The organism is Pseudomonas sp. B3(2017) (assembly GCF_002113595.1).
In the GTDB taxonomy this organism is placed as follows: Bacteria; Pseudomonadota; Gammaproteobacteria; order Pseudomonadales; family Pseudomonadaceae; genus Aquipseudomonas; species Aquipseudomonas ekonensis.
Genome location: NZ_NEIU01000026.1, coordinates 1 through 57,671, shown reverse-complemented (window position 1 = coordinate 57,671; position 57,671 = coordinate 1). Strand labels below are relative to the sequence as shown.

Sequence of the window (57,671 nt, the reverse complement as noted above, 5' to 3'; positions counted from 1 at the left end):
TGCGATAACTATGTACCGCACCTGCGCCGCCCGGACGGGTCATGCTCCCTGCCCGTATCTCAAGGAGTGAGAGAGCATGATCCCAGACAACCACCGCCCGCTTCCCAACGCCGCCGACAAGGCCGCGCTCAAGGCCATCGCCCGCCGCGTCATCGGCGACTGCCCCAGCCTTCAGGACACCGCCCGCGAGGTGGCCGGCGACCTGCTGAAAAAGCACGGCGTCACCGGCCTCGATCCCGACCGGGTGTACTTCCACCGCTTCGATGCGGCCCAGAGCAACGGCCGCACCTTCACCGGCTGGGAACACGTCAACGCCAAACCGACCTCGACGCTGACCCTCACCCAACTGGTGATCCAGCGCTTCCGCGTCGCCGACCAGGACAACGCCGACCTGCTCGACGTGTACGCGGGCTTCTACAGCGCAGGCCCCACCGCCGGCACGTTCAACGAAACCAACGAAGTCCGCCTCCACGGCAACGAAGTATTGAAGGACTTCTGGAGCATCGATTTCAGCACTCGGTACAAGGATCGGCTGAGCACTTTCTGGCACCGCTCGGGCAGCGATTACCGCACCCTGGCCAAGTGCAACTTCCTGCTCAAGGCCGTGCAGGCCCGGGACAAGCGTCTGTTGAGCGACGAAGACTTCCGCTTCGTCACCCAGGCCGCGCTCGGCCCGATCAGTTGGCCGGTCACGCTGCAGTGGCTGCAATCGACGCACCCCACAACGGGTACGGTCCGGACGCTGGACGTCGCCGGCTTCACCGCCACCGACATCCTGCGTTTCGTCGCGCCCAAGGGTCGCCAGATCGTTTATGTGCCCGGCGAAGCCAGCGCCTTCACCGTGCTGGAAACCGCCACCGACATGCATTTCTGGATGCTGCTGCGGATGAACCAGCCGCAGGACCGCCAGATCTTCATGACGCATTTTCCCTTGGCCGACCGACAGGAGATCGCTGACCACATCAGTGACCTGATGAACCGCCTGGTCAGCACTTGGAGCCGGTACGACCACCACCTGATCAACCAGAACGACAAAGCCATCGAAGGCGACACCTTCACCTGGCTGCAGACATCGACCCGCGACGCCTTGTTCATCGAAGCCGAACTCACGCTGACCGCCAACGCCGACCTGCGCAAGAAACTCTGGATCGGTTACCTCAGCGCCGGCCTGAGGGTCTTCGCCCCCATGGCCATCGTCGGCTGGCCGGTCGCATTGCCGTTGATCGGGGCGAGCATCGCCGACATGGGGCTGAACATCGATCAGGCGGTCAACGGCAAAACGTCCGAGGAGCGCAAGGCCGGCATCCTGGGGGCCGTGCTCGGCGGCATCGACCTGCTGCTGAACCTGGCCGCCCTCGCCGGCCCTGGCTCACTGGAAGAAGTCGGCCCCGACATCGAAGCGGCCGAGGCCAGGGAAATGGCAGAACTGCAGGAAGCGACGCAGCCGGCACGCACACCCAAGCCACCGCCCCCTCCGGCGGATGCTCAAGCCGTCGAGCCCCCGCGGCCTGTGTCTGGCATCCCGGCATCCTACCGAATCGGCCTTACCCTCGACGACACGACGCTGAGCCGCGAACCGGGCAAGTACCAGGGCATCCACAGCCTGCCGTCCGACCCGTCACGGGCCATCCGCCTCGGCGACGGCAACTACTACGTGCGCTACGAAACCTCGGCGAGCGGCACCGGCCACTGGGCCATCATCGACCCCGCCCGGCCGAATGCCTTCGTCCGTTCGATTCCCGTACGCTTGAACGCCGCCGGCCAATGGGAAACCCTTCCGCAGCTCGGGCTCAAGGGCGGCATGGATCTGCCGCACGCCAGCACCTCCGCCGCGCAGCAATGGGCACAACTGCCCGGCACCCTGGTCACCGAAATCGACGCCCCGGACATGCGCGCCTGGGCCCTGGGCGGCGCGGACGATGTCAGGCCGGTCACCGATGCCTTCGGCCGGACGCGCACCTTGAGCCGCTTCGAACTGAGCCAGGAAACCGCACGCGACAACCTGATCAGCGACGCCCGCACCTGGTATGCGGCCAATCCTGTCACGCCGCGCCTGCCCGTCGCCACGGCGGCGGCCTTCGACTCACCCGGCGACCTGCTCGACGCTGCCTTCGCCCGGAAGCCGGGGTTGGTCATCGGCGAAACGCAAGGCGGCATCGGCAGCAAGCAGTTCCTGATCGAGAACATGCCGGCCCTCGCCCGGCGCGGCGTGAAGACGCTTTACACCCAGCAACTGCTGGCCAACGTCAACCAGACGGCGCTGGATACATTCGCCCGCACCGGCCAGATGCCTGCCGAACTGGAAGAATACCTGCGCAAGCTCGACTTCATGGCCGGCAACGACCCCGATGGCCGCTTCACGCTGACAGAGGTGGTGAAGGCCGCCAATGCCGCAAAGATCCGGGTGCAGGCGCTCGACCTGTCCACCACCTACCACATCAACCGCTCCGCGTTCGGCTCGGAACCGGGTCTGCCGATGGCCAGGAGCTTCTTCGCCGGCCAGGTCATCCGCTTCAACGAAGCCGTCAAAGGCCCGGCCAGGTGGGTGGCGTTGGTGGATCGGGAACACATGACCACCTTCAGGGGCCACCAGGGCATCAGCGAACAGGCAGACGCCCTGAGCCTGCGTTTCGACGACGTGCCGCCAGGCCTTGAGGCGCCCATCGGCACCGACCCCGGGGTGGTCGTCGAGTACGCCGACTACCCCGGCTCACCCGTCGAGGAACCGCTGGACGGAGGCGACATGGATGCCGTGCAGGCCCAGATCCAGGGCACCTGGCGCGTGCAGATGCCGACCCCGTGGGCCTACCGCACACCGCAGAATCTGCGCGCCCTGTTGCCCGAGCCCGGCATGTTCACCTTCCAGCGCTACCGCAACAGCATTCTGGTGGTCTACCGCAACGAAGCGGGCCACATGGCGGACAGCGTCGTGCGTACGACACCCGGCGGCAGGATCAGTCTGCAGGTGCCGATGCGGCCCGAGTACGACTTCATCACGGCCGACCATTGCGATGAGCTCAAGCAGGCCCTGATGGAGCGAGGCCTTCGGCCCATGGGGTGGCCGTTGCCGGCCGAACCCGCTGCGCTGCCGGTCGAGCCCGGCCTGGCCCAGATCCAGGACAAACTCGCACGCTGGCAAGCCAATGATCTGCTTGAAGCTCGAAGGCCTGACACCGGGCCCGGCAAGTTCCAGGGCATCTATCGGCTCGACGGCGACCCTGCGACGGCCATCAGCCTCGACGGCACCGCCTACTACGTGCGCTTCGAACCCGACGTCAACGGCCCCGGCACCTGGGCCATCATCAACCCTGAACGCCCGAACGCGTTTTCCGGCACCCTGCCGGTGCGCCTGAACGCCCAAGGCGAATGGGAACTGGCTCCAACGGGTGGCCTGAAGGGCGGTGGCAACAACCTCAAGGGCATGTCTCGGATCAGGACTGAGGCCGCGCCTGCGCCTGCGCCTGCACCTGCACCTGCACCTGCACCTGCACCTGCACCTGCGCCTGCACCGTTGCGCGCTCCTGCCACCGGCTACGAATCGCCCATCCGTTACGGCCTCAGGAATGTGGCGCTGGGCAAGCCGGAGACGCACATCAAAGTCAGCAGGTTGCCCGATGGCAGCATTAAAGGAATCACCTCCTATGACGAATACGTCACGGACCTGCGGCGCAAGCTGGCACGGGATACCGATCAATTCTTTGGACGCCGAGACCTTTACCGTGAGTTGCCCGCCCGTCCCGCAGTCGACGCAATCCCCACGACTTCGGCCTCAAGCCTGATCGAACACGTATTCGACGCAGTGCCCGGCCTGGTCATCGGCGAAGGTCAGGACCGGATCGCCAGCCTGCGTTTTCTCATCGAAAACATGCCGACCCTGTCGCGCAAGGGGGTCAGGACCCTGTACTTCCACCGCCTGCTCAACGACTTCAGCCAAGGCGACCTGAATGCGTTTTTCCGCACAGGCGAGATGTCCCCGGATCTCGAAACCGTTCTGCGGCAGCTGCAAAATGATCCATCGGGCGTGCATACGCCGTTGGAAACGGTCAAGGTCGCGCGCCTCAACGGCATCCGGGTTCAGGCGACGGACTGCCTGGCCAGCTACCGCTTTCCCGAGGCACCGTTTACGCAGCTGCAGGAACAAGGCATCAAGAACTACCTTACGCATACCGTCATGCAGGCCGACCAAAAGCTCAACGAAGCGGGCAAGTGGGTTGTCCTCACCGGCCAGGAAAACACCAACACCTTCCGTGGCGTGGTCGGCATCAGCGAACTGCAGGGCGGCATCGGCTTGCGCATCGAAGAAGTGCCGCTCGATGCGCCGGCAACGATCGAGATCGACCGCGGCATCCGCATCGGCAGAGGCTATGTGCATCAAGACAGGCCACAACAGGGGGCATTCGACACGCTCTATGCCGATCTGAGTTTGAAGTCGCCGCAGCCTTCCGTCGAAAGAACGCCGGCGGACATCGAACGGATGCTGATGCGGCGCGGCCAGTACACCTTCCAGAAAACCGAAGACGGCGTGACATTGATCCACCGCAACCGGGAAGGAAAGATCGTTCACACGCCGGTCGAACGTCTCGCTGACGGCACCTTGCGGATCCATCGCCCGGTGTGGGTGGGCATCGATCAGGTAGCGTTCGCCAGCCTCGAAGAATTGTCCTGGAGCCTCAGCGAGATGGGCATGCTCCTTGAGGGCCGCTTGCCGCACTGAACCTTCCCGCCAGCCGAAAAAAAGCCCCCGGTCTTGCGACCGGGGGCTTTCGGATGTCACAGCAACGGGCCTGGGTTGACGGGCCCGTTCGTGATCATTCCCACTCGATGGTGGCTGGCGGCTTGCTCGACACGTCGTAGGTGACGCGGGAGATGCCTTCGATCTCGTTGATGATGCGGCCGGAAACGGTTTCCAGCAGCTCGTACGGCAGGTGCGCCCAACGGGCGGTCATGAAGTCGATGGTCTCGACGGCACGCAGGGCCACGACCCACGCGTAACGGCGGCCGTCGCCGACCACGCCCACCGATTTCACCGGCTGGAACACCACGAACGCCTGGCTGACCTTGTGATACCAGTCGGCCTTGCGCAGTTCCTCGATGAAGATGTGGTCGGCGCGGCGCAGCAGGTCCGCGTATTCCTTCTTCACTTCGCCGAGGATGCGCACGCCCAGGCCCGGGCCCGGGAACGGGTGACGGTAGACCATGTCGTACGGCAGGCCCAGCTCCAGGCCCAGACGGCGGACTTCGTCCTTGAACAGTTCGCGCAGCGGCTCGACCAGCTTCAGGTTCATCTCTTCCGGCAGGCCGCCCACGTTGTGGTGCGACTTGATCACGTGGGCCTTGCCGCTCTTGGCGCCGGCCGACTCGATCACGTCCGGGTAGATGGTGCCCTGGGCGAGGTACTTGATGTTGTTCAGCTTGCAGGACTCGGCATCGAACACGTCGATGAAGGTGCGGCCGATGATCTTGCGCTTCTTCTCAGGGTCGGCTTCGCCGGCCAGGTTGTTCAGGAACTGGTCTTCGGCGTTGGCGCGGATCACCTTGACGCCCATGTTCTCGGCGAACATGGCCATCACCTGGTCGCCTTCGTGCAGGCGCAGCAGGCCGTTGTCGACGAACACGCAGGTCAGCTGGTCGCCGATGGCCTTGTGCAGCAGCGCGGCGACTACCGAGGAATCGACGCCGCCGGACAGGCCCAGCAGCACGTTGTCGGTGCCGACCTGGGCACGGATGTTGGCGATGGCGTCTTCGGCGATCTTCGACGGCGTCCACAGGGCTTCGCAACCGCAGATGTCGAGGACGAAGCGCGACAGGATGCGGCCGCCCTGCTTGGTGTGGGTCACTTCCGGGTGGAACTGCACGCCGTAGTAGGCGCGCTCGTCGTTGAACATGCCGGCGATCGGGCAGCTCGGGGTGCTGGCCAGGATGTGGAAGTCTTCCGGCATCTTGGTGACCTTGTCGCCGTGGCTCATCCACACGTCGAGGCCGAACAGGCCGTCGGCGTCAATGTGGTCTTCGATGCCGTCGAGCAGGCGGCTCTTGCCGACCACGTCGACACGGGCGTAGCCGAACTCACGCAGTTCGGAGCCTTCGACCTTGCCGCCCAGTTGCTCGGCCATGGTCTGCATGCCGTAGCAGATGCCGAAGACCGGCACGCCCAGGTCGAAGACGGCCTGCGGGCAGCGTGGGCTGTCGGCGACGTGCACGGACTCGGGGCCGCCGGCGAGGATGACACCCTTCGGGGCGAATTCGCGGATCGCATCTTCGTCCATGTCGAACGGGTGCAGTTCGCAGTACACGCCGATCTCGCGCACGCGGCGGGCGATCAGTTGGGTGTACTGGGAACCGAAGTCGAGGATCAGGATGCGGTGAGCGTGAATATCGAGGGCCATGATTCAGTCTCGTCTTAAGTCAATCAGTAACAGTCGTGATTCAGAAACAACTCGGGGCTGAATGAACAGCCCCGGTTGCTTAGCGATTTTGAAGGCTCAACCTACGCGGTAGTTTGGCGCTTCCTTGGTGATCTGCACGTCGTGGACATGGGATTCGGCCATGCCGGCGCCGGTGATCCGCACGAACTCAGGCTTGGTGCGCATCTCTTCGATGTTGGCGCTGCCGGTGTAGCCCATCGAGGAGCGCAGGCCGCCCATCAACTGGTGGATGATCGCGGTCAGGGTGCCCTTGTACGGCACGCGGCCTTCGATGCCTTCCGGAACCAGTTTCTCGGCGCCGGCAGAGGAGTCCTGGAAGTAGCGGTCGGAGGAACCCTGGGCCTGGGCCATCGCGCCCAGCGAACCCATGCCGCGGTAAGCCTTGTAGGAACGGCCCTGGAACAGTTCGATCTCGCCCGGCGCCTCTTCGGTGCCGGCGAACATCGAGCCCATCATCACGCAGGACGCGCCGGCCACGATGGCCTTGGACAGGTCGCCGGAGAAACGGATGCCGCCGTCGGCGATCAACGGAACGCCGGTGCCTTCAAGGGCGGCGGCCACGTTGGCGATGGCGCTGATCTGCGGAACGCCGACACCGGCGACGATGCGGGTGGTGCAGATCGAGCCAGGGCCGATGCCGACCTTGACCGCGTCGGCGCCGGCTTCGGCCAGGGCCTTGGCGGCGGCGCCGGTGGCGATGTTGCCGCCGATCACCTGCACTTCAGGGAAGTTTTCCTTGACCCAGCGAACGCGGTCGATCACGCCTTTGGAATGACCGTGGGCGGTGTCGACCACCACCACGTCAACGCCGGCGTTGACCAGGGCGGCGACACGCTCGCCGGTGTCCTTGCCGGTGCCGACCGCCGCGCCGACGCGCAGGCGACCCTGGTCGTCCTTGCTGGCCAGCGGGTAGGCCTTGGCCTTCTCGATGTCCTTGACGGTCATCATGCCCTTGAGGGCGAACTTGTCGTCGACGATCAGGACTTTTTCCAGGCGGTGCTTGTGCAGCAGCTCGCGGACTTCGTTCTTGTCGGCGCCTTCGCGGACGGTGACCAGACGCTCTTTGGGCGTCATCACTTCGCGCACGCTGACGTCCAGACGGTTCTCGAAGCGCACGTCGCGGGAGGTGACGATGCCGACCAGGTCGCCGTCGTGCAGCACCGGCACGCCGGAGATGTTGTGCTGGCGGGTCAGTTCGAACAGGTCACGCACGGTGGCGTCGGCCTCGATGGTGATCGGATCCTTGACCACGCCGGCCTCGAACTTCTTGACCTTGCGCACTTCGGCGGCCTGCTGCTCGATGGTCATGTTCTTGTGGATGATGCCAATGCCGCCTTCCTGAGCCATGGCGATGGCCAGACGGGCTTCAGTGACGGTGTCCATGGCGGCGGAAACCAGAGGAATGTTCAGCTCGATGCCACGGGTAAGGCGGGTCTTCAGGCTGACTTCGTTGGGAAGCACCTCGGAATAACCGGGCACTAGGAGAATGTCGTCGAAGGTCAGAGCTTCTTGGCTGATACGCAGCATCGCGGGGGCTCCCGGGCGGGAAAATGGAAGCGCGCCATTATACTCAGACACCCCGCCGGGCTCAATGCAAAACTCGCCTGACATCAATGTTGCTGATGTACGGAAAGCCCGGGGCCTAGAGCTCCACCTTGACCCAGCTCACCGGCTGATCCAGCCAGTCGGCGAATTCGTCGATGAAGCTCTGCTTGAACCCCGCCTCCAGCCAGTTGTTGAAGATGAAACCCAGGTTGGAGAACGCGCAGGGCTGCAGGAACAGAAAGCCGTTGATGTCGTCTTCGTGCCCGCACTCGGGGCAGGTGAAGTTGTCGGTGCGGTTGGGCATCCAGTCTTCCAGGCTTTCGAACAGCGCTTCGCCCACCTCCTGGCGGCACTCGGCGCAGCCGGCCTCTTCGAGGAAGCCCTTGGCCGGCGTATAGATGCAGCGCTTGACGATGATCTCCAGGCCGTTGACCGGCTCGCCGAACGGCAGCGCCTCCGGATGCAGCACCACCTCGCGGGCGCCTTCGGCGATCGCATGGCCCATGCGGTTGCCGGTGCGTGCGCAGGTGCTCAACTGTTCCTCGACGATGTTCTTGCGCACCAGCCAGCGCAAGATGGCCCGGGCGCGGGGCTCGTGCACCGGCAAGGTGGAGATTTTCGGGACGAGGATGCTTTGCGAGTTCATGGGCCCAGCCTGCTGCGGATACGGTTGATCATCCTATAGGAGCGAGCCTGCTCGCGATGGCGTCGCACCAGTCAGCGATGTGTCGACTGAATGGGCGCTATCGCGAGCAGGCTCGCTCCCACAAGGAAGTGCGGCCGGCAGCTTAATCCCTGACGCGCTGCGGTCAAGTGCCCAGGTAACGCCCGATCAGCGCAACCCCGCTGGCCAGCACCAGCCAGGTCACCAGCCGCACGAACGCCTCGCGGGACAGGCGCGCGGTCAGCCGCCGCCCGGACCACAAGCCCAACGCCATGGCCGGCATCAGGCACAGCGCGAGCATCAGCAAGGGTAGCTCGGCATACACCCCGGCGACGGCGAACAGGCTCAAGCGCACCACCGTGCTGCAACTGATCAGCGCACTCTGCGTGGCCCGCGCGGCGTCCTTGGGCAACCGGCTGTTGAGGTAGATCGCATACAGAAACCCGCCGCTGCCGAACAGCGCGCCGAAAAGCCCGCCCACCGTGCCCATCGGCAGCGCCCAGCCGGCGGCCAGCCGCGTCGGCCGGGCCTTGATCCACAGGCTGTAGACCGCATACGCGCTGATGAACAGCCCCATCATCAGCAACAGCAGGTCGGACTTGAGGTTGAGCAGGAAAATCACCCCCAGCGTGCACCCCACCGCCATGCACGGCAACAGTCGCAGCAGTTCCGGTTTCGCCACCTCCCGCCGCGACGGCAACAGATTGCCGAACGCGGCGACGAAGTCGAGCAGCACCAGCAACGGCACGATCTTGGACAGCGGCATGAACAGAATCAGGATCGGCCCCGCCACCAGCGCCGTGCCGAAACCGGCGATGCCGAAGACCACATACGCCAGCGCCACCCCCGCGCCGATGGCGGCCCAGCCCCCCACACCCCACGACCATTCGCTCAACAACGCCGCCACACTCATCCGTCCGCCTCCTCATGTCAGTCCGGGATGACTTTAGCCAGCGGCGAGACTTGCGACTAATATCGCTTGAGCCACCCAGCCATCTCGAAAAGGCATACCTCGTGCTCTCCACCCGTCAACTGCGCTATTTCGTGGAAATCGCCGACTGCGGTAGCTTCAGCGCCGCCGCCGAACGCCTGTTCATCGCCCAATCGGCGCTGAGCCGGCAAATAAAGGACATGGAGCAGCGCCTGCACACCCCGCTGTTCGAACGCACCGCCCGCCAGCCCCGGCTCACGGCGGCGGGCGAAGCCTTCCTGCCCCGGGCCCGCAACCTGCTCGCCGAACTGGACAAGGCCAGCGCCCTGGCCACCGAGGTCGGCACCGGCCGGCGCGGCACGGTGCGCCTGAGCCATTCCAGCACCGTTGCGCTCAGCGGTGGGCTGCTCAACGACATCGGCGTGTTCCTCGGGCAACTGCCCGGCGTATCGCTGGACATCGGCAAGCTCTCCTCCGAAGCGCAGCTTGAGGAACTCGCCGAGGGCCGCCTCGATGTCGGCCTGCTGCGTTTGCCGGTGCTGCGCCAGCGCGAAGGCGTCCAGGTGCTGCCGCTGTTCACCGAACGCCTGCTGCTGGCGGCGCCGGACACCCATCGGCTGGTCAAGAGTGGTTCGGCCATCGACCTGGCGCAATTGAAGGACGAGCCGTTCATTTCGATCCCGCACCCGCAACGCGGCGGGCTCAGCTATTTATGTGCGGACCTGTGCATGCGCCACGGTTTTTTCCCGAAAGCGGCTCGGGTGATGTCGCGCAAGACCACGCAACTGCAGCTGATCCAGGCCGGGTTCGGCATCGCCCTGCTGCCGGAGTCGATGCAGGCCATCGCCCCGCCGGGCGTGCGCTTCCTGCCCTTAGCCGACCCCGGCTGCCGAAGCACCGTCGCCCTGGCCTGCCGACAGGATCCGCCGCCGCTGATCCGACGCTTCATCGAGACCTTCACCGCATCCTGCGGGAGCCAGTCTGCTGGCGATGGCGTCAAAGAGCGCAGCGCCTAGCCGGGCGAGACCATCGCCCCCACAAGGGAATTGGGCGCGGTCATGGAGAATCGCCACCGAATGCCTTTACACTGCGCCCCATGATTAAAGATCCCTTTGCAAGGCTCGGCCTTGACCGCGAAGTCCTGACCGTCACCCAGCTCAACGGCCGCGCCCGCGTGCTGCTCGAAGACGTGTTCAGCAACATCTGGGTCGAAGGCGAAATCTCCAACCTGGCCCGTCCGGCGTCCGGCCACGTGTATTTCACCCTCAAGGACAGCGGCGCCCAGGTGCGCTGCGCGCTGTTCCGCCAGAACGCGGCGCGGGTGCGCCAGGCGCTGAAGGACGGCCTGGCGGTCAAGGTGCGCGGCAAGGTCTCGCTGTTCGAGGGCCGCGGCGACTATCAGCTGATCCTCGATACCGTGGAGCCGGCGGGCGACGGCGCCCTGCGCCTGGCCTTCGACGCGCTGAAGGAAAAGCTCAGCGCCGAAGGCCTGTTCAGCGCCGAACGCAAAGTGCCGCTGCCGGCGCACCCGCAGCGCATCGGCATCATCAGTTCGCCGACCGGCGCGGTGATCCGCGACATCATCAGCGTGTTCCGCCGCCGCGCGCCTCAAGTGCAACTGACCCTGGTTCCCACCGCCGTGCAGGGCCGCGAGGCCACCGCGCAGATCGTCCGCGCCCTGAAGCTGGCGGACGCCCGGGGCTTCGACGCGTTGATCCTGGCCCGGGGCGGCGGTTCGCTGGAAGACCTCTGGTGCTTCAACGAAGAAGCCGTGGCACGCGCCGTGGATGCCTGCGTGACGCCGATCGTCAGCGCCGTCGGCCATGAGACCGACGTGTCGATCAGCGACTTCGTGGCCGACGTGCGCGCGCCCACGCCCTCCGCCGCCGCCGAACTGCTCGCCCCGGATTCCGGGCACCTGATCCGCCAGGTCGAAAGCCTGCACCGGCGCCTGGTGATGCGCATGCGCGACCGGCTGATGCGCGACCGCTTGCGCCTGGAAGGCATGACCCGCCGCCTGCGCCATCCCGGCGAACGCCTGCGCCAGCAGGCCCAACGCCTGGACGACCTGGACATGCGCCTGCGCCGGGCCTTCGAGCGCCATTTGAACACCCGCCGCGAACGCCTGCTGCGCCTGGAGACTCGCCTCGCCGGACAACACCCGGGACGCCAGCTGGCCCTGCTGCGCCAGCGCCTGGACAGCCTCGCCGAACGCCTGCCCCGGGCCATGCGCGAAGGCCTGAAGAGCCGGCGCCAGCAGTTGCATAGCCAGATGCAGACCCTGCACGTGGTCAGCCCGCTGGCCACGCTCGGCCGGGGCTACAGCATCCTGCTGGACGAGCGCGGCAACGCGATCCGCAGCGCCGCGCAGACGCAGAACGGCCAACGCCTCAAGGCCCGGCTCGGCGAAGGCGAACTGCACGTGCGCGTCGAGGACAATCACCTGACGCCTGTCACCCTTTCTTTACTGGACTGATCCATGCCGCGCTTCCTCGCTCCGCTGCTGTTGCTGTGCCTGACCTTCAACGCCCACGCCGACAGCTACATCACAAGGCTTTTGAACAAACCGGTGCCGGGCGGCGTGGCGGTGATCGACCTGGGCAGCGCCGCCCAGGCGCCCAAAGCCACGTACCAGGGCAAACCGGTGCTGGTGGTCAAGGAACAGAACAACTGGCTGGCCATCGTCGGCGTACCGCTGACGGTCAAGCCGGGCGTGCAGCAGGTCAACAGCGCCGGCCGCAGCCTGAACTTCACGGTGGGCAGCAAGAAATACCCGGAACAGCACATCACCCTGAAGAACACCCAGCAGGTCAACCCGAACCCGGCCAACCTCAAACGCATCGAGGGCGAACTGGCCGAACAGATCAAGGCCTACCGCAGCTTCAGCCCGAACACGCCGAGCAACCTGCTGCTGGACAAACCCGTCAACGGTCCGCTGTCGAGCAAGTTCGGCGTGCGCCGCTTCTTCAACGGCGAAGAGCGCAACCCCCATGCGGGCCTGGATTTCGCGGTGCCGGCCGGCACCCCGATCAAGACCCCGGCGGCGGGCAAGGTGATCCTGATCGGCAATTACTTCTTTAACGGCAACACGGTGTTCGTCGACCATGGCCAGGGCTTCATCAGCATGTTCTGCCACATGTCGAAGATCGACGTGACCAACGGCCAGCAACTGGCCCGCGGGGCCGTCGTGGGCAAGGTCGGCGCCACCGGCCGGGCGACCGGGCCGCACATGCACTGGAACGTCAGCCTGAACGATGCGCGAGTGGATCCGGCGATCTTCATCGGCGCGTTCCAGCCCTGAGCCGGCGCTCGCAGCGACCGCCCTCATCGCCAGCAGGCTGGCTCCCACGGGAAATCCGTGCCATGGCACAGTCCCTTGTGGGTGCCGGCCTGCTGGCGATGGCGACCTGAACATCAGCGCAACACCCCGGAAAGACCGGCGCTTTTCATCCCCACAAGCCCGTATCCGCCAATTGCGCCGACCCAAAACAGTGCGCAATCATTCAGAAATTCAGCGCCACCCAGCACAATAAAATCTCGCGAATCCCCGTTTTCCGAGTATTCCTCTCAAATTTTTCCGACTGCTTGCCATCCTCCCCCCTCGCGGTTAGGGTTGAGGACATGAAAACCTCTCACACCCTTATTCAGCTTCGCCAGCACCGCAGCCTGTGCCTCGTCAGCGCACGACTGCCGGGCTGAATCGCTGCGCCTCGTCTCTGCTTCTCTCCGAACATTCGTTCCACCGGCAGGCCGCCTCTTTTCGGCCCAGACAATAAGGAATTTCCCGATGAGCATGCTCAAAGACCCGTCTTCGAAATACCGCGCGTTTCCCGTGATCAACCTGCCGGACCGCACCTGGCCGTCGAAGACCATCGACGCCGCGCCGATCTGGTGCAGCTCCGACCTGCGTGACGGCAACCAGTCGCTGATCGAACCGATGGACTCGGCGAAAAAGCTGCGCTTCTGGAAAACCCTCGTGCAAGTGGGCGTGAAGGAAATCGAGGCTTCGTTCCCGGCCGCCTCGCAGACCGACTTCGACTTCGTGCGCACCCTGATCGAAGACGGCCACATCCCGGACGACACCACCATCCAGGTGCTCACCCAGGGCCGCGAAGACCTGATCGAGCGCACCTTCGAGTCCCTGCGCGGGGCGAAGAAAGCCATCGTGCACCTGTACAACGCCACCTCGCCGTCGTTCCGCCGCATCGTGTTCAACCAGGACAAGGACGGCATCAAGGCCATCGCGGTCAACGCCGCCAAGCTGTTCGTCAAGTACGCCGCGCAGCAGCCGGAAACCGAGTGGACGTTCGAGTACTCGCCGGAAACCTTCAGCGCCACCGAGCTTGAGTTCGCCAAGGAAGTCTGCGACGCGGTGATCGAGGTCTGGAACCCGACGCCTGAGCGCAAGATGATCCTCAACCTGCCGGCCACCGTCGAATGCGCGACCCCGAACGTGTACGCCGACCAGATCGAGTGGTTCGGCCGTCACATCAACCGCCGTGACAGCGTGATCATCAGCCTGCACACCCACAATGACCGCGGCACCGGCGTGGCCGCCACCGAGCTGGGCCTGATGGCCGGCGCCGACCGCGTCGAAGGCTGCCTGTTCGGCAACGGCGAGCGCACCGGCAACGTCGACCTCGTCACCGTGGCCCTGAACATGTACACCCAGGGCGTCGACCCTGAGCTGGACTTCTCCGACATCGACGGCGTGCGCAAGGTCGTCGAGGAGTGCAACCAGATCCAGGTGCACCCGCGTCACCCGTACGTCGGCGACCTGGTGCACACCGCGTTCTCCGGCTCCCACCAGGACGCGATCCGCAAGGGCTTCGCCCAGCAGAAATCCGACGCCCTGTGGGAAGTGCCGTACCTGCCGATCGACCCGGCCGACATCGGCCGCAGCTACGAGGCGGTGATCCGCGTCAACAGCCAGTCGGGCAAGGGCGGCATCGCCTACCTGCTGGAGCAGGAATACGGCATCAGCCTGCCGCGCCGCATGCAGATCGAGTTCAGCCAGGTCGTGCAGCGCGAGACCGACCGCCTGGGCCTGGAGATGACCGCCCAGCAGATCCACGCGCTGCTCCACACCGAGTACCTGCAGGCCAACACCCCGTACGCGCTGGTCAGCCATCGCCTGCAGGAAGAGAACGGCCACAGCGCCGTCGAAGTGGAAGTGGCGAGCAAGGGCCAGGGCGAGACCAACCTGCACTGGCGCGGCAAGGGCAACGGCGCGCTCGAAGCGCTGGTGGCCGGCCTGCCGATTCCGGTGGAGATCATGGACTACAACGAACACGCCATCGGCGCGGGCACCAACGCCAAGGCAGCGGCCTACATCGAGCTGCGGGTGAACGGCGAACGTGCGGTGCACGGCGTGGGCATCGATGAAAACATCACCACCGCCAGCTTCAAGGCCCTGTTCAGCGCGCTGAACCGCTCCCTGAGCCAGCCGGAAGCGAAAGCCGCATAACCGGCCGCCGCCATGCAAAAGGCCCCAGGGTGTGAACCCTGGGGCCTTTCTTTTTGCCGGATGGTTTTACGTTGGCCACCTCACGTGAACTCGAACGTGTCCGCATCCAGGTTCGCCGGGAAGCGCTCACGGTAGGCGGACAGCGGCGCCGCCTCCAGCACGACCCGGAACACGCCGTCCGCCTCCCCCGCCGCCAGCAGGGTTTCGCCCTGGAAGTCCAGCACCTGGCTGTCACCGGTGTAGGCGAAACCCTTGCCGTCGGTGCCGATGCGGTTGACCGCCGCCACGTAGCACAGGTTCTCGATGGCCCGCGCCGGCAGCAGGCGGTTCCAGTGCTGCCGACGGGCACCCGGCCAGTTGGCGGTGTACAGCAGCAGGTCGGTGTCCTGGGCGTCGCGGCTCCACACCGGGAAACGCAGGTCGTAGCAGATCAGCGGGCGCACGCGCCAGCCCTTGAGCTCGAACTGCACCTGCCGCTCGCCCGGCGTGTAGTGGTTGTGCTCGCCGGCCATGCGGAACAGATGGCGCTTGTCGTAATGCAGCACCTCGCCGTCCGGCCGCGCCCACAGCAAGCGGTTGCGGTGGCTGCCGTCGGCGGCCTGGATGATCACGCTGCCGGTGACCACGGCCTCCAGCTTCGCCGCCTGGGCCCGCAGCCATTTGCTGGTCGGACCGTTCTCGGCTTCGGCCAGCGTCTCGGACGCCATGGAGAACCCGGTGGTGAACATCTCCGGCAGGATCACCAGGTCAGCCCCACGGGCCTGCTCCAGCAGCACCTCGAAATGCTCCAGGTTGGCCTGCCGGTCGTGCCAGGCCAGGCTGGTCTGGATCAACGCCACATCAAGATTCGGCAACGCACTCAGATCACGCATAGTTTTGCCGCCGCTTCGCGCAGCGTCTCCTCGCGTTTGGCGAAGCACAGGCGCACCAGGCGCTGGCCTTGCGGTGGATGCTGGCAGAACACCGACACCGGGATGCTGGCCACGCCATGCTCGCGGGTCATCCACATCGCCATCTCGACGTCGTTCAGGTCGGGACGGATCTGCGAGTAGTCGACCAGTTGGAAATAGGTGCCGGCCACCCGGGTGAACCGGAACCGCGAAGGCGCCAGCAGATCGCAGAACAGGTCGCGCTTGGCCTGGTAGAACGCCGGCAGTTCTTCGACGTGCTCAGGGTGCGCGGCCATGTAGTCGGCCAAGGCGTACTGCAAAGGCGTGACCCCGCAGAAGCTGACGTACTGGTGCACCTTGCGCAGCTCGGCGCTCAGGGCCGGCGGCGCCACGACGTAGCCGGTCTTCCAGCCGGTGACGTGATAGGTCTTGCCGAAGGAGCTGACCACGAACGCACGCTGATACAGCTCTTCGTGGGCCAGCACGCTGACGTGGGCCACGCCGTCGTACACCAGGTGCTCGTAGACTTCGTCGCTGATCACGTAGATGTCGCGGTCGCGGATCAGTTCGGCCAACCGGTCGAGCTCGGCACGGCTGATCAGGGCTCCGCTGGGGTTGTGCGGGGTGTTGAGGATGATCATCCGCGTGCGCGGACCGATGGCGGCGCTGAGCCGGTCGAAATCGATGGCGAAATCGTCCAGGGCGAGCTGCACGTGCACGCAACGGCCGCCGGCCAGCTCCACCGCCGGCTCGTAGCTGTCGTAAGCCGGGTCGAACACGATGACTTCATCGCCGCTGCGGATGACCGCCTGGATGGCGCAGAAGATCGCCTGGGTCGCGCCGGGGGTGACCGTCACTTCGTTGTCGGCATCCACGCTGGCGCCGTAGCTGCGGGCGATCTTCGCCGCGATCTGCTGGCGCAGCGCCGGCAGGCCGGTCATCGGCGAATACTGGTTATGGCCGCTGGCGATGTGCCGCCCGACGGCATCGCGCAGCGCTTGCGGGCCGTCGAAATCGGGAAAGCCCTGGGACAGGTTGATCGCTCCGGTCTGCGCCGCGAGCTGAGACATCTGCGTGAAGATGGTGATGCCGACATTCGGCAGCTTGCTGGTGATCATCAAGGTTCCCTGCTCTGCACCCGGCTCTGACGTCGGCGCGGGAGTGCCCGAGGATAGCCCATCCGCCGCACATGAAAAAGGGCGCCAAACGGCGCCCTTCCCGGAACTCCCCAAGGGGAGCCGCAAGCCTTGGATCAGCGCTTGTCGCGGCGCTTCTTCTCGGCTTTCTTGTGGTGCGACATCAAGCGACGCTTCTTGTTGACCTGGCGGTCGGTCAGCGTGTTCTTGTTGCCTTCGTACGGGTTCTCGCCGCCCTTGAACTCGATGCGGATCGGCGTACCGACCAGCTTCAGCACACGGCGGTAGGTGTTCTCCAGGTAGCGCACGTACGACTTCGGCACTTTCTCGATCTGGTTGCCGTGGATCACGATCAGCGGCGGGTTCGCACCGCCCAGGTGGGCATAGCGCAGCTTGATCCGGCGACCGTTGACCATTGGCGGCTGGTGCTCGCTGACCGCGTCTTCGAGGATCTGGGTTAGGCGGCTGGTCGGCCAGCGGGTGACCGCCGACTTGAACGAGTTCTGCACCGAACCGTAGAGGTTGCCCACGCCGGTGCCGTGCAGCGCCGAGATGAAGTGGATGTCGGCGAAGTCGACGAAGAACAGCCGGCGTTCCAGCTCGGTCTTCACGTAGTCACGCTCGCCCGGGGTCATGCCGTCCCACTTGTTGAGCGCGATCACCATCGCACGGCCCGCCTCGAGGGCGAAGCCCAGCAGGTTGAGGTCGTGGTCGACCACGCCTTCGCGGGCGTCCATCACGAAGATCACCACGTTGGCGTCCTTGATCGCCTGCAGGGTCTTCACCACGGAGAACTTCTCGACTTCCTCGTGGATCTTGCCGCGCTTGCGCACACCGGCGGTGTCGATCAGCGTGTACTTCTCTTCATTGCGCTCGAAGGGAATGTAGATGCTGTCGCGGGTGGTGCCGGGCTGGTCGTAGACGATCACGCGCTCTTCGCCGAGCATGCGGTTGACCAGGGTCGACTTGCCGACGTTCGGGCGACCGATGATGGCGATCTTGATGCCGTCCTTCTCGCTCGGGCCAGGAATGCGCTTGGCTTCCTCGCCTTCGGCGACCTCTTCGTCCTCGCCTTCCTGCGGCTCGTCATCATCCTTGGGGAAGTCGCCCAGGGCGATCTCCAGCAGCTGGGTGATGCCGCGGCCGTGGGCACCGGCGATCGGGATGGCGTCGCCCATGCCCATCGGGGCGAATTCGGCGCGGGCCATTTCCGGGTCGATGTTGTCGACCTTGTTGGCGACCACGAAGGAACGCTTGTTACGCTTGCGCAGGTGCTCGGCGATCATCTGGTCGGCGGCGGTGAAGCCGGCCTTGGCGTCCACCAGGAACAGGACGACATCCGCTTCTTCGATGGCCAGCAGCGACTGCTCGGCCATCTTTTCGTCCATGCCGTACTCGTCACCGGAGATGCCGCCGGTGTCGATCAGAATGTAGGAGCGCCCTTGCCACTTGGCCTCACCGTACTGGCGATCACGGGTCAGACCGGACAGGTCGCCGACGATGGCGTCGCGGGTCCGGGTCAGGCGGTTGAACAAGGTGGACTTGCCGACGTTCGGTCGGCCCACCAGGGCGATTACGGGAACCATGCGGCTCTCCACTGCGTTATTTCAGAAAATACAAAAGCCGCTGCGTGGCAGCGGCTGGTGCTCGGGGCTGCTCTGCGGGGGGCTGTCGGCGAAGAAACGCACCGCAAAAGCGGCACGCGTCATCGTTGACGCCCTTCGCGGGCAAGCCCGCTCCCACAGGTGAAGCCGCTTGGGGAACTCCCCAAGCATAGTTGTTACTTGATGGTCAGGGCTTCCAGTTTGCCGCTGTTGCCATACACGTAGATCGTATCGCCCACCACCAGCGGACGTGCGCGCAGGCCGTCGCTGTCGATGCGCTCACGGCCGACGAAACGGCCGTCCACCTGGCTCAGCAGGTGCAGGTAACCTTCCAGGTCACCGACCGCCACGTAGCTGGAGAACACTTCCGGGGCCGACAGTTGACGGCGGGCCAGCGAGTCGTTGCTCCACAGCGCGGTGGTGGAACGCTCGTCGACGCCTTCGACGGTGCCCGAGGACAGGCTCACGTAGACGCTGCCGAAGCCTTGGGCAAGGCCCGCGTAGCTCGACGCGTCGCGCTGCCACAGCTGACGGCCGCTCTCCAGGTCCAGCGCCGCGACGCGGCCCTGGTAGCTGGCGACGTACAGGGTGCCGCCGGACAGCAGCAGGCCGCCGTCGATGTCGACCACACGCTCCAGTTCGGAACGGCCCTGCGGGATCGCGATGCGCTGCTCCCACACCGGCACGCCGTTGGAGATATCCACCGCGACCACCTTGCCGGTCGACAGGCCAGCCACCGCCAGGCGGTTGGTGACGATCGGCGCGCTGGTGCCGCGCAGGGTCAGCACGGCCGGGGTGCTGTCATACACCCAGCGCTGGTTGCCGGTGGACGCGTCCAGGCCGATCAGACGGTCGTCCTGGGTCTGCACCACCACCACGTCGCCGTTGTTGGCCGGCGGCGCGAGGACTTCGCTGTTGACCCGTGAACGCCACTTCTCTTCGCCGTTGATGGCGTCGAGCGCGACGACTTCACCACGCAGCGTGCCGATCAGCACCAGGCCGTAACCCACGCCCACGGCGCCGGACACCGGCAGCTCAAGGTCCTTTTTCCACTTCACGTCGCCGTTGCTGCGGTCCAGGCCCATCACGATGCCGGTCACGTCGGCGGCGTAGATGCTGTCGCCGTCGATCGCCGGCACCAGCATGTTGTAGGTTTCGCCCTGACCGTCACCGATCGAGCGGCTCCACTGCTTGTGCAGAACCACTTCCTCTTTGAAGTCGGTCAGTTCGGCCGGTGGCAGTTCCTTTTTGCTGTTGCTGCTGCAACCCGCGGCCAGAATGGCCAGAGCCAGCACTGCTGCATGCTTCCAACCGATCACGTCACGCATCCCCTTTGGCCAGGTCGTCCAGCTTGATTTGAAGGCCACCGACCGCTGCCTCGTCCGACAGCGCCGCCTTGGCCTTTTGATACGCCGCGTTCGCTTCGTCGGTACGGCCCAGCTGCACCAGCAGGTCGCCCTTGAGTTCTTCGCGGGTGGCGAGGAACGCCTTGTCGGCGTCGCCTTCGAGCAGCTTCAGGGCTTCGTCGGCCTTGTTCTGCGCACCCAGCACCTGCGCCATGCGCTGACGGGCGATTTCGCCCAGCGCCGGGTTGGCCGGCTTGTCGATGATGGCCTTGAGCTCGGTCGCCGCGTCGTCCAGCTTGCCGCTGTCGACGGCCACCTTGGCCACGAACAGGCTGCCGTACTGCGCATAGGCGCTGCCGCCGAATTCGCTGTTGAGCTTGCCGGCCAGATCCGTGACGCGGGCGGCGTCAGGCTTGCCGTCAGGGGTCAGCGTGGTTTCCAGCAATTGCTGATAGAGCACCGAAGCGCCTTGCGCCTGGTTGCTCTGGTACTTGTGAAAAGCCTGCCAGCCGAACACGATGACCAGCGCCAACAGGCCGCCGGTGACCAGAGGTTTGCCGTTGCGTGCCCACCAGTCCTTCAAATCCGCCAACTGTTCGTCTTCGGTACTCGACACCCCAATACTCCTTTGATCGCTAATTCGGCTGTTTGACAGCTTCAACCCTGCACGACGCAGGTGGCCAGGTGCGCAGCGAGCGCGTCCCAGCCGATGTTTTGTTGTTCGCCCTGGCCACGCAGGGGTTTGACGCCGACGGTGCGCTGGGCCATTTCGTCGTCGCCGAGGATCAGCGCGAACAGCGCGCCGCTCTTGTCGGCCTTCTTGAACTGGCTCTTGAAGCTGCCGGCGCCGGCGTTGACCTGCAGACGCAGGTTCGGCAGCGCGTCACGCACGCGCTCGGCCAGGGCCAGACCGGCCAGTTCGGCCTCTTCGCCGAAGGCGCAGAGGTAGACGTCCACCTGGCGGGAAATCTCTTCCGGGATCTGCTCCAGGGTTTCCAGCAGCAGCACCAGACGCTCGATGCCCATGGCGAAACCGACGCCTGCGGTCGGCTTGCCGCCCATCTGCTCGACCAGGCCGTCGTAACGGCCGCCCGCGCACACGGTGCCCTGGGCGCCCAGCTTGTCGGTGACCCACTCGAACACGGTCTTGCTGTAGTAGTCGAGACCGCGGACCAGCTTCGGATTGAGCACGTACGGAATGCCGACGGCATCCAGACGGGCCTTCAGGCCTTCGAAGTGCGCGCGGGACTCGTCGTCCAGGTAGTCCGCCATCTTCGGCGCACCGACCAGCACGGCCTGGGTGTCGGCGTTCTTGGTGTCGAGCACGCGCAGCGGGTTGGTCTTGAGGCGGCGCTGGCTGTCTTCGTCCAGTTTGTCGTGGTGCGCCGAGAGGTACTCGACCAGCGCATCGCGGTAACGGGCGCGGGACTCGCTGGTGCCCAGGCTGTTGAGCTCAAGCTTGACCGCATCGCGGATGCCCAGCTCGCCCCACAGGCGCCAGGTCAGCACGATCAGTTCGGCGTCGATGTCCGGGCCGTCGAGGTTGAACACTTCCAGGCCGATCTGGTGGAACTGGCGGTAACGGCCTTTCTGCGGACGCTCGTGACGGAACATCGGGCCGATGTACCACAGCTTCTGCACCTGGCCGCCCCCGGTGATGCCGTGCTCGAGCACAGCGCGCACGCAGGCGGCGGTGCCTTCCGGACGCAGGGTCAGGGAGTCGCCGTTACGGTCCTCGAAGGTGTACATCTCTTTTTCGACGATGTCGGTCACTTCGCCGATCGAGCGTTTGAACAGCTCGGTGAACTCGACGATCGGCATGCGGATCTGGCGGTAGCCGTAGTTGTCCAGCAGACGCGAAACGGTGCCTTCGAAATAGCGCCATACCGGGGTCTGCTCGGGCAGGATGTCGTTCATGCCACGGATGGCTTGCAGAGACTTGCTCACAAAGATTCCTTAATTCGTTCGATCAGCCGCGCGCGATGACCGCTGCGTCGGCTTCGACCTTCTCGGCCGCCTTCTCGCGGATCAGCTTTTCCAGCTCGTCCACCAGATTGTCGTTCGTCAGTTTCTGCGACGGCTTGCCGTCGATGTAAATCAGGTTGGGCGTGCCGCCGGTCAAGCCGATATGGGCTTCCTTGGCTTCGCCTGGGCCGTTGACCACGCAGCCGATCACCGCGACATCCAGCGGCACCAGCAGGTCTTCGAGGCGCCCTTCCAGCTCGTTCATGGTCTTGACCACGTCGAAGTTCTGCCGCGAGCAGCTCGGGCAGGCGATGAAGTTGATGCCTCGGGAACGCAAATGCAAGGACTTGAGGATGTCGTAACCGACTTTCACTTCCTCGACCGGGTCGGCCGCCAGCGAGATGCGGATGGTATCGCCGATCCCTTCGGCGAGCAGCATACCGAGGCCCACGGCGGATTTCACCGTGCCCGAGCGCAATCCACCGGCTTCGGTGATGCCCAGGTGCAGCGGCTGGACGATTTCCTTGGCCAGCAGGCGGTAGGCTTCGACGGCCATGAACACGTCGGAGGCCTTCACGCTGACCTTGAAGTCCTGGAAGTTCAGGCGCTCGAGGTGCTCGACGTGGCGCAGGGCGGATTCGACCAGCGCGGCCGGGGTCGGCTCGCCGTACTTCTTCTGCAGGTCCTTTTCCAGGGAGCCGGCGTTGACGCCGATGCGGATCGGGATGCCGCGGTCGCGGGCCGCGTCGACCACCGCACGCACGCGGTCTTCGCGACCGATGTTGCCCGGGTTGATCCGCAGGCAATCGACGCCCAGCTCGGCCACTCGCAGCGCGATCTTGTAGTCGAAGTGGATGTCCGCCACCAGCGGCACCTTGACCAGTTGCTTGATCTTGCCGAACGCCTCGGCGGCGTCCATGTCCGGCACCGACACCCGCACGATGTCGACGCCAGCGGCTTCCAGACGGTTGATCTGGGCGACGGTGGCGGCGACGTCATTGGTGTCGCTGTTGGTCATGCTCTGCACAGCGATGGGCGCATCGCCGCCCACCGGCACGTTGCCGACCCAGATCTTGCGCGATTCGCGCCGTTTGATTGGAGATTCGCCGTGCATGACTTATTGACCCAACTTCAGGCGAGCGGTCTCGCCACTGGTGAACGGAGCCACATCGACCGCCTGGCCGTTGTAGCTGACCTGAGCGCCGCGGGCATAGCCCAGGCGCACCGCGAACGGAGGCTTGCCGGCGACCGACAGGCTGTCGCCCTTGCGCTTCAGCCCGCTGAACAGCACCTTGCCGCTGCCGTCGGTGACCTGTGTCCAGCAATCGGCGGTGAACTGCACCTGAACCTGGCCCTGGCCGGCCACCGGGGCTGCCGGGGCGGCTGGTGCCGCAACCGGCGCAGGCGCCTGGACGACCGGAGCCGCCGGGGCGACAACGGCTGGCGCAGGGGCGGCCGGAGCAACAGGGGCAGGCGCGGCGACGACAGGTGCCGGCGTGTGAACCGGGGCGGCAGGCGTTGCAGTCGGGGCAGGCGCTGCCGGCGCAGTCTGCGCAGCGGCCGCTTCGGTGCCGGTCGCTTCCGCGGCGGTTTCAGCGGCGGTTTCGCCCTGCGGCAGCGCCAGCGGGGCGGAAGCCTCGGCCTGGCCCTCTTCGACGGCCTGGTCTTCAGGCTCGTCGATCGGGTGGATCTGGGTGGTGCCGTCGGCGCCTTCGACTTCGACGTGCTCCGGCGCCAGGCCGATCAGATCCTTGGTGCGCAGCGAGGTCTGGTCTTGCCACCAGACGAAACCACCGCCGATGACCGCGATCAGCAGCAACAGGCTGACTATGCGCAGGATGGTGTGGGAAACCCGCACCGGCTCCTCGATCCGCCCCAGGCTGTGCACGTTGCTGCCCTGGGAGTCGGTGCCGGTGGACTGGTCGAACTGCTGGACCAGGACAGCCTGATCCATGCCGAGCAATTTGGCGTAGGCGCGAATGTAGCCGCGAGCGAAGGTATGCCCCGGCAGCTTGTCGAACGCACCGGCCTCCAGGTTGCTCAGGGAAGTCACGGTGAGGTTGAGCTTGAGGGCCACTTCGGCCAGCGACCAGCCATTGCTTTCGCGGGCCTGGCGCAAGGTCTCACCGGGGTTAACGCGAGTCGCTGCTACAACTTCGGGATGCGCCGCTTTCATCATTGCTCCGACAGGTATTGCTGATATTCCGGCGTACCGGGATAGAGTCGTTTTAGTTGCAGGCCGTAACTGGCGGCCTTGTCGCGATCTTCAAACACTTTCGCCAGGCGCACACCGAGCAGCAGGCTGCGTGCGTTCTGCTCGGACAACTGGCTGTAACGGTCGTAATAGTCTCGCGCGGGCACATAATGCCTGTCTTCGAAGGACAACTCAGCCATTTCCAGCAACGCGCGCGGCTGTTGACGGTTCAGGCGCAGCGCCTTTTCCAGCTGTTGCTGCGCCAGGTCGCGCTGGCCGAGCTTCGCCGCGGTCATGCCGAGGTTCTCGAAGACCCGGGAACGCTCAGGATACAGGGTATCGGCGGCCGCCTGTTCAAATCGCTCGTAGGCGTCCTTGTAACGCTGCTGCTCGTAGAGAAAACTGCCGTAGTTGTTGAGGATCCGGGCATCGGCGGGACGGGCGGACAGCGCCTTGCGAAAGTGCTCGTCGGCCAGCTGGGGCTCCAGCTCGGCCTGGAACACCAGCGCCAGGGCGGCATTGGCGTCGGCATCCGAGCCGTCCAGCTCAAGGGCCTTCTTCAGCGGCACCTTGGCCCGCTCGGTCATACCCTGTTGCAAATAACCCAGCCCCAACTGCACGTAGGCAGCCCGCGCCTCGTCGCGGCCCTTGCTGGTCTTCATCGGGTTGTAGTCGCCCGACAGGACACAGCCAGCACAGAGGCTGGCCAACAGCAACAGCAGCGCGAAGCGCAGGGACATAGAGATCCTCTCTTAGTGAGTGTTCGCGGCGTTCTGCGCCAGATCGCCGTCGGCGCTCAATTCGCGCACCGCGATGTAGCGTTCGCTGCGACGGGTGCGATCCAGCACCTGTCCTACCAATTGACCGCAGGCGGCGTCGATGTCCTCACCACGGGTGGTGCGCACGGTGACGTTGAAGCCTGCGTGGTGAAGCTGATCCTGGAACCGGCGGATGGCGTTGTTGCTCGGCCGCTCGTACCCGGAATGCGGGAACGGGTTGAACGGGATCAGGTTGATCTTGCAGGGGATGTCCTTGAGCAGCTCGATCATCTCGAGCGCATGCTCGAGCTTGTCGTTGACGTCCTTGAGCAAGGTGTACTCGATGGTCAGCACACGCTTCTCGCCGAGGGCGGACATGTAGCGCACACAGGAGTCGAGCAGCATCTTGAGCGGGTATTTCTTGTTGATCGGCACCAACTGGTTACGCAGAGCGTCGTTCGGTGCGTGCAGGGACAACGCCAGGGACACGTCGATGTGCTTGGCCAGCTCATCGATCATCGGCACCACACCCGACGTGGACAGGGTCACGCGGCGCTTGGAGATCCCGTAGCCCAGGTCATCCATCATCAGATGCATGGCGGCCACGACGTTGTCGAAGTTCAGCAGCGGTTCGCCCATGCCCATCATCACCACGTTGGTGATGGCGCGGTCGATGGTGGCCGGAACGCTGCCGAAGGATTTGTTCGCGATCCACACCTGGCCGATGACTTCGGCGGCGGTGAGGTTGCTGTTGAAGCCTTGCTTGCCGGTGGAGCAGAAACTGCAGTCCAGGGCACAGCCTGCCTGGGACGAAACGCAGAGGGTGCCGCGCTTGCCCTGGGGAATGTACACGGTCTCGACGCAGCTGCCGGACGCCACGCGCACCACCCACTTGCGGGTGCCGTCGCTGGAGATGTCCTCGCTGACCACTTCGGGACCACGAATTTCGGCAACGGCCTTGAGCTTTTCGCGCAAGGCCTTGCCGACGTTCGTCATGGCGTCGAAATCATCCACGCCAAAGTGGTGAATCCATTTCATAACCTGACCGGCACGGAAACGCTTCTCCCCGATTGAGTCGAAGAATTTTTCCATTTCCGGCTGGGTCAGACCCAGCAGGTTGGTTTTAGCAGTCGATGTCGTCATGGATTCACCTTCACTCTTTAAGCCGATGCTTAGCGAGTGGTTACTTCGGTAGCTGCGAAGAAGTACGAGATTTCGCGAGCGGCAGCGGCTTCGGAGTCCGAACCGTGAACGGCGTTGGCGTCGATCGACTCGGCGAAGTCAGCGCGGATGGTGCCGGCAGCAGCTTCTTTAGGGTTGGTGGCGCCCATCAGCTCACGGTTGCGAGCGATGGCGTTTTCGCCTTCCAGAACCTGAACGACCACTGGACCGGAGATCATGAAAGCAACCAGGTCACCGAAGAAACCGCGCTCTTTGTGCTCAGCGTAGAAGCCTTCGGCTTCGGCTTTGGACAGTTGCTTCATTTTCGAGGCAACCACTTTCAGACCGGCCTTTTCGAAACGGGTAACGATTTCGCCGGCAGCGCCTTTTGCAACGGCGTCAGGCTTGATGATGGAGAAAGTACGTTGAACAGCCATGGTGTAACTCCAGAAACAGTAATTTGCGAAAAATTAAACCCGCGAATTATACGCGGGTTCTTGGGTATTGCCTAACCTGCGAGGACGATCAGTCTAACTCGTCGGCCCAGAGCTTCTGAACCGCTTCCAACACTTTCTCGCCCACACGGCCCGAGTTGTTGTCGAAATCCGGCAGCGCCATGATCCATTCTTTCAAGTCGACGAAATTGACAGAGTACGGATCGACGCCCGGATGGGCCTCGGCCAGCTCCTCTGCAATGCGTTGAACATCATTCCAGCCGTAGCTCATGACAGTCTTACCAGTCAGTGCGGCGCTTCGGCCGCATGGTTAAGCGAATATTTCGGGATTTCGACGGTCAGGTCTTCCTCGCCGACGATGGCCTGGCAGGCCAGGCGCGACTGCGCTTCCAGGCCCCAGGCCCGGTCGAGGAAGTCCTCTTCCAGCTCGTCGGCCTCTTCCAGCGAGTCGAATCCCTCGCGAATGATGCAGTGACAGGTGGTGCAGGCGCAAACGCCGCCGCAGGCGCTTTCCATCTCGATGTGGTGCTCGTGGGCCAGTTCGAGAATGGACGTGCCGGGCTCGGCCTCGACCACCATGCCGTCAGGGCAGAACTTCTCGTGTGGCAGAAAAATGACCTGCGGCATCAGTTATCCTCGATTTCATTCAGGTTGCGCCCCGCCAGCGCGGCTTTCACCGTCGAATCCAGGCGGCGGGCGGCAAAGGCGTCGGTCACTTGCGACAGACGCTTGGTCTGCTGCTCGATGGCGAAGCCATCGGTGCCTTTCATCAGTTCGGTCAGTTCCTGCACCTGCAGGTCGATGACCATGCGTTCTTCGGCGTCCAGCAGGCGCTCGCCGTCGGCGTCCAGGGCAGCCTGCACCGCCTCGACCAGACGCTGGGCGTCGACCTGCTGCTCGCGCAGGACACGGGCGACCTTGTCGTCGTTGGCGTGCTGGAACGAATCCTTGAGCATCTTGGCGATTTCGCCGTCGGTCAGGCCGTAGGACGGCTTGACCTGGATGCTGGCCTCGACGCCCGAGCCCAACTCACGGGCGGAGACGCTGAGCAGGCCATCGGCATCGACCTGGAAGGTCACGCGGATCTTCGCCGCGCCAGCCACCATCGCCGGGATCCCGCGCAGTTCGAAGCGCGCCAGGGAGCGGCAATCGCTGATCAGCTCGCGCTCGCCCTGCAGCACATGGATCGCCATGGCCGACTGGCCGTCCTTGTAGGTGGTGAAGTCCTGGGCGCGGGCGACCGGGATGGTGGTGTTGCGCGGAATCACCTTCTCCATCAGCCCGCCCATGGTTTCCAGCCCCAGGGACAGCGGAATCACGTCGAGCAGCAGCAGTTCGCCGCCGTCACGCTTGTTGCCGGCCAGGGTGTCGGCCTGGATCGCGGCCCCGATGGCCACCACTTGATCCGGGTCGATGGAGGTCAGCGGCTGACGGCCGAAGGCTTCGGCGACGGCTTCGCGCACACGCGGCACACGGGTCGAACCGCCGACCATGACCACGGCATGGACGTCTTCAAGCTCAATGCCCGAGTCACGCACCGCGCGGCGGCAGGCCTTGAGGCTGCGGGCGACCATCGGCTCGATCAATGCGTCGAACGCTTCGCGGGTCAGCTGCGCCTTCCAGTCGCCGTAGACGACCTCGACGGCAGCGGCGTCGGTCAACGCTTCCTTGGCCGCGCAGGCGGTCTGCAGCAGGTTGCGTTGCGCGCCCGGATCGAGATCGACGGACAGGCCGGCGCCCTCGATGATCCAGCCGGCGACGGCGTGGTCGAAGTCATCGCCGCCCAGGGCGCTGTCGCCACCGGTGGCCAGCACTTCGAAGACTCCGCCGGTCAGGCGCAGAATCGAAATATCGAACGTACCGCCGCCCAGGTCGTAGATCGCGACCAGGCCTTCGGCGTGCTGATCCAGGCCATAGGCCACAGCGGCCGCGGTCGGCTCGTTGAGCAGGCGCAGCACGTTCAGGCCGGCGAGCTTCGCCGCATCCTTGGTGGCCTGGCGCTGAGCATCATCGAAATAGGCCGGCACCGTGATCACCGCGCCGACCAGCTCTCCGCCCAGCGTCGCTTCAGCGCGCTGACGCAGCACCTTCAGGATGTCGGCGGAGACTTCGACCGGGCTTTTCGGCCCCTGGACCGTGTCGATGAACGGCATGTGCGACTCGCCGCCGACGAAGCGGTACGGCAGTTGCTCGCCCAGTTGCTTGACGTCGGACAGGCCGCGCCCCATCAGACGCTTGACCGACAGCACGGTGTTCAGGGGATCGGAGGACGCGGCCAGCTTGGCCGACTCGCCGACTTCGACGCGGTCGGCGTGATAACGCACGGCGGACGGCAGGATCACCTGCCCTTGGGCGTCGGCCAGCGGCTCGGAAAGACCACTGCGCAACGCAGCGACCAGCGAATTGGTAGTGCCCAAGTCGATCCCCACAGCCAGACGGCGCTGGTGCGGTTGAGGACTTTGGCCGGGTTCGGCGATCTGCAGTAGGGCCATCGTGATCAGGACTTATCTGTATATCAGGCGTGCGACCGGAGCGGCACTGGGTTAATCGTCGAGGCGCTCTTCTAACTGGCGCACTTCGTAGGAGAGCTTGTCGAGGAACTGCATGCGCCGCATCAGGCGTTCGGCCTGCTCGCGTTGCGCCGCGTCGTTCCAGCAGGCTGCGAAGCTTTCGTTCAATCGGTCCTGGGCGGCCTTCAGCCGGCGCTTGAAGGCGGCGACACCGTCCAGGTCGGCGCTGTCCTGCAGATCCTCGAGCTCTTCGCGCAGCTCCATCTGCTGCAGCAGGAACTCCGGATCGTGCACCGTGACCTCCAGCGGCAGCTCACGCCCGCTCATGGTGAGCAGGTAACGCGCGCGTTGCGGGGGGCTCTTGAGGGTCTGGTACGCCTCGTTGAGCCGGGCGGACTGCTCAAGCGCCAACCGCTGCTCGCGCTCGGAGGCGTCAGCGAAGCGGTCAGGGTGAACCCCGCGCGCCAGCTCGCGGTAGCGCGTGGCCAGCTGCTCGAGATCCAGGCGGAAATCCGGTTGCAGGTCAAACAGGGCGAAATGACAAGGAATACCCACGAGCGGCCTCAGACGTTGAAGCTTTCGCCGCAGCCACACTCACCGCGCACGTTGGGGTTGTTGAACTTGAAGCCTTCGTTCAACCCTTCCTTGACGAAATCGAGTTCGGTGCCGTCCAGGTACGCCAGGCTCTTGGGATCGATGATCACCTTTTCGCCATGGCTTTCGAACACCTGGTCGTCTTCGCCCAGGGCATCGACGAATTCCAGCACATAGGCCAGCCCCGAGCAGCCCGTGGTACGGACGCCCAAGCGGATCCCTTCGCCCTTGCCGCGACCGTCCAGGGAACGGCGCACATGCTTGGCGGCGGCTTCTGTCATGCTGATGGCCATCGAGACTCCTTACATCTTGCGATGTGTGCTGTTAGAGCAAACCTTTCTTCTGCTTGTAGTCGCGCACGGCCGCCTTGATGGCGTCCTCGGCGAGCACGGAGCAGTGGATCTTCACCGGCGGCAGGGCCAGTTCTTCAGCCAGTTGGGTGTTCTTGATGGTTTCGGCTTCGTCCAGGGTCTTGCCCTTCATCCACTCGGTGGCCAGGGAGCTGGAAGCGATCGCCGAACCGCAGCCGTAGGTCTTGAACTTGGCGTCTTCGATCACGCCCTGCTCGTTGACCTTGATCTGCAGGCGCATCACGTCGCCGCACGCCGGGGCGCCGACCATGCCGGTGCCGACATCCGGGTCTTCGGCGTTCATCTTGCCGACGTTGCGCGGGTTTTCGTAGTGGTCGATGACCTTTTCGCTGTAAGCCATGATGCTTAATCCTCACTCATCAGAGAGTCGCTCTTTGGGCCCTGCCGCCTCTGGCCGCAGGGCTGGTTCGCGGCGACTTGAAATCAGTGTGCCGCCCACTCGATCTTCGAAATGTCGACACCGTCTTTGTACATGTCCCACAGCGGCGACAGGGCGCGCAGCTTGGTGACGGCCTCGCAGACCTTCTGCGCGGCGTAGTCGATCTCTTCTTCGGTGGTGAAGCGGCCGAAGGTGAAGCGGATCGAGCTGTGCGCCAGTTCGTCGTTGCGGCCCAGGGCGCGCAGCACGTACGAAGGCTCCAGCGACGCCGAGGTGCAGGCCGAACCGGACGATACCGCCAGGTCCTTGAGCGCCATGATCAGCGACTCGCCTTCGACATAGTTGAAGCTCAGGTTCAGGTTGTGCGGAACGCGGGCGGTCAGGCTGCCGTTGACGTACAGCTCTTCCAGGTGCTCGACCTGCTTGTAGAAGCGGTCGCTCAGGGCCTTGATCCGCACGTTCTCGGCGGCCATGTCTTCCTTGGCCACGCGGAAGGCTTCGCCCATGCCGACGATCTGGTGGGTCGCCAGGGTGCCGGAGCGCATGCCGCGCTCGTGACCGCCGCCGTGCATGGTCGCTTCGATGCGCACGCGCGGCTTGCGGCTGACGTACAGCGCGCCGATGCCTTTAGGGCCGTAGGTCTTGTGGGCGGAGAACGACATCATGTCGACTTTCAGCTTCTGCAGGTCGATCTCGACCTTGCCGGTGGACTGAGCGGCGTCGACGTGGAACAGGATGCCTTTGGAACGGGTCAGTTCGCCGATGGCAGCGATGTCGTTGATCGTGCCGATCTCGTTGTTCACGTGCATCACCGACACCAGGATGGTGTCTTCGCGCAGGGCGGCTTCGACCATTTCCGGGGTGACCAGACCGTCTTCACGAGGCTCGATGTAGGTCACTTCGAAACCTTCGCGCTCCAGTTGGCGCATGGTGTCGAGGACGGCCTTGTGTTCGATCTTGGTGGTGATCAGGTGCTTGCCCTTGGAGGCGTAGAAATGTGCCGCACCCTTGATTGCCAGGTTGTCGGACTCGGTGGCGCCGGAGGTCCAGACGATTTCGCGCGGGTCGGCGTTGACCAGGTCGGCCACCTGACGACGGGCGTTCTCCACGGCTTCTTCGGCCTTCCAGCCGAACACGTGGGAGCGGGACGCCGGGTTACCGAAGTTCCCGTCGACCAGCAGGCATTCACTCATCTTTTGCGCAACGCGCGGATCGACCGGGGTGGTCGCAGAGTAATCAAGGTAAATCGGCAATTTCATGGACTATCTCCTAAATCAGGCTGGCTGGCGTACCGCTGGCTCTCTGGCTGTCATTCGACGGCGGACGCTTCAATCTTGTCCAGGCGCGGCGCCTTGCCATTGCAACGACGCTGATCCTGGCGCTGGGCCACTTCCTGCACCTCACGGCGAGTTACGAGGTCGGCCAAGCTGATACCGCTGAGAAATTCGTGGATCTGCAGGCTGAGGTCGCACCACAGGTGATGGGTCAGGCAGGTGTCGCCGGAATGGCAATCGCCCTGGCCCTGGCATTTGGTCGCATCGACCGATTCGTTGACCGCATCGATCACCTGAGCGACCTGGATGCCCTGCATGTCGCGGGACAGCTGGTAACCGCCGCCCGGACCACGGACGCTGGACACCAGGTTGCTGCGGCGCAGCTTGGCGAACAGCTGTTCGAGATAGGACAGGGAAATGCCTTGGCGCTCGGAGATATCGGCCAGGGACACGGGCCCGTGCTGCGCGTGCAACGCCAGGTCAAGCATGGCGGTCACGGCGTATCGGCCTTTTGTAGTCAGTCGCATGGACAATTACCACGGAGTTCGGAATGGGCGGGAGTATGCAATTCCCGAGCATTTAAGTCAACTATAAGACCTAGTGCTTTAGTCGGGTTTACCCGCAAAGAGCGCGCGCATGATAGCAGGGTCTGCGGCTTAATGGCACACCGGCCAGCGCTGCGCCGTTGCCTGATCACGACACCCGAAGGCCGGCGCCGCTCGCGCCGCCCCTCGGGCAGGCCTCAGCCCGCCGTGGTGTCTTCCTTGCCCTTGACGCAGGCGAAGTCTTCTTCGCGCAGCTCAGGCAGATCTTTCGCACAGTAATTGCTGCCCAGATCCTTCAGTGCGCCGCACATGCCCTCCAGCCGCCCGTCCACCGCCTGCAGGTGATCGAGCAACTGACCGATGGCCCGGGCCACCGGATCCGGCATGTCGCCGCTGACGCCATAGGCATCGAAGCCGATTTTCTCGGCCATCGCCTTACGCTTGGCGTCCTGCTCGTCATCGGACTTGACGATGATCCGCCCCGGAATGCCCACCACGGTCGCGCCCGGCGGCACTTCCTTGGTGACCACCGCATTGGAGCCGACCTTGGCGCCGGCGCCCACGGTGAACGGCCCGAGCACTTTCGCGCCGGCCCCGACCACCACGCCGTCGCCCAGCGTCGGATGACGCTTGCCCTTGTTCCAACTGGTGCCGCCGAGGGTCACGCCCTGGTACAGAGTCACGTCGTCGCCGATCTCGGCCGTTTCACCGATCACGATGCCCATGCCGTGGTCGATGAAGAAGCGGCGACCGACCTTCGCCCCCGGATGGATCTCGATCCCGGTCAGCCAGCGGCCGAAGTTCGACACCAGTCGCGCCAGCCATTTCAGCTCCGCGCGCCACAGCATCGCCGACAGCCGATGGATCCAGATCGCGTGCATGCCGGGGTAGCAGGTCAGAACCTCAAAAGCGTTACGCGCCGCCGGGTCTCGGTGGAATACGCTCTGGATATCTTCACGCAAACGTTCGAACATCATCATTCCTTCCGTTTAAGGAGCTCGCCACGGGCCGCTTTCTGGGTTTCCGTGAGGATGCCACGCAAAATATTCATTTCCGCCCGGCTGACCGAGCTGCGTCCGTACAACCGGCGCAGGCGCGCCATCAAGTGCCGCGGCTTCTCAGGATCGAGGAACTCGATGGCCACCAGGGTCTGTTCCAGGTGCTCATAGAACCGCTCCAGCTCATCCATGGTCGCCAGCTCATTGCTTTTGACGGAGGCCACCTCTTCCTTCTCGAACTTGCTCGGCTGGCCCTGCGCCGCCAGCCACGCCATACGCACTTCATAGCTCAACACCTGCACCGCCGCCCCGAGGTTCAGCGAGCTGAACTCCGGATCGGAGGGGATGTGCACGTGGTAGTGACATCGCTGCAGCTCTTCGTTGGTCAGGCCGGAGTCCTCGCGCCCGAACACCAAGGCGATTTCCGCGCCCTGCCCGGCTTCCGAGACCACTTTTGCGCCGCATTCGCGAGGATCGAGCAACGGCCACGGGATCCGCCGGTCACGGGCGCTGGTGCCCAGCACCAGGTTGCAGCCGACCAGCGCGTCTTCCAAGGTGGCGACGACTTGCGCGTTTTCAAGGATGTCGCCGGCGCCCGAGGCGCGGGCATCGGCTTCGTGGTGCGGAAACACCCGGGGCTCCACCAGCACCAGCCGCGAAAGCCCCATGTTCTTCATGGCGCGCGCGGTCCCGCCGATGTTGCCCGGATGGCTAGTGTTGACCAGGACGACACGAATGTTTTGCAGCACGGCGCAGGCTCTCGGACTCGGGAAAGGGGTGCAAATCTTACAGAACAGCCTACCGTTAAGCCATGAATGCGAACAGCGACCTTCACCTGAAGAAAACTTCTGATAGAATGCGCGGCTTTCTTTAACAACCTTAGGTGACACATCCATGCAGCCCATGCTGAATATCGCGCTGCGCGCCGCCCGCAGCGCCAGTGAACTGATCTTCCGCTCCATCGAGCGCCTGGATACCATCAAGGTCGACGAAAAAGACGCCAAGGACTACGTGTCCGAGGTGGACCGCGCCGCCGAACAGAAAATCATCGACGCCCTGCGCAAGGCCTACCCGAATCATTCGATCATGGGTGAAGAGACCGGCATGCACGCTGGCTCCGGCATCGAAGGCGAAGAGTACCTGTGGATCATCGATCCGCTGGACGGCACCACCAACTTCCTGCGCGGCATCCCTCACTTCGCGGTCAGCATCGCCTGCAAATACCGTGGCCGCCTGGAACACGCCGTTGTCCTGGATCCGGTCCGTCAGGAAGAGTTCACCGCCAGCCGTGGCCGTGGCGCCCAACTGAACGGCCGTCGCCTGCGCGTCAGCGGCCGCACCAGCCTGGACGGCGCCCTGCTGGGCACCGGTTTCCCGTTCCGTGACGACCAGATGGACAACTTGGACAATTACCTGGGCATGTTCCGCGCCCTGGTGGGCCAGACCGCCGGCATCCGTCGCGCAGGTTCGGCGAGCCTGGACCTGGCCTACGTGGCCGCCGGCCGTTTCGACGCGTTCTGGGAATCGGGCCTGTCCGAGTGGGACATGGCAGCCGGCGCCCTGCTGATTCAGGAAGCGGGCGGCCTGGTGAGCGACTTCACCGGCGGTCACGACTTCCTGGAGAAAGGCCACGTCGTCGCCGGCAACACCAAATGCTTCAAGGCCGTGCTGACGGCCATCCAGCCGCACCTGCCGGCCTCGATGAAGCGTTAAGCGCTGCGCAATACGAAAAAAGCACCCTTCGGGGTGCTTTTTTTATGCCTGTGATTGGCACGCTTTCGGCAGCCACCACAGTCCATGTGGGAGCCTGCCTACTGGCGATGGAGTCAGCCAAGCCCCCAAGTCGTACGCCGAACGACAGGCACAAAAAAGCACCCCGCAGGGTGCTTTTTCATGTTTGATCACTGCCCGGGTTGGGCCTGGGACAGGATCAGCTTGCCTTCCTTGTCCACCGGAATCTGGTTGCCCGGATCCCGGTCCATCCGCACTTTGCCTTCCTTGCCGTCCAGCGAGTAACGAACGTCGTAGCCGACGACCTTGTCGCTGATGTCATTCACGGTGTTGCAGCGTGTCTGCGTCGTGGTGTAGGTGTCACGCTCCTGCATGCCCTCCTGCACCTTGTTGCCGGCGTAACCGCCGCCGACCGCACCGGCCACCGTGGCGATCTTCTTGCCCGTGCCGCCGCCGATCTGGTTGCCCAAAAGGCCGCCGGCCAGCGCACCGACCACCGTACCGGCGATCTGATGCTGATCCTTCACCGGCGCCTGACGGGTCACGGTGACGTCCTTGCACACTTCACGTGGAGTCTTGATCTGCGTCTTGACCGGCTCGACAGCCAGCACTTGCGCGTACTCAGGGCCGCTTTTCACCAGGCTGTAGGTAGCAACAGCACCCCCGGCGGTCACACCGACAGCACCCAATACCGCACCAACCAGCAACGACTTGTTCACATGAACCTCCTGACCATCACATGCGGGGCGTGCCCGCGCTTCTCCCAGCCTTGGAGCATGAAAAAAGGCGCGAGTTCAACTCGCGCCTTTTTCGGGTGACACCGTCAGGAGAAGCCGGCCTCAAGGACGGTCGTCGATTTCCTTGTCGGTGTTGGCCGGAGGGATCAGGTCTTCGCTGGTCAGGTTCAGCCAGATCAGCACCACGTTGGCGATGTAGATCGACGAGTATGTACCCGCCAGAACACCGATGAACAGGGCGATGGAGAAGCCGAACAGGTTGTCGCCGCCGAAGAACAGCAGCGCCGCGATCGCCAGCAACGTCGAGATCGAGGTCGCCATGGTGCGCAGCAGGGTCTGGGTGGTCGAGATGTTGATGTTCTCGATCAGGTTGGCCTTGCGCAGCACACGGAAGTTCTCGCGGACCCGGTCGAACACCACGATGGTGTCGTTGAGCGAGTAGCCGATGATCGCCAGCACCGCCGCCAGCACCGTCAGGTCGAAGGTGATCTGGAAGAACGACAGGATGCCGATGGTCACGATCACGTCGTGGATCAGCGAAACGATGGCGCCCACCGCGAATTTCCACTGAAAGCGGAAAGCCAGGTAGAGCAGGATGCCGCCCAACGCCAGCAGCATGCCCAGGCCGCCCTGGTCACGCAGCTCCTCGCCCACCTGCGGGCCCACGAACTCGACGCGCTTGACGGTCGCCGGGTTCTCGCCGCCGACCTTCTGCAGCGCCTCGGCCACCTGATGGCCCAACTGCGGGTCTTCACCCGGCATGCGTACCAGCAGGTCGGTGGTCGCGCCGAAGTTCTGCACGACGGCCTCGTGGTAACCGGCCGTCGTCAGTTGCTCGCGCACCTTGGTGACGTCGGCCGGACGCTCGTAGGTCAGCTCGATGAGCGTACCGCCGGTGAAGTCCAGACCCCAGTTCATGCCCTTGTGGAACACGCTGAACAAGGCCAGGGCCGTCAGGAACAATGTGACGCCGAACGCGAAGTTGCGAACGCCCATGAAGTTGATAGTACGTAACATGGCAGCCCCTTAAATCCACAACTTCTTGAAGTCACGACCGCCGAAGATCAGGTTGACCATCGCGCGGGTCACCATGATGGCCGTGAACATCGAGGTAAAGATCCCGAGGGACATGGTCACCGCGAAGCCCTTCACCGGGCCGGTGCCCATGGCGAAGAGGATGCCGCCGACCAGCAGGGTGGTCAGGTTGGCGTCGAGGATCGCGGTGAACGCCCGGCCGAAGCCTTCGTTGATGGCGCGCTGCACGGTCATGCCGGCGGCGATCTCTTCGCGGATCCGCGAGAAGATCAGCACGTTGGCGTCGACCGCCATGCCCATGGTCAACACGATGCCGGCGATGCCCGGCAGGGTCAGCGTCGCGCCCAGCAGCGACATCAGCGCCAGCAGCATCACCATGTTCACGGCCAGCGCGACCGTGGCGATCAGACCGAAGAAGCGGTAGATGGCGATGATGAACAGCGAGACGAACAGCATGCCCCACAGCGAAGCGTCGATGCCTTTGGTGATGTTGTCCGCACCCAGGCTCGGGCCGATGGTGCGTTCTTCGGCAAAGTACATCGGCGCCGCCAGGCCGCCGGCGCGCAGCAGCAGCGCCAGTTCGGAGGACTCGCCCTGGCCGTTCAGGCCGGTGATGCGGAACTGCGCACCCAGCGGCGACTGGATGGTCGCCAGGCTGATGATCTTCTTCTCTTCCTTGAACGACTGCACCGCCACGTCTTTCTCGACGCCGTCGACCACCTGCTTGGTGTAGGTGGTGACCGGACGCTGCTCGATGAAGATCACCGCCATGCTGCGACCGACGTTGCTGCGGGTCGCACGGCTCATCAGCTCGCCGCCGTGACCGTCCAGGCGGATGTTCACTTCAGGGGTGCCGTGCTCGCCGAAACCGGCCTTGGCGTCGGTCACCTGGTCACCGGTGATGATCAGGCTGCGCTCGATCTGCGCCGGAGGACGCTTGCCCTCGCGGAACTCGAAGGTCTCGGAGGTGGCCTTGGAGGCACCCGGCTCGGCGGCCAGGCGGAACTCAAGGTTGGCCGTCTTGCCCAGGATCCGCTTGGCTTCGGCGGTGTCCTGCACGCCCGGCAGCTCAACCACGATACGGTTGGCGCCCTGGCGCTGGACGATCGGTTCGGCGACACCCAGCTCGTTGACGCGGTTACGCACCGTGGTCAGGTTCTGCTTGATGGAGTATTCGCGGATTTCCACCAGCTTGGCCGGGGTCATCGCCAGACGCAGCACCGGCTGGCCGTTGAGGTCGGCCGGAACAATGTCGAAATCGTTGAAGCTCTTGCGGATCAGCGCACGGGCCTGTTCGCGGGACGCATCGTCGCTGAAGCCCAGCTGGATGGCGCCACCCAGTTGCGGCAAGCTGCGGTAGCGCAGCTTCTCTTTGCGCAGCAGGCTCTTGACTTCGCCTTCGTAGATTTTCAGGCGAGCGTCGATGGCTTTGTCCATGTCCACTTCCAGCAGGAAGTGCACACCGCCGGACAGGTCGAGACCCAGCTTCATCGGGTGCGCGGCCAGGTTGCGCAGCCACTGCGGCGTGGTCTGGGCCAGGTTCAGCGCGACGACGTAGTCGTCACCCAATGCCTTGCGCACCACGTCCTTGGCCGGCAGCTGGTCTTCAGCCTTGGTCAGGCGGATCAGGCCGCCCTTGCCGTTGGCAGACAGGCTCGCGGCCTTGACGGCGATCCCGGATTCCTTGAGCGCAGTACCCGCACGGTCCAGGTCGGCCTGGTTGACCTGCAGGGCCGTGCTGGCGCCGCTGATCTGGATGGCCGGGTCATCGGGGTACAGATTGGGAGCGGAATAAATCAGACCGATCGCCAGCACCGCCAGGATCAGAATGTATTTCCACAGAGGATATTTGTTCAGCATCACGCCGCCCGCTATGACGCGGGGCGCCTTGCGCGCCCCGTCGATTGAGTGGAAGTTGAAACTTTAGATCGCCTTGAGCGTGCCTTTTGGCAGCGTGGCGGCGATCGCGCCCTTCTGGAACTTCATTTCCACGGTGTCGGACACTTCCAGCACCACGAAGTCATCGGCCACTTTGGTGATCTTGCCGGCGATGCCGCCGGTGGTGACCACTTCGTCGCCCTTCTGCAGGCTGCTCAGCAGGTTTTTCTGCTCTTTGGCGCGTTTGGCCTGCGGACGCCAGATCATCAGGTAGAAGATGACCAGGAAACCGACCAGGAAAATCCACTCGAAGCCGCCGCCGACAGGCGCCGCAGCCGGTGCAGCCGCGTCGGCCATGGCGTTAGAGATAAAAAAGCTCATTTAGCACTCCAGTTGCAAAAATGTTGAATCTTGGGGTCAGGAAACTCAGTCCAAAGGCGGTACGGGAAGCCCGCGCTTGGCATAGAAGGCCTCGACGAAGGCGGCCAATGTACCCTGTTGAATAGCCTCGCGCAAACCAGCCATCAGCACCTGATAATGGCGCAAATTGTGGATGGTATTGAGCATGCTGCCGAGCATTTCGCCGCATTTGTCCAAGTGGTGCAGATAAGCGCGGGAGAAGTTCCGGCAGGTGTAGCAATCGCAGGTCGGATCCAGCGGCGAATCATCATGGCGATGGAACGCGTTACGGATCTTCAGCACACCGGTGTCGATGAACAGATGCCCGTTGCGGGCATTGCGGGTCGGCATCACGCAATCGAACATGTCCACCCCGCGGCGCACACCCTCAACCAGATCTTCCGGTTTGCCAACGCCCATAAGGTAACGAGGTTTGTCAGCAGGCATCTGGCCAGGCAGGTAGTCCAGCACCTTGATCATTTCGTGCTTGGGCTCGCCCACCGACAGGCCGCCGATGGCCAGGCCGTCGAAGCCGATCTTGTCCAGGCCTTCGAGCGAGCGCATGCGCAGATCCTGGTGCATGCCGCCCTGGACGATGCCGAACAGCGCCGCCGTGTTGTCGCCGTGGGCGTTCTTCGAACGCTGGGCCCAGCGCAGGGACAGCTCCATGGACACCCGCGCGACGTCTTCGTCGGCCGGGTATGGGGTGCATTCGTCGAAGATCATCACGATGTCGGAACCCAGGTCGCGCTGGACCTGCATCGATTCTTCCGGCCCCATGAACACCTTGGCGCCGTCGACCGGAGAGGCGAAGGTCACGCCCTCCTCCTTGATCTTGCGCATGGCGCCGAGGCTGAACACCTGGAAGCCGCCGGAGTCGGTCAGGATCGGGCCTTTCCACTGCATGAAGTCATGCAGGTCGCCGTGCTTCTTGATCACTTCCATGCCCGGACGCAGCCACAGGTGGAAGGTGTTGCCCAGGATGATCTCTGCGCCGATCGCCTCGATGTCCCGCGGCAACATGCCCTTGACGGTGCCGTAGGTGCCCACCGGCATGAACGCCGGGGTCTCGACGGTGCCGCGCGGGAAGGTCAGGCGGCCACGGCGGGCCTTGCCGTCGGTGGCGAGCAACTCGAACGACATGCGACAGGTGCGACTCATACTGTTTCCTCTGGGCCGCGTGGAGCGGGGTTGCGGGTGATGAACATCGCATCACCGTAGCTGAAAAAGCGGTAACCGTTGTCGACCGCAGCCTTGTAGGCCGCCATGGTCTCCGGATAACCGGCGAACGCCGAAACCAGCATCAACAGCGTGGATTCGGGCAAATGGAAGTTGGTGACCAAGGCGTCGACCACATGGAACGGCCGGCCCGGGTAGATGAAGATGTCGGTGTCGCCGCTGAACGGCTTGAGCACGCCGTCGCGGGCGGCGCTCTCCAGCGAACGCACGCTGGTGGTGCCCACCGCGATCACCCGCCCACCCCGCGCACGGCAGGCGGCGACGGCATCGACCACGTCCTGGCCGACTTCCAGCCATTCGCTGTGCATGTGATGGTCTTCGATCTTCTCGACCCGCACCGGCTGGAACGTGCCCGCGCCGACGTGCAGCGTGACGAACGCGGTCTCGACGCCCTTGGCGGCGATCGCCTCCATCAGGGTCTGGTCGAAATGCAGGCCGGCGGTCGGTGCCGCCACCGCGCCGAGGCGCTCGGCGTACACGGTCTGGTAACGCTCGCGGTCGGCGCCTTCGTCAGGACGGTCAATATAAGGAGGCAACGGCATGTGCCCGACGCGGTCGAGCAGCGGCAGCACCTCTTCGGCGAACCCCAGCTCGAACAGCGCGTCGTGACGGGCCAGCATCTCGGCCTCGCCGCCGCCATCGATGAGGATCTTCGAACCCGGCTTGGGCGACTTGCTGGAGCGCACATGGGCCAGCACGCGGTGCGTGTCGAGCACCCGTTCGATGAGGATCTCCAGCTTGCCGCCGGACGCCTTCTGCCCGAACAACCGCGCCGGAATCACCCGGGTATTGTTGAACACCATCAGATCGCCAGGGCGCAAATGCTCAAGCAAATCAGTGAATTGACGGTGTGCCAGGGCACCGCTGACCCCGTCCAGGGTCAACAGCCGGCTACCGCGTCGCTCGGCCAACGGATGGCGGGCGATCAGCGAATCAGGAAGCTCGAAGGTAAAGTCAGCAACACGCATGATGGGGTTCGTCTGGCAGGGCCGGAAAGTCTAGCGGAAATATCAAAAATTGACCATGAAACGTGATTGACCAACGGTAGTCGCCTCTCTATACTTCGCCGCCATTAAGCCCTGATGGCGGAATTGGTAGACGCGGCGGATTCAAAATCCGTTTTCGAAAGGAGTGGGAGTTCGAGTCTCCCTCGGGGCACCACATAGCAGTATCTGAGAGTCTCTACCAGCCTCTCAGACCCAGAGAAACCGGCCACTTGGCCGGTTTTTTTGTGCCTATCTGTTTACCCCTGTCTCCCCTTATCCGTTGTATCCCTGTATCCCTGCTTGTATCCTGAGAAAAATACCGAACTTTGGGATACAAGGATGAAGCGCGCAGACATCAAGCGCCGCCCTCTCGCTGACACGACACTTGCGGGATTGGAGCCGGAATCAAAGGAATACCGGGAGCTGGACGGAAACGGCCTCTACTTCAGGGTTAAACCTGATGGTGGTAAATCTTGGCAGCTCCGCTACAAACGTCCGGCGGGCAACTGGGCTTGGATGGGGCTCGGGGGTTACCCGGAAGTTAGTGGCGCGTTGGCAAGGGACAAAGCTGCCGATCTACGCAAAGTAGTGAGTAGCGGTGCCGATCCCCTTGAACAAAAGCGATCCGCGAAAGCTGCTATCGATGCGGCCAAGACCCGAACCTTTCGAGCTGCCGCTGATGCCTGGCTGAAGGCAAAAGAGGAAAAGGGTCTCGCGCCCTCCACTCTCAACAAAATCCGCACCTACCTCGACAAAGACATACTCCCGGCACTGGGAGATAAGCCTCTAGACGAAATCACCCGTACCGACTGCGCGGAACTCCAAGCATCCATCGAAGCCCGGGACGCACACAACGTGGCGGAAAAGTGTCGCACTTGGATCAATCAGATATTCGGGCGAGCCATCGGTTTGGGCCTCACGGAAAACGACCCAGGCAGTCGACTACGAGATATTGCAGCTCAAGCTCCGAAGACTCAGCAGCATCCTCATCTACTTGAGCCTGAGTTGGCAGAGTTTCTCCAAGCACTCAAAAACACTCCCAGCAGGCTGACGGCCCGGACTGCAGCATGGCTTTGTATCTGGACCGCATCTAGACCGGGCATGGTTCGGTTAGCTGAATGGAAAGAGTTCGACCTTGATAAAGCGTTATGGACGACGCCTGCCGCCAAGATGAAGATGCGCAGGGACTTTGTATGCCCACTCCCTAAGCAAACGCTTTCAGCTCTCAAAGAACTTCACTGCCTCACTGGTCGCAGTCGCTGGCTGTTCCCCGGAGTGGGCGCGAAGAATCCAACGATTAGTGAAAACACAATCAATAAAGTGTTCGCGACGGTTGGTTATAAAGGCCGCTTGGTTGGGCATGGGACTCGTCACACCGCCAGCACTTTGCTCAGGGAACACGGCTGGCCGAAAGAGCATGTCGAAGCGCAGCTTGCTCACAAAGAAGAGGGAATATCCGGGGTATACAACAAGGCTCAATACCTAGAGCATAGGGTGAAAATGATGCAATGGTATGCAGATCACCTTGATGCGTTGGCAAACGATCAGGTGACCAAGGGACAATTTGGAAAAGCGGTATGAATGCACCTATCCATACCCTCTCCAAAACCCATGTTACGAGTGTTACTCGTGTAACAGTGCCGGCCAAACACCCGGATTCATTGATTTTAAACCCCGTTACACTCCAGCACCCATTCAGTACACTCGATGTAACGCACGCCGATTGTGTAACGCTACAACAAGCCCCTTGCCTGCTGCGGGCCGACACTCCCTCACACTTGGCCATAGCGCAAAGCCCGCTGGCTACGCTTCCAACTCGCAGGGCGCGGGACAGCGCGTTGCACGTCGAGAGCCATTCGCATGATTGATACCCACCCAATTTTGCACTCGGCGCTAACCGCTGGACTGATCCAATATCTCTCAGGGCAGCCACTCTACGAGTTCTGCAATGAACAGATCACTGACATGTGCGAGCTGATCAATCAGTGCTGCATTCGCATCCAGACCGGCGACATGAGCAGCATGTGCATCCAGACAACGATGCATGAGGAGGCTATTTTTCAGTACGCCTCAACCGACAAAAAAAACCGTCTCGCGCATTGGGTTCGCCAATACAGCAAGTGTCATTCCGCATCGGAACAAGAGGCATATGCCGCCTACGTCATGGCCTGCGCGGTAAAAGCACTGAGCGCCTTAGCTGATTGGATGCGCTTCACCGAACAAGAGGCTTGGTCGCATGTTGCCGAGCCGCCGACGGATTGGCCGTGGGACCTTTATTGTCAGGTTGTGGAAAGGCAGGTCGATCCTAACGAACGCATTGAGGCACTGGACCAGTACGTACTGTTTTTGGAGCCCATAACATCCTTACCCTGCTTGATCAGTGACGAGCTGACCCCTATCGCTTACAGAGCAATCAAGAACGCTATACGCACGAAGGGCGGCATCATCAGCGGAATGGAACGTAACGAAGAAATCGGCGCACGGGATACGGCAATCATTAGGCAAGGTCGACACTACGTGGCTAGCGGAATGTCACGGCGAGACGTGACCACGGCGGTTCACGCTTGTCTGAAACGGGAGGTGTCCAAACCACTCAAACAGCGCGCTGAATGGGTGACACTGGAAACCGAAAAAGCACTAACCCGTAAAAGCGTGGAGGGAATCCTCAAGCGCAATTTTGTGGTGTGACCAATATTTCAATGTCATTTCAAATGGAAGTGAACTGCTCACCGCCGAGCAATCTCTAGACCATTGCTCTCGTTGTCCAAATCAATCGAGAGCAATACCTATGAACACCTCTGTCACCGATTTTCCCCGCAAGACTCCCGCCAACGCCGCCTCACTTTTTGATGCCGCTTCCACGTTAATCCGCATGCGGGAGGTGGAAGGCATCGTGGGGATGAAACGTTCGACCATCTACAAACTGATGCAGCGCACCGACTGCGGCTTTCCGCAGCCCGTCAAACTGAGCAACAGCAACGCACGCGGCGCCCCTGTCGCCTGGGTGCTTTCCGAAGTTCAAGCGTGGGCGCGCAGCCGCATCGAGGCACGTGATCAGGTGGCTGCATGAGCCACAAGACCGCAAACAACGCTTTGATGCACCCCTTTTCCGTGTTGCGTCGGATCGGTTTTTCGTCTCGCGTCATGCAGCGTCTTGAACGCTACCGCAGCCAGCAGGACAGGCAAGGTCGCGTTGTTAGCGTGCTCAGCTGGGCCGACGGTACCTGGTGCGCCCTCTCCCTCCATTGCGAAAAGACCGGGGCCGTTGTCGTCGACGAAGGCCAGCAAGTCGACGCCTACGAAGACGCCCGCTCCTTGCTCAGCGGCGGATTTCTGCCCCTTCTTTCCCTGCGCTGGGAAGCCCATGCCTGAAACAAAAACGCCTCCGGGGGCGATCCGGAGGCGTTGAGGTCAATCTACATGCACGAACAATTTATGCCGCACCTGAAAAATCCGCAAGCCATCAGCGCAGTTGCACTTTCGAAAAACGGACGTTACTCTCTGGCCGTCGCTGCAAAATCAGCGACCGGGTTTGGCGACCCGAGTTTAAGAAGGCGCACAGGCGCCCCCATCTCGATTGCAGGCGCTTTTTTTGTGCCCGCATTCCTGCTTTATGGCGGCTGTGCGTGGGAGACCTTCGGGTCTGCCGGGTTCCTTCTTACCCGGTTCGCCAACCTGCGCACAGCTGCCACCCCAATTCGTTTGGCGACGAATCGTGGCAGTTCCCACTTAAGAAGGAGCTCCACCCATGCACGCCCTCAATCCGTCCAAAATTCGCGCTGCTGCACATCGTGCAATGGCTCTCGCCGCTTTACACGCCAACTCCAGTCTCGCTACACGCCTCTCCCGCTACAACGCTCACATGGCCAAAGCCCGCGCGCTCGAAACCGCAGGCGGTGCCCAATGAACAACGCCCTGAGTTTTGCCCTGCCCGAAGATCTGCTTTGCGTGAACCCAACTGCCGAAGCCGGTGTACCCATCGACGCCATCACCTGCGCCATTGACCGCGCTGACTCGGTACTCACGCTGCTTGAGGATCACTTCGAAAACGAATCCTCACGCCTCGCCAATCACGTCATCGCCGCCGTCCTCTGGGACGTGCGCGGCACCCTCGGGTTGATCAAAACGCTGGCCATGCACGGTGACAACACTTCGACGCCTGCGGTGCAGAAAGGCGGTGTGCTATGAGCATTTCCACCACACCGGGCCACGCTACCTTTTCTCGCGTTAATGCCACCGACCTGAAGCTATTTCGGGTGAATGCCGGAGTACCAGTCGAAGACGCGCTGGAGATGGTGTCGTTACTGCAGCATCACGCGAACCAGCTCAGTTTCGACGCGGCCATGAGTGACCACGGCGAGCGTTTCAGTTGGCCCGCCCTGTACCTGGGCGAGATGGCCAAAGCGCTGATCGACGACATCAACGATGCGCTGTTTCTGCCGAGGGCTGACACATGAGCCAACGCCCGAACAACGCCAAACGCCCGAGCTTTGCCGACGTGAAAGCCGCCGCGTTGAAAGACATCGAGCGTGTCTTGTCGCACTGGCTCCCCAACGGCAAGCGCGTGGACGGCGGCAAGGAATACACCGCTCCGAATCCAACCCGCAGCGACAAGCGCGCCGGTTCGCTCAAGGTCAGTTTGAGCAAGGGCACCTGGGCGGATTTTGCCACCGGCGACAAAGGCGGCGACCTGATCGATCTGGTGCGCTATCTGGACGGCGGGACCGATGTTGAAGCCTGCCACAAACTGGCGGATTGGTTGAACGTTGCGTCCGGCGGCGCCAAGACGAAAGCCGCCCCGAGCAAGCCGAAGGCGCCGACGTGGACCGCCATCCAGCCGATCCCGACCGAGGCCATGAACAAGTGTCCGGCCAAGCACCGTGATCACGGTGTGCCGTCCAAGGTCTGGATCTACCGCGACGTGCAGGGTCAACCGCTCATGGCGCTGTATCGCTTCGACCTCAGCCCCGATGAAGACGGCAAGCCGCAGAAGGTCTTTGCGCCCCTGACGTGGTGTCAGCGTGCCGATAGCCAAATCAAGCAATGGCGCTGGCAGGGTCTGCCGGATCCGCGTCCGCTGCTGCGCCTTGATGAACTGGCCCAGCGCGCTGACTCACCGTTGGTTCTGTGCGAAGGCGAGAAAGCTGCGGATGCCGCCGCCGAGTTGCTGCCGGACTACGTGGCCACCTGCTGGCCGAACGGCTCCAACTCCTGGCACAAAGCCGACCTGACGCCGCTCAAGGGACGCGACGTTTTGTTGTGGCCGGACAACGACGACAGCGGTAAAGCCTGCATGGCCACCGTTGCCGAAAAGCTGCGCGAAATCGGCGCCGCCTCGGTCCGGGTCATCGCGCTGGAGGTGTTCAAACGCAAGCCGACGCTGAAGAACGACCGCGCCGCGTTCGCAAAAGGTGGTCAATGGGATGACGGCGACGATGCCGCCGATGCGCTCGCAAAAGGCTGGACCGCCGGCCACTTCACCGCGCTGGAAAACGGCGGCGAGCTGTTCGGTGTGATCGAGGAAAAGCCGGTAGTTGCCCAGGTGAAACCCGAGTCGGAACCGCAGCCGGAAGCGAAACCCAAAGCAGCGGCCAAGCGACCGGCAAAATCGAAAAACGACCTGATGCCCGGTGGCTTTCGCCTGACACCCGAAGGCGTGTTTTATGCCGGCGATGACGGCGAAGCACGCCCTGTGTGTTCGCCGCTGGCAATCCTTGCGCGCACCCGTGACGAGAAGGGCCACAACTGGGGTTTGCTGGTTGAGTTCGACGACCCCGACGGCACCAAGAAACGCTGGAACATCCCGGCACGCACCATGACCGGCGACTTCGGCAAGGACGTGCTAGGCCCGTTGGTGGATATGGGATTGCGTCTGGCCGGCAGTCGTTCGGGGCGTAACGCACGCAACGATTTGCAGAGTTACCTGGGCGGCTTCGACAGTGCTCAACGTGCGCGACTGGTCACCCGTTTGGGCTGGCATGACAACGCCTTTCTGTTGCCTGAGCAGCAGGTCGGCATGCACGCGGAACACCTGCACTTTTATGAAGCCGGCGCGCAGCTTCCGCCGATCAGCGAAGCGGGCACGCTCGAACAATGGCAGCAGCAGATCGGCGCGCTGTGCATCGGCAATCATCGCTTGGCGTTTGTCGTCGGTGTGGCCTTCGCCGGCCCCCTGCTGCACATGCTCGGCCACGAATCGGGCGGTTTTCACCTGTACGGCGACAGCTCGGGCGGCAAGACCACGCACCTGCAGGTTGCCGCCTCGATCTACGGTGGGCCCCGTCTGGTGCGCTCGTGGCGCTCGACCGACAACGCGCTGGAGTCGATCGCTGCCGCACATTCCGACGGGCTTCTGGTGCTCGATGAAATCGGCATGTGTGATGCCCGCATCATCGGCGAGACGGTGTACATGCTCGGCAACGGCACCGGTAAGGCCCGCGCCAATGATCGAGGCCAAGCAGGCCGGCAGGTGCAGGAATGGCGCCTGCTGTTTCTCTCTACCGGCGAGAAGACCTTGGCCCAGCACATGGCCGAAGCCAACAAGGAACTGAAAGCCGGTATGGAGGTGAGGATGCTCGCCGTCCCGGCCGATGCCAGCAAAGGCCTTGGCATGTTCGACACGCTCAACGGTTTCGAGGATGCCGCCGCCCTGTCCGACGCGCTCAAGGCGCGGGTAGCGAACTACTACGGCACCCCGCTCACCGCGTTCCTGTCTGCGCTGTGCGAACCCGGCAAGCGCCACGGCTGGGCGGCAATCCTGCGCCGCACATTGGAAGGTTTTATTGCCCAAGCGCTACCTGCCTCTGCCAGTGGTCAGGCACACCGTGCTGCGGCCCGCTTCGGCCTTGCAGCGGCAGCCGGCGAGTTGGCCACCGCGATGGGAATCACCGGCTGGCCGGACGGCACGGCCACCACCGCCGCACGTGAGTGCTTGAACGCCTGGCTCCACGAGCGCGGCGGCGCCGGTAACTTCGAAGGCGACGCGATCTTGGCGCGGCTGCGCCAGGTCATAGAGCGCTTCGGTGAAAGCCGTTTCACTCGCTGGGAATCGGCAGCGGCCAAGATCGATGAACACGGTCCGCGTACCATCGACCGCCTAGGTTTTCGCAAGACGCTGGAGCACGGCATGGGTGACACCATGCACACCACCAACACCTATTACGTGCTGCCGGAGGCATGGCGCTCCGAAATCTTCCGGGGCATGAACATCAACGCCGTGAACAAGGAGTTGTTGCAGCGCGGCGTGCTGGAGCCGGCCAGCGATGGCAAGGCATCGAGTCTGGTCCGATTACCCGGACTTGGGCCCCAGCGCTGCTACATCGTGAAGAGGATTCCGGGAACGGATGAGAGCGAGGCTCGGGCTGCCTGAAGGTACGTCCGCTGATCGAGGTAGCGCCGGCTTATTCCCGGCCTCGCCAGCCGCTCATTCAACCCAAACCCATTTTTGAAGGAACAAGACAGATGAACGAATTCCACGCTTCTACCGAAAAACACGAACTGCTCAGCCGCGAGTCCACCGGGCTGGCACGGCCGGTTTCGGACGACGCTGCCGCGACCGGTCATTGTGACAAGAAACAACGGTTGATCGACGAGATCAACCATCTGACCGCCCAACGCGATAAACACCTGAGCGTCGCTGAACAGCACCACACCAAGATGGCGCCGTTGGAGGCGCTATTGGAAGGCGACGAAGTCATCGAGGAGGAACGGCTGACCGAAATCCGCAAGGAGCACAGCAGCCTGAAAGTTCCTTACGACGCCAGTAAGCACCGTGCCTGGCTGCTCGATGCGAAGATCACTCGCCGCGAGAAACTGCTCAATCATGAAACCCTGATGGCGGGTTACACCGAGTCGATGGCGAACTGGAAAGCCGACGAACAAGAACTCAATGAAAAACGCGACAGCCTCAGCACCCGCTTGGCGCAGATCCAGCAGCAAGCGGAGGACGACATGACCAAGGCCCGGCAAGCCGAAACCGATGCCGCCACCGCCTACGCGCAGGCCGTGGCCTGGGGCGATACCGAGGGCGAAAAGAACGCCAATGCCGACGCGCAGAAGGCCGCGAAAAACCTCGCCACGGCGACCGAACACAATCGTCGTCAACACCTGATCATCACTGCACTAGAACAGGAGCTGGCCATCGTCGACCAGCACATTGCCGAGGCGCAAAGGGAATACGGTTCGATCCAAAAAACAGCGATGTTCCTTGCCCGCACAGTGCTGGAGGAACAATGGAACGAACAAGCGCAAGCGCTGATGGAGTTGGGCGGCAAGCTGTGGAATGTACAAGGCATGTTGGGAGGGGAACACCTCAGCCTGATGAAACTGGTACTGCCGCAAGAAGGCGAAGACTTCCACAGCTGGACCTGGCGCGAGCTGTTGGATCGATCCGGCAAATACAGCGTGCAAGACATCCTTTCGCTGTAGGGCATTGAGCCACCGAAACAGCCTGCGCAAGTAGGCTGTTTAACCTCAACAGGCTAAAAAATGATCATTCAATTTGACCTTAGAAACACCCCCAACTGGAAAGACCTACTGAAAGCACGAATAGTCTCCTTAAAGGAAATGCTGGAATTCGTGGACAAACCCCGCATAAAAACGAAAGTCGAGATTCTCACCGTTAAATTGATCAAGGCGGAGATCATAAGCATCCGAGAATATCTGAAACTGCCAGAATAGCGCTGAACTTGTGAGCCGCCCGAACATTCAAACCTTTATCATCAAAACGCCAGGAAATAAGCATGTCAAAACTTCTCGAATACCGTCAGCTGGAAAAACACCTCGCCGAGCAGCTCTAGGCACTGGAGACGATGAAGAGCGACGGGGCACTGGAAAAAGAGATCGAGTTCGAGACCAAGCTGCGAGAGCTGCTGAATCAGTACGGTTTCAGCCTCAAGCACATCATCAACCTGCTGGATCCACAGAGCACGAAGCGCGCTTCAACGCCGGCCGCGGCACCTGGCAAGCGCAAGCCTCGCGAGCCCAAGGTCTACAAGAATCCGCACACCGGTGAAGTGGTTGTAACCAAAGGCGGCAATCATAAAACGCTGAAGGAGTGGAAAACCAAGCACGGCGCCGAAGAGGTTGAGAGCTGGCTACCCCATTAAAATTTGATTTAATTAAAAAGGACCCTATGAGGTCCTTTTTTTTTGAGGGAATTCAATCTAAATTACAGATATTCATACGCATTATGGAGAGACAAATATCTTCTCCAATCTAATCAAACGACGGAGATGGAGCAGACAGATAGAGAATCTCGATAAAGACCAATAAACTCATAAATATTTTATGCATGAGGCAACGGCGAATTGGGAGCAGTCGAATAACCATGGCAATTCTTCTTTCCGAAAGGCCATTTCAAAGAAAAACATTCCTCATAGATAATTCTTAGAGAAGGCCCATCGCATAAAAACCCTACTTCCCTCACCTATAGAAACATTACCCAGGAATTAACGAACCATGGGACGAGACGTCACATTGTACCCAAAGAAAGCATCTAGAAGGGAGCTAAGAGAATACTTAGAGAGTCTTGGCTTTCAAAGATGCGGCCACTTTTGGGACTGGCCTAAGGGCACTCTAAATTATTCATGGTTCGAACGCCAAGACTTTAAGTCTATCGATGGCGTTTCCGCCGACATTTTTCCCACATCTCCGGACGAAAAAAAAATTACAGGAAATGATTGGGCCTTACACGTGCGCAACTTATACAGCGCGAGCTGGCACGATGTAGAAATGTTGAACAACGTCCTTAGAGGCGCGAGAAAAAAATTTGGGGGAACAATAAAGGGGGACTATGGAACAAATAAGTATGCACCACTATGGAAAGACGAAAGCACACCAATAAGCCGAGGAATATCAGGAGTTTACGAACATGTAACTCAACAAATATCCTCCGTTAAATTTTCACTTCCACCACCATCGATAAATCACAAAAATCTGTCCGGAAACAAAATTGACGATTTTTTAGAGTTTGCCAACACCTTAGATCCCAGCCGAGTAATTTACAACGGACTCGTTCCTTTTGCAGTTGCGATGTTTGAGTACTTTTTTTCGCAATCATTTCAGATATTAATTGCCTATGACAAACAAGCACTGGAAAAAAGAGAGACCCATAAAGCTAAAATAGACTTCTCCACGATGCTAAATGTCCAGCAAAAAAAGCAAACAATAGAAAGCATAATAGCTGAAGGCTACACTTTTCAAAATCTAGACCAGCTTAACAAAGCTTACAAAGATTGGCTGGATATCGATGTTAGAAAAATCCTGTATAAAAAAAGACGCATAGGTCAATCTATAACATTCTTAGAAAACAAAATCTCAGAAATAATACAATATCGCCACGGTATAGTGCATCACTTCGCAATAGATAGGAGCCTGAGCAAAGAAGCATATATACATATACTTGACGCCATCTCACTAACTATAAAAGAATTTATTTCCCACATCGAAACAAAATACAACATGAAAATTAACAATCACTAGATAAAAGCGTACTACATCAAATACTACAATCACCGACAATAAAGAACTTAAACGTCCAGCATCGAAACAAAATCGATGCTGGACGCCATCATCAAGCTCAATGATCCGACAAAGTTCCATTTGCCAGTGGAGTGGTCAAAACGCTACTAACGCCACCTCTCTCAAGCGATGATGCAATGGTAAGATTCTTCTTAGTTCGACTTGCACCAACGTATACTCGCGAAATATATCTTCTCTTCGCGCCCTCACTCAGATACTCACTAGTCAAATCCGCTTCATCCGCATGAATCAAAAATACGTGTTCAAATTGCAATCCAGAAACATACTCCGGCATGCTGAATATGCACTTTTTCTTAGCATATCTCAGCTCTTTCAAATCCTCCCTCGATTTAATCGGGATATGATATTTCTTAATCCTTCCAACCTCTAAATAGCGCTCATAAAGTTCGGTATTCAAACAAAGCACAGCTACTTGCTGCCCTCCCTCCGAATTGCTAGCAGCAAGTCGCTGAGCGGCTTCAAAGATCGTATCAATCAGTTCGATATCAGTCCTGAACACATCGAGCCTCGGTACAGGCCCCTGCTCTAAACTTGAAGTAGCTGTGTAATTTATAAATTCCCCCTCAAGATCCATTGCAGGAAATGCACCGTCGATATCTGACAGAAAACTGGTAATTTGAGGCGTATATCGGAATACCTGATTCAGCTCCATAGCCACCGAAGCACCAACACCAGGGTTCACAAACCGAGCGATTCCACCGGACAAAGGTGCATCGGTGGTACTCTGTTTCAAGTCGTAAGCCATTATGATTGGCCATCTCCCTTCAGTAGCGGAGCGGGGCTTGAAAAGAGGCTGAAATGTCATAGCCTCTATTTTTGTAAAAAAATGATATTCATCTACATAAATTTGATCAAATCCATCACGATCACGAAGCTGGTCCCATTCATAGGTATTCAAGTATCTGCAAAAGTCTGCAATCATCTGGTCTAGGCTGAAAAACTTTTCCTGCTTCAACTTGATGCGATACATTTCATATATTTCAAGAATTACACGCCGCTCCGACGGAGTGTACAATTGCATCTGCCACTGATCACGCTGAGAGGTTATATATTGCTCAGCCTCTTTCGATCCTTTCCTGATATTCTCCGCATCAAGCGTGCAGGCAAATTCGTTCACGATTTCATCAATAAGCTCTGGATGATATCTATCGTCATGAATCCTGACCTTTAACATCTCACAGCTATCAAGCAGCTCAATATTGATATAGGCATCATTCTTAATCGCTATGATAATCTCTTTAATTATATCCCTCTGAAGCTCCCTACCTTCAGTTCCATCTATAGAGATTGGCCTAAGTCCCTTTTTTTGATAATCCAATTTTGCTTGGGCGAGTTCATACAGCGTACCTATCAAAAGTTTTTTCTCGCCGTCCCTTGTAAGAAGTTCACTCCATCTGCCGCTTGGATCCAGCGCGTAAAGCATACCTCGTACTACTTCCTGAGCCAGGGCGGAACTATGAGTAAGAAATAAAAATGTTTTATCGCCCCCAATATCAGCGTCATGGTATAACTCTTTTAGGCATTTTATTACCATGGCTTGAGTTTTGCCGGTCCCCGCAGCTCCACGCAGCCTAATAGGAGATTTGGTATCACTATTAACGAACGCTAATTGTTCATCTGTTAAAATTCTTTCTACCCACTCTGAAATATCTCCCGGTCTAGCAAGAAAGCTACCCAACGGTTTGCTGAGTACCAAACCATAGTTCCCAGCGGCCAATGGCTTCGGCAGGGGGTCCTCAGTCAGAATAGCATCTAGGTAGCCGTCTACAGCTTTTTTGTAGACTTCTATATTTGAAGGGGCTTCAGTTAATATTTTTGGACCATCAGTTATCGCATAAGCATATATATTATTTGACTCATCAGGGGATCTATTAAAATAAACCCTGACATTGCTCTTTCTCGAAAGATTCGTTGCAAATATACTAAACAAAGATCCATCATTAAATGGCGACCACTGAACGGGTATCGATATACCTCGATCAAACTGACGTAGCGCCACCCTAATAATTCTTTCAAAAATCTGGAGTGGATTTATCGTCGAACTGAAAACCCCATCAGACTTTGTATTAACAACTAAAAGACCACTATCCTCATCAGCGTCTCCTGTAAAAATATACGCAATATTATTATACACGACGCGCCTCAGCCCCCCATCCTGAGGAGGAACCCCGAACTCTGCAAACCAATCCTCTTCAATTATTGCAGAATCAAGAATAGATAAAGCCGATTGTTCAATTACAATTGCATCCAGGCTCATACAACCTCCTTAAATATATTATTGGCACTGAAACTTGCGCTCGAAGATGTAGCAGTTTCGAATTCGGCAGTCATACCAATTCTAGAAAATAGAAAAGTGGTTTTTTGAACAACAGAATATTTTACTCGATCTGCCAACCTGCACATCCTGAAAAACGAATAGGGCTTACCCTCAATTCGTGCATTTGCTTCAGAAGTAAAAATATTCTCATCATGAACTGAGTATATATGCCTCAACAGGGCAACACACCCATTAGCTAATTCATCAGGTAGGCGAGGTATAAAAAAATAATCTGGAAACCCATCATCTTTTGTTAAATGCTTTCGCGCATCTTCAACTAACTTCTCCATTCCAAGATTGAATAGCCGTGCAGTTTTCTGGATTTTCTCCAGAGCGCTACTCTCAGCACTAGAAGAAATTACAAACAACCCTTCAATCTTATTCCTAATATCAGCTGGACACTCATCAGCAACCAACTTTGATAAAAACGACTCAACCCCAACTTCGCCAATCCAAGCTAGCAATTTTTGTTCTGTTATCTGAGACAATCCTTTGTCTTTAAGTTTTTTATTTACAAATTCCAAAACAGGCTTTGCCTGCCTTATCTGAATTCTTTCAATCTCTTCAAGAGCCCACCTCGTATCCATGTAAACTTGAGTTGGAACAACCTCAATCCAAGTGTAGTGATTCTTGTGTTTACTCTTGGCGATATCGCAGTCAGCAGTAATAACCAAACCGTAAGTATCACCCAACTTACTTTTTTTCTTTATTATATCTCCCTGCCTTATTGGCAAGTCATCAGATATAGCAGTATAAATTATATCCATATAAATTCCCCATACACACTTAAGCTTTCACAATCGACGTTTTGAGACAACACGAACAGGGATAGCTATCGATTTTATACATACAAAAAATCACCATCCCTGTTGTCTGTGGGAGCTCCGATTTTTACGACGAAGTCAGAATGCCACTACGTCTCCTCGAGCGCAACTTAACGTATATTTTGTGTTCGGATCCATCAGACGTTAGCCGTAGCACCAAGGAGATGAGATATATTTTCATCTAGTCATCATTGCTAAATCTGCGCCCGCCGCTTTGGTAAACCAAAGCGGCTCAATGAAAATTGAGATTGACCGGGAAAGGTGTAAAAAGCACAAAATTTCTTTTTCTCAAGCTAACAATATGAGCCTAACCTTCTTCCAGTGAGCAGGTACGCCTCCACAAAATTCGGTCTGTAGCGACGATGAATCTTGGTCGCTACACCCTTTTTTCTTATGACTTTGACACGTAGACCGTTACACCGTTGGTCGTTGTTACACCTATCACGCGAGAAGAGCAGGCAGGTGTAACTCACAATTTATTCATAAAATTCATATACTTATCTTAAACCGTTACACCTGTAACACTAGTAACACCCATTATCGAGTGGGCCGCCCCACTCCCCATACGCAGAGACTCCAACAGCGGACAGATCAGGGTCTCTATAGTGATATTCACATTTGGAGTCGGAAACCCACGGGACTTTGTTAGCAAGAGAGAATCCAGCTTTGAGCAGGTGAACCGGGAGAGCAAACTGCTCACCAGTGCAAGTGGAAGGGTCGCAAAAACTCGCCCCCCAGAGCAAACCTGAAAGACACGGGTCGTAAACCTGCGTGATCCTGGTAGTGGATGATTTTTTGCATTGGTTGACAGCCCGAGACGTGCAAAATCATCGACACGAAAGACCATCGTTACCAATGCGGTAATGATGGTCTTTTTTCATCCAAATCCTTTCGATTTCAATGACTGAAATTTCAGTAAGCTGGAGGGCCTGCCACTACCAAGATTCCGCGGGTTTCCGACCCCGTACTGGATTCAACTCGCCAGGGGCCCCCGAGCGAAAATGTAGCTCTCACCATTGGCAACCGTCTTGATGGCTGCGTATCGTCACGTCTCTACCAATACCAAAGGATTTGCCGTGTTCTGGAACAAGGAAAACAGGATCAAGGTTGAGTTGATTTCACCTGTCAGCCTTACGCTGCCCCAAGCGAGGGATTGCCCTGCACCGACCGAGACGGTGCTACCGGTAGATCAACCGAAGGTCAATACGGAGCTCGCGTTCAAGCTTTTGATCTACGGAGCAGTTGTATCTCAGACAGCTCTACTGATCATCGGATACTCACTGCTGGTCGGTTACTACGAGCAATTTGGCATTGATACGAACGAGCTAACCCTTGGCACACCTACCCTACTGCTGTACGGATACGTAAATATCCTGTCTGGTGCTTTGTCCGTCACCCACCGTTTGCCCTTGTTAGGTACAGGTCTGCTCGCTACAGCTTACATCTGCATATCCGCGTTGTTCCTTCTACTCATCACAAAACGACTGAAGGAGGGAGTCATCATTGGATTATCGAGCTGGATCGGCTTCTCGTTACTGCTCATTTCTTTTGCGCCTGGAATAGGTGTTCAGACTGGCGCAGAGAGGGGATTGAAAGACTTCGCGGAATATACGCACCAGGAAGTGCCTAAAGGTCTAGATGACATTCATACGGTCATAACTGATAAAGGCGAGAGGCTCACTGGCCACTTGATCCTTTCGGATAGCAAATCCACTTTCCTTCTGATTGGCACCAAGGTACTCAAAATTGATGGAATCAAAGGCCGGGTCATCCGTGAAACAGAGCTGCGAGTCGAGGAGCCAGCTTCGAAGAAACCCGACTGATGAACGGGCTTATGAACTGTGCCAGAAGCCTGCGCATCCTCATCTGCATCCCAAGCTACTCTAAGCCACGTACGAGCGAGTGTTTACTGGGCGGTTACAGATCAGTTCAAATGACCAAATGGAAATGGTACGTGTGGACTCAAGCGATCACAGCTGTAGGCTATTGCATGGAGTTGCTGCCCACAGCAATGGCGAACATGTATCCCTACATGTATCCCTAAAAAGCAATCCTCTCTGGAAGCCTTGAGTTTACTAGAACACTACAGTCTCCCTCGGGCACCATCTGCAACACATAGACGACTACCAACGTCTACGTAACATCTCTAGAGCCCGCTAACAGCGGGCTTTTTTGTTTTTGGGGTTTATCTCCCACCCCTTCCCTCACCGATCGCGAATCTGATCAGGCATGCGCCCATGCATTGGGCGCTGCCACTGCCCGTTTCCGGATAGTGGCGAGCAATGTCCCGCCATCAGCAATGGCAAGAAACTCGTCATCGCCACTGCGGCTGATCAATTGCACGGCGCCAGCTCGACCAGAACCGCGCTGCGCGGCGATCAAGCCGAGGCAAGGCATTGGAAGTGCAGCGACCAATGCCCATCGCTCGACGCCTCCAGGGCGCGGCACAGCCCCTCTCTGCGGTCATCACAGCCACGTGCTGCCACCATTGCAGTTGGGGCGCAAACAATCGCTTGCGTTTGCGAGAGGCCATCCTGAACAGCCCCACACCCCTCTTCTGCACGGCAATCATCAGCCATGCCCCCTGCGAGTGCCCCCCCCACCAGGAAACTCGACGTAGGAACTTTCCTGCGGGCAAAACAAAACCCCAACCGCTTTCGCAGTTGGGGTTTCGGAATTTAATCTTGACGATGACCTACTCTCACATGGGGAAACCCCACACTACCATCGGCGATGCATCGTTTCACTTCTGAGTTCGGGATGGGATCAGG

At 60.8% G+C, this 57,671-nt stretch carries 51 protein-coding genes, 1 tRNA gene and 1 rRNA gene; 19 read left to right on the top strand and 34 right to left on the bottom strand.

Annotated features, from left to right (window positions below; all coding sequences use genetic code 11):
* Positions 1-76: 76 nt before the first annotated feature.
* Positions 77-4,714 (top strand): membrane-targeted effector domain-containing toxin, encoded by a 4,638-nt coding sequence (locus tag CAG33_RS26130; protein ID WP_176247786.1) that lies wholly within the window; start codon positions 77-79, stop codon positions 4,712-4,714.
* 94 nt (positions 4,715-4,808) lie between these two features.
* Here CAG33_RS26130 and guaA read toward each other — a convergent pair whose 3' ends face one another.
* The 4 genes from guaA to CAG33_RS26110 form a co-directional block, all read right to left on the bottom strand.
* Positions 4,809-6,386 (bottom strand): glutamine-hydrolyzing GMP synthase, encoded by a 1,578-nt coding sequence (gene guaA, locus CAG33_RS26125; protein WP_085586659.1) that lies wholly within the window; start codon positions 6,384-6,386, stop codon positions 4,809-4,811.
* Positions 6,387-6,482: 96 nt separating this feature from the next.
* Entirely contained in the window at positions 6,483-7,952 is a 1,470-nt protein-coding gene (gene guaB, locus CAG33_RS26120) for an IMP dehydrogenase (RefSeq protein WP_085586658.1), read from the bottom strand.
* Positions 7,953-8,067: 115 nt separating this feature from the next.
* Positions 8,068-8,616, bottom strand: a complete 549-nt coding sequence (locus tag CAG33_RS26115; RefSeq protein ID WP_085586657.1) for a sugar ABC transporter ATPase — start codon at positions 8,614-8,616, stop codon at positions 8,068-8,070.
* A gap of 163 nt (positions 8,617-8,779) precedes the next feature.
* Positions 8,780-9,547 carry a sulfite exporter TauE/SafE family protein gene (locus tag CAG33_RS26110; protein ID WP_085586656.1) on the bottom strand — a complete coding sequence of 256 codons (768 nt, stop codon included), beginning with the start codon at positions 9,545-9,547 and terminating at the stop codon, positions 8,780-8,782.
* A gap of 101 nt (positions 9,548-9,648) precedes the next feature.
* On the opposite strand from CAG33_RS26110, the gene CAG33_RS26105 reads away from it, so the two are divergent.
* The 4 genes from CAG33_RS26105 to leuA all read left to right on the top strand — a co-directional run bounded on the left by CAG33_RS26105 (position 9,649) and on the right by leuA (position 15,032).
* Positions 9,649-10,581 carry a LysR family transcriptional regulator gene (locus CAG33_RS26105; protein ID WP_085586655.1) on the top strand — a complete coding sequence of 311 codons (933 nt, stop codon included), beginning with the start codon at positions 9,649-9,651 and terminating at the stop codon, positions 10,579-10,581.
* 80 nt (positions 10,582-10,661) lie between these two features.
* Positions 10,662-12,041: an exodeoxyribonuclease VII large subunit gene (gene xseA, locus CAG33_RS26100; protein WP_085586654.1), complete on the top strand. Its 1,380-nt coding sequence runs from the start codon at positions 10,662-10,664 to the stop codon at positions 12,039-12,041.
* A gap of 3 nt (positions 12,042-12,044) precedes the next feature.
* On the top strand, positions 12,045-12,866 hold the full coding sequence (locus CAG33_RS26095) for a peptidoglycan DD-metalloendopeptidase family protein (protein WP_085586653.1): 822 nt from the start codon (positions 12,045-12,047) through the stop codon (positions 12,864-12,866).
* Between the two features lie 486 nt (positions 12,867-13,352).
* Entirely contained in the window at positions 13,353-15,032 is a 1,680-nt protein-coding gene (leuA, locus tag CAG33_RS26085) for a 2-isopropylmalate synthase (RefSeq protein ID WP_085586652.1), read from the top strand.
* 80 nt (positions 15,033-15,112) lie between these two features.
* On the opposite strand, the gene CAG33_RS26080 is transcribed toward leuA, so the two are convergent.
* The 21 genes from CAG33_RS26080 to trmJ all read right to left on the bottom strand — a co-directional run bounded on the left by CAG33_RS26080 (position 15,113) and on the right by trmJ (position 33,961).
* Entirely contained in the window at positions 15,113-15,904 is a 792-nt protein-coding gene (locus tag CAG33_RS26080; protein ID WP_085586669.1) for an amidohydrolase, read from the bottom strand.
* Positions 15,892-17,040 (bottom strand): pyridoxal phosphate-dependent aminotransferase, encoded by a 1,149-nt coding sequence (locus CAG33_RS26075; RefSeq protein ID WP_085641076.1) that lies wholly within the window; start codon positions 17,038-17,040, stop codon positions 15,892-15,894. The genes CAG33_RS26080 and CAG33_RS26075 overlap by 13 nt, the downstream gene beginning before the upstream one ends.
* 134 nt (positions 17,041-17,174) lie before the next feature.
* Positions 17,175-18,644 (bottom strand): ribosome biogenesis GTPase Der, encoded by a 1,470-nt coding sequence (der, locus tag CAG33_RS26070; protein ID WP_085641074.1) that lies wholly within the window; start codon positions 18,642-18,644, stop codon positions 17,175-17,177.
* Positions 18,645-18,838: 194 nt separating this feature from the next.
* Positions 18,839-19,990 carry an outer membrane protein assembly factor BamB gene (bamB, locus tag CAG33_RS26065; RefSeq protein ID WP_085586649.1) on the bottom strand — a complete coding sequence of 384 codons (1,152 nt, stop codon included), beginning with the start codon at positions 19,988-19,990 and terminating at the stop codon, positions 18,839-18,841.
* Positions 19,983-20,624: a tetratricopeptide repeat protein gene (locus CAG33_RS26060; RefSeq protein ID WP_085586648.1), complete on the bottom strand. Its 642-nt coding sequence runs from the start codon at positions 20,622-20,624 to the stop codon at positions 19,983-19,985. Before CAG33_RS26060 ends, bamB begins: the two co-directional genes overlap by 8 nt.
* 41 nt (positions 20,625-20,665) lie before the next feature.
* Positions 20,666-21,955, bottom strand: a complete 1,290-nt coding sequence (gene hisS / locus CAG33_RS26055) for a histidine--tRNA ligase (RefSeq protein ID WP_085586647.1) — start codon at positions 21,953-21,955, stop codon at positions 20,666-20,668.
* Positions 21,956-21,977: 22 nt separating this feature from the next.
* Entirely contained in the window at positions 21,978-23,087 is a 1,110-nt protein-coding gene (ispG, locus tag CAG33_RS26050) for a flavodoxin-dependent (E)-4-hydroxy-3-methylbut-2-enyl-diphosphate synthase (RefSeq protein WP_007956680.1), read from the bottom strand.
* Between the two features lie 3 nt (positions 23,088-23,090).
* Entirely contained in the window at positions 23,091-24,149 is a 1,059-nt protein-coding gene (locus CAG33_RS26045) for a RodZ family helix-turn-helix domain-containing protein (RefSeq protein ID WP_085634019.1), read from the bottom strand.
* Positions 24,149-24,907 (bottom strand): type IV pilus biogenesis/stability protein PilW, encoded by a 759-nt coding sequence (gene pilW, locus CAG33_RS26040; RefSeq protein ID WP_085586645.1) that lies wholly within the window; start codon positions 24,905-24,907, stop codon positions 24,149-24,151. The genes CAG33_RS26045 and pilW overlap by 1 nt, the downstream gene beginning before the upstream one ends.
* 12 nt (positions 24,908-24,919) lie before the next feature.
* On the bottom strand, positions 24,920-26,068 hold the full coding sequence (gene rlmN / locus CAG33_RS26035) for a 23S rRNA (adenine(2503)-C(2))-methyltransferase RlmN (protein ID WP_085641072.1): 1,149 nt from the start codon (positions 26,066-26,068) through the stop codon (positions 24,920-24,922).
* A 29-nt stretch (positions 26,069-26,097) separates the two neighbouring features.
* Positions 26,098-26,523 (bottom strand): nucleoside-diphosphate kinase, encoded by a 426-nt coding sequence (gene ndk, locus CAG33_RS26030; RefSeq protein WP_003227894.1) that lies wholly within the window; start codon positions 26,521-26,523, stop codon positions 26,098-26,100.
* An 88-nt stretch (positions 26,524-26,611) separates the two neighbouring features.
* Positions 26,612-26,812: a Fe-S cluster assembly protein IscX gene (iscX, locus tag CAG33_RS26025; protein WP_085641070.1), complete on the bottom strand. Its 201-nt coding sequence runs from the start codon at positions 26,810-26,812 to the stop codon at positions 26,612-26,614.
* Positions 26,813-26,826: 14 nt separating this feature from the next.
* Positions 26,827-27,168 (bottom strand): ISC system 2Fe-2S type ferredoxin, encoded by a 342-nt coding sequence (gene fdx, locus CAG33_RS26020; RefSeq protein WP_085641068.1) that lies wholly within the window; start codon positions 27,166-27,168, stop codon positions 26,827-26,829.
* Entirely contained in the window at positions 27,168-29,033 is a 1,866-nt protein-coding gene (gene hscA / locus CAG33_RS26015) for a Fe-S protein assembly chaperone HscA (RefSeq protein ID WP_085641066.1), read from the bottom strand. Before hscA ends, fdx begins: the two co-directional genes overlap by 1 nt.
* Before the next feature lie 51 nt (positions 29,034-29,084).
* A complete protein-coding gene (hscB, locus tag CAG33_RS26010) occupies positions 29,085-29,606 on the bottom strand; it encodes a co-chaperone HscB (RefSeq protein WP_085586640.1) in 522 nt (173 codons plus the stop codon).
* 8 nt (positions 29,607-29,614) lie between these two features.
* Positions 29,615-29,938, bottom strand: coding sequence for an iron-sulfur cluster assembly protein IscA (iscA, locus tag CAG33_RS26005; RefSeq protein WP_085586639.1), 324 nt, complete (start codon positions 29,936-29,938; stop codon positions 29,615-29,617).
* A gap of 31 nt (positions 29,939-29,969) precedes the next feature.
* Positions 29,970-30,356: a Fe-S cluster assembly scaffold IscU gene (gene iscU, locus CAG33_RS26000; RefSeq protein ID WP_002552476.1), complete on the bottom strand. Its 387-nt coding sequence runs from the start codon at positions 30,354-30,356 to the stop codon at positions 29,970-29,972.
* Positions 30,357-30,439: 83 nt separating this feature from the next.
* Positions 30,440-31,654 carry an IscS subfamily cysteine desulfurase gene (locus CAG33_RS25995; protein WP_085586638.1) on the bottom strand — a complete coding sequence of 405 codons (1,215 nt, stop codon included), beginning with the start codon at positions 31,652-31,654 and terminating at the stop codon, positions 30,440-30,442.
* 50 nt (positions 31,655-31,704) lie between these two features.
* Positions 31,705-32,196 carry a Fe-S cluster assembly transcriptional regulator IscR gene (gene iscR, locus CAG33_RS25990; RefSeq protein ID WP_007956690.1) on the bottom strand — a complete coding sequence of 164 codons (492 nt, stop codon included), beginning with the start codon at positions 32,194-32,196 and terminating at the stop codon, positions 31,705-31,707.
* 215 nt (positions 32,197-32,411) lie between these two features.
* Positions 32,412-33,188, bottom strand: coding sequence for a serine O-acetyltransferase (gene cysE, locus CAG33_RS25985; RefSeq protein ID WP_085641064.1), 777 nt, complete (start codon positions 33,186-33,188; stop codon positions 32,412-32,414).
* A gap of 2 nt (positions 33,189-33,190) precedes the next feature.
* Positions 33,191-33,961: a tRNA (cytosine(32)/uridine(32)-2'-O)-methyltransferase TrmJ gene (gene trmJ, locus CAG33_RS25980; RefSeq protein ID WP_085634015.1), complete on the bottom strand. Its 771-nt coding sequence runs from the start codon at positions 33,959-33,961 to the stop codon at positions 33,191-33,193.
* Between the two features lie 145 nt (positions 33,962-34,106).
* On the opposite strand from trmJ, the gene suhB reads away from it, so the two are divergent.
* Complete coding sequence (gene suhB / locus CAG33_RS25975; protein WP_085586635.1) at positions 34,107-34,925, top strand: inositol-phosphate phosphatase; 819 nt, start codon at positions 34,107-34,109, stop codon at positions 34,923-34,925.
* Positions 34,926-35,113: 188 nt separating this feature from the next.
* On the opposite strand, the gene CAG33_RS25970 is transcribed toward suhB, so the two are convergent.
* The 6 genes from CAG33_RS25970 to queA form a co-directional block, all read right to left on the bottom strand.
* A complete protein-coding gene (locus CAG33_RS25970) occupies positions 35,114-35,662 on the bottom strand; it encodes a glycine zipper 2TM domain-containing protein (protein ID WP_085586634.1) in 549 nt (182 codons plus the stop codon).
* A 120-nt stretch (positions 35,663-35,782) separates the two neighbouring features.
* Positions 35,783-36,697: a protein translocase subunit SecF gene (gene secF / locus CAG33_RS25965; protein WP_085586633.1), complete on the bottom strand. Its 915-nt coding sequence runs from the start codon at positions 36,695-36,697 to the stop codon at positions 35,783-35,785.
* 9 nt (positions 36,698-36,706) lie between these two features.
* Positions 36,707-38,575 carry a protein translocase subunit SecD gene (gene secD, locus CAG33_RS25960; RefSeq protein WP_085586632.1) on the bottom strand — a complete coding sequence of 623 codons (1,869 nt, stop codon included), beginning with the start codon at positions 38,573-38,575 and terminating at the stop codon, positions 36,707-36,709.
* A gap of 63 nt (positions 38,576-38,638) precedes the next feature.
* Positions 38,639-38,974 (bottom strand): preprotein translocase subunit YajC, encoded by a 336-nt coding sequence (yajC, locus tag CAG33_RS25955; RefSeq protein WP_085586631.1) that lies wholly within the window; start codon positions 38,972-38,974, stop codon positions 38,639-38,641.
* A gap of 45 nt (positions 38,975-39,019) precedes the next feature.
* On the bottom strand, positions 39,020-40,135 hold the full coding sequence (gene tgt / locus CAG33_RS25950) for a tRNA guanosine(34) transglycosylase Tgt (RefSeq protein ID WP_170930080.1): 1,116 nt from the start codon (positions 40,133-40,135) through the stop codon (positions 39,020-39,022).
* A gap of 14 nt (positions 40,136-40,149) precedes the next feature.
* Positions 40,150-41,199, bottom strand: a complete 1,050-nt coding sequence (gene queA / locus CAG33_RS25945; RefSeq protein ID WP_085586629.1) for a tRNA preQ1(34) S-adenosylmethionine ribosyltransferase-isomerase QueA — start codon at positions 41,197-41,199, stop codon at positions 40,150-40,152.
* Positions 41,200-41,307: 108 nt separating this feature from the next.
* Between queA and CAG33_RS25940 the strand changes: the two genes are divergently transcribed.
* From CAG33_RS25940 to CAG33_RS25885, 12 genes are all read left to right on the top strand, one after another.
* Positions 41,308-41,392 (top strand) — tRNA-Leu (locus CAG33_RS25940).
* 164 nt (positions 41,393-41,556) lie between these two features.
* Complete coding sequence (locus tag CAG33_RS25935; protein WP_085641062.1) at positions 41,557-42,798, top strand: tyrosine-type recombinase/integrase; 1,242 nt, start codon at positions 41,557-41,559, stop codon at positions 42,796-42,798.
* 279 nt (positions 42,799-43,077) lie between these two features.
* On the top strand, positions 43,078-43,905 hold the full coding sequence (locus tag CAG33_RS28860; RefSeq protein WP_256576756.1) for a hypothetical protein: 828 nt from the start codon (positions 43,078-43,080) through the stop codon (positions 43,903-43,905).
* Positions 43,906-44,005: 100 nt separating this feature from the next.
* Entirely contained in the window at positions 44,006-44,287 is a 282-nt protein-coding gene (locus CAG33_RS25925; protein WP_085641060.1) for an AlpA family transcriptional regulator, read from the top strand.
* Positions 44,284-44,589: a hypothetical protein gene (locus CAG33_RS25920; protein WP_085641058.1), complete on the top strand. Its 306-nt coding sequence runs from the start codon at positions 44,284-44,286 to the stop codon at positions 44,587-44,589. The genes CAG33_RS25925 and CAG33_RS25920 overlap by 4 nt, the downstream gene beginning before the upstream one ends.
* A 376-nt stretch (positions 44,590-44,965) precedes the next feature.
* Positions 44,966-45,124, top strand: a complete 159-nt coding sequence (locus CAG33_RS28615) for a hypothetical protein (protein ID WP_170930078.1) — start codon at positions 44,966-44,968, stop codon at positions 45,122-45,124.
* A complete protein-coding gene (locus CAG33_RS25915; protein ID WP_085641056.1) occupies positions 45,121-45,405 on the top strand; it encodes a hypothetical protein in 285 nt (94 codons plus the stop codon). The genes CAG33_RS28615 and CAG33_RS25915 overlap by 4 nt, the downstream gene beginning before the upstream one ends.
* Entirely contained in the window at positions 45,402-45,674 is a 273-nt protein-coding gene (locus CAG33_RS25910; RefSeq protein WP_085641054.1) for a DUF3077 domain-containing protein, read from the top strand. Before CAG33_RS25915 ends, CAG33_RS25910 begins: the two co-directional genes overlap by 4 nt.
* On the top strand, positions 45,671-48,586 hold the full coding sequence (locus CAG33_RS25905) for a DUF927 domain-containing protein (RefSeq protein WP_085641052.1): 2,916 nt from the start codon (positions 45,671-45,673) through the stop codon (positions 48,584-48,586). Before CAG33_RS25910 ends, CAG33_RS25905 begins: the two co-directional genes overlap by 4 nt.
* Positions 48,587-48,801: 215 nt before the next feature.
* A complete protein-coding gene (locus CAG33_RS25900; protein ID WP_085641078.1) occupies positions 48,802-49,644 on the top strand; it encodes a chromosome segregation protein SMC in 843 nt (280 codons plus the stop codon).
* 374 nt (positions 49,645-50,018) lie between these two features.
* The gene (locus CAG33_RS25890; protein WP_256576757.1) at positions 50,019-50,324 is read left to right on the top strand and encodes a histone-like nucleoid-structuring protein, MvaT/MvaU family; all 306 of its coding nucleotides are present in this window, start codon (positions 50,019-50,021) and stop codon (positions 50,322-50,324) included.
* Positions 50,325-50,676: 352 nt separating this feature from the next.
* A complete protein-coding gene (locus CAG33_RS25885) occupies positions 50,677-51,699 on the top strand; it encodes a hypothetical protein (RefSeq protein ID WP_085641048.1) in 1,023 nt (340 codons plus the stop codon).
* Between the two features lie 97 nt (positions 51,700-51,796).
* Here CAG33_RS25885 and CAG33_RS25880 read toward each other — a convergent pair whose 3' ends face one another.
* Both CAG33_RS25880 and CAG33_RS28390 read right to left on the bottom strand, forming a co-directional pair.
* Positions 51,797-54,016: a UvrD-helicase domain-containing protein gene (locus CAG33_RS25880; RefSeq protein ID WP_085641046.1), complete on the bottom strand. Its 2,220-nt coding sequence runs from the start codon at positions 54,014-54,016 to the stop codon at positions 51,797-51,799.
* A complete protein-coding gene (locus CAG33_RS28390) occupies positions 54,013-54,843 on the bottom strand; it encodes a hypothetical protein (RefSeq protein ID WP_139833043.1) in 831 nt (276 codons plus the stop codon). The genes CAG33_RS25880 and CAG33_RS28390 overlap by 4 nt, the downstream gene beginning before the upstream one ends.
* A 1,133-nt stretch (positions 54,844-55,976) precedes the next feature.
* On the opposite strand from CAG33_RS28390, the gene CAG33_RS25875 reads away from it, so the two are divergent.
* Positions 55,977-56,723 carry a hypothetical protein gene (locus CAG33_RS25875; protein WP_085641044.1) on the top strand — a complete coding sequence of 249 codons (747 nt, stop codon included), beginning with the start codon at positions 55,977-55,979 and terminating at the stop codon, positions 56,721-56,723.
* 859 nt (positions 56,724-57,582) lie between these two features.
* On the opposite strand, the gene rrf is transcribed toward CAG33_RS25875, so the two are convergent.
* Positions 57,583-57,671 (bottom strand): 5S ribosomal RNA (gene rrf, locus CAG33_RS25870); the annotation flags it as partial.

Excerpts from the sequence above, each read along its gene's own strand:
- CAG33_RS26115 (WP_085586657.1), bottom strand. The coding sequence starts at position 8,616 with ATGAACTCGCAAAGCATCCTCGTCCCGAAAATCTCCACCTTGCCGGTG.
- leuA (WP_085586652.1), top strand. The coding sequence starts at position 13,353 with ATGAGCATGCTCAAAGACCCGTCTTCGAAATACCGCGCGTTTCCCGTG.
- guaB (WP_085586658.1), bottom strand. The coding sequence starts at position 7,952 with ATGCTGCGTATCAGCCAAGAAGCTCTGACCTTCGACGACATTCTCCTA.
- CAG33_RS26080 (WP_085586669.1), bottom strand. The coding sequence starts at position 15,904 with ATGCGTGATCTGAGTGCGTTGCCGAATCTTGATGTGGCGTTGATCCAG.
- hscA (WP_085641066.1), bottom strand. The coding sequence starts at position 29,033 with ATGGCCCTACTGCAGATCGCCGAACCCGGCCAAAGTCCTCAACCGCAC.
- rlmN (WP_085641072.1), bottom strand. The coding sequence starts at position 26,068 with ATGACGACATCGACTGCTAAAACCAACCTGCTGGGTCTGACCCAGCCG.
- xseA (WP_085586654.1), top strand. The coding sequence starts at position 10,662 with ATGATTAAAGATCCCTTTGCAAGGCTCGGCCTTGACCGCGAAGTCCTG.
- yajC (WP_085586631.1), bottom strand. The coding sequence starts at position 38,974 with ATGAGCTTTTTTATCTCTAACGCCATGGCCGACGCGGCTGCACCGGCT.
- queA (WP_085586629.1), bottom strand. The coding sequence starts at position 41,199 with ATGCGTGTTGCTGACTTTACCTTCGAGCTTCCTGATTCGCTGATCGCC.
- CAG33_RS26110 (WP_085586656.1), bottom strand. The coding sequence starts at position 9,547 with ATGAGTGTGGCGGCGTTGTTGAGCGAATGGTCGTGGGGTGTGGGGGGC.
- CAG33_RS25995 (WP_085586638.1), bottom strand. The coding sequence starts at position 31,654 with ATGAAATTGCCGATTTACCTTGATTACTCTGCGACCACCCCGGTCGAT.
- guaA (WP_085586659.1), bottom strand. The coding sequence starts at position 6,386 with ATGGCCCTCGATATTCACGCTCACCGCATCCTGATCCTCGACTTCGGT.
- iscX (WP_085641070.1), bottom strand. The coding sequence starts at position 26,812 with ATGAGCTACGGCTGGAATGATGTTCAACGCATTGCAGAGGAGCTGGCC.
- CAG33_RS26130 (WP_176247786.1), top strand. The coding sequence starts at position 77 with ATGATCCCAGACAACCACCGCCCGCTTCCCAACGCCGCCGACAAGGCC.
- secF (WP_085586633.1), bottom strand. The coding sequence starts at position 36,697 with ATGTTACGTACTATCAACTTCATGGGCGTTCGCAACTTCGCGTTCGGC.
- CAG33_RS25885 (WP_085641048.1), top strand. The coding sequence starts at position 50,677 with ATGGGACGAGACGTCACATTGTACCCAAAGAAAGCATCTAGAAGGGAG.
- CAG33_RS25925 (WP_085641060.1), top strand. The coding sequence starts at position 44,006 with ATGAACACCTCTGTCACCGATTTTCCCCGCAAGACTCCCGCCAACGCC.
- secD (WP_085586632.1), bottom strand. The coding sequence starts at position 38,575 with ATGCTGAACAAATATCCTCTGTGGAAATACATTCTGATCCTGGCGGTG.
- iscA (WP_085586639.1), bottom strand. The coding sequence starts at position 29,938 with ATGGCCATCAGCATGACAGAAGCCGCCGCCAAGCATGTGCGCCGTTCC.
- CAG33_RS25880 (WP_085641046.1), bottom strand. The coding sequence starts at position 54,016 with ATGAGCCTGGATGCAATTGTAATTGAACAATCGGCTTTATCTATTCTT.
- tgt (WP_170930080.1), bottom strand. The coding sequence starts at position 40,135 with ATGTCGTTCGAGTTGCTCGCCACCGACGGCAAGGCCCGCCGTGGCCGC.
- CAG33_RS28390 (WP_139833043.1), bottom strand. The coding sequence starts at position 54,843 with ATGGATATAATTTATACTGCTATATCTGATGACTTGCCAATAAGGCAG.
- ndk (WP_003227894.1), bottom strand. The coding sequence starts at position 26,523 with ATGGCTGTTCAACGTACTTTCTCCATCATCAAGCCTGACGCCGTTGCA.
- ispG (WP_007956680.1), bottom strand. The coding sequence starts at position 23,087 with ATGCACGGCGAATCTCCAATCAAACGGCGCGAATCGCGCAAGATCTGG.
- iscR (WP_007956690.1), bottom strand. The coding sequence starts at position 32,196 with ATGCGACTGACTACAAAAGGCCGATACGCCGTGACCGCCATGCTTGAC.
- CAG33_RS25905 (WP_085641052.1), top strand. The coding sequence starts at position 45,671 with ATGAGCCAACGCCCGAACAACGCCAAACGCCCGAGCTTTGCCGACGTG.
- CAG33_RS25920 (WP_085641058.1), top strand. The coding sequence starts at position 44,284 with ATGAGCCACAAGACCGCAAACAACGCTTTGATGCACCCCTTTTCCGTG.
- CAG33_RS25935 (WP_085641062.1), top strand. The coding sequence starts at position 41,557 with ATGAAGCGCGCAGACATCAAGCGCCGCCCTCTCGCTGACACGACACTT.
- CAG33_RS26075 (WP_085641076.1), bottom strand. The coding sequence starts at position 17,040 with ATGATCACCAGCAAGCTGCCGAATGTCGGCATCACCATCTTCACGCAG.
- cysE (WP_085641064.1), bottom strand. The coding sequence starts at position 33,188 with ATGTTCGAACGTTTGCGTGAAGATATCCAGAGCGTATTCCACCGAGAC.
- CAG33_RS28615 (WP_170930078.1), top strand. The coding sequence starts at position 44,966 with ATGCACGCCCTCAATCCGTCCAAAATTCGCGCTGCTGCACATCGTGCA.
- pilW (WP_085586645.1), bottom strand. The coding sequence starts at position 24,907 with ATGTCCCTGCGCTTCGCGCTGCTGTTGCTGTTGGCCAGCCTCTGTGCT.
- CAG33_RS28860 (WP_256576756.1), top strand. The coding sequence starts at position 43,078 with ATGATTGATACCCACCCAATTTTGCACTCGGCGCTAACCGCTGGACTG.
- fdx (WP_085641068.1), bottom strand. The coding sequence starts at position 27,168 with ATGCCGCAGGTCATTTTTCTGCCACACGAGAAGTTCTGCCCTGACGGC.
- CAG33_RS26095 (WP_085586653.1), top strand. The coding sequence starts at position 12,045 with ATGCCGCGCTTCCTCGCTCCGCTGCTGTTGCTGTGCCTGACCTTCAAC.
- der (WP_085641074.1), bottom strand. The coding sequence starts at position 18,644 with ATGGTTCCCGTAATCGCCCTGGTGGGCCGACCGAACGTCGGCAAGTCC.
- iscU (WP_002552476.1), bottom strand. The coding sequence starts at position 30,356 with ATGGCTTACAGCGAAAAGGTCATCGACCACTACGAAAACCCGCGCAAC.
- CAG33_RS25910 (WP_085641054.1), top strand. The coding sequence starts at position 45,402 with ATGAGCATTTCCACCACACCGGGCCACGCTACCTTTTCTCGCGTTAAT.
- CAG33_RS25915 (WP_085641056.1), top strand. The coding sequence starts at position 45,121 with ATGAACAACGCCCTGAGTTTTGCCCTGCCCGAAGATCTGCTTTGCGTG.
- CAG33_RS26045 (WP_085634019.1), bottom strand. The coding sequence starts at position 24,149 with ATGAAAGCGGCGCATCCCGAAGTTGTAGCAGCGACTCGCGTTAACCCC.
- bamB (WP_085586649.1), bottom strand. The coding sequence starts at position 19,990 with ATGCGTGACGTGATCGGTTGGAAGCATGCAGCAGTGCTGGCTCTGGCC.
- suhB (WP_085586635.1), top strand. The coding sequence starts at position 34,107 with ATGCAGCCCATGCTGAATATCGCGCTGCGCGCCGCCCGCAGCGCCAGT.